The 57,671-nt window shown below is 72.5% G+C and carries 51 protein-coding genes (1 of these 51 cut by a window edge); 31 read left to right on the plus strand and 20 right to left on the minus strand.

Annotated features, from left to right (window positions below; translation table 11 throughout):
• Positions 1-76: 76 nt before the first annotated feature.
• Both KUA19_RS07860 and KUA19_RS07865 read right to left on the minus strand, forming a co-directional pair.
• A complete protein-coding gene (locus tag KUA19_RS07860) occupies positions 77-1,849 on the minus strand; it encodes an ABC transporter ATP-binding protein (RefSeq protein WP_254548968.1) in 1,773 nt (590 codons plus the stop codon).
• On the minus strand, positions 1,846-3,588 hold the full coding sequence (locus KUA19_RS07865) for an ABC transporter ATP-binding protein (RefSeq protein WP_217395483.1): 1,743 nt from the start codon (positions 3,586-3,588) through the stop codon (positions 1,846-1,848). The genes KUA19_RS07860 and KUA19_RS07865 overlap by 4 nt, the downstream gene beginning before the upstream one ends.
• A 193-nt stretch (positions 3,589-3,781) precedes the next feature.
• On the opposite strand from KUA19_RS07865, the gene KUA19_RS07870 reads away from it, so the two are divergent.
• Positions 3,782-8,464: a LamG-like jellyroll fold domain-containing protein gene (locus KUA19_RS07870; RefSeq protein ID WP_217395484.1), complete on the plus strand. Its 4,683-nt coding sequence runs from the start codon at positions 3,782-3,784 to the stop codon at positions 8,462-8,464.
• Positions 8,465-8,615: 151 nt separating this feature from the next.
• Positions 8,616-9,620, plus strand: a complete 1,005-nt coding sequence (locus KUA19_RS07875) for a cellulose binding domain-containing protein (protein ID WP_217395485.1) — start codon at positions 8,616-8,618, stop codon at positions 9,618-9,620.
• Positions 9,621-9,671: 51 nt separating this feature from the next.
• On the opposite strand, the gene KUA19_RS07880 is transcribed toward KUA19_RS07875, so the two are convergent.
• The 4 genes from KUA19_RS07880 to KUA19_RS07895 are packed head-to-tail and all read right to left on the minus strand — an operon-like array spanning position 9,672 to position 13,112.
• Positions 9,672-10,289 (minus strand): response regulator, encoded by a 618-nt coding sequence (locus tag KUA19_RS07880; RefSeq protein WP_217395486.1) that lies wholly within the window; start codon positions 10,287-10,289, stop codon positions 9,672-9,674.
• Positions 10,286-11,455, minus strand: a complete 1,170-nt coding sequence (locus KUA19_RS44465; RefSeq protein ID WP_217395487.1) for a sensor histidine kinase — start codon at positions 11,453-11,455, stop codon at positions 10,286-10,288. Before KUA19_RS44465 ends, KUA19_RS07880 begins: the two co-directional genes overlap by 4 nt.
• Positions 11,452-12,264, minus strand: coding sequence for an ABC transporter permease (locus tag KUA19_RS07890; protein WP_308167374.1), 813 nt, complete (start codon positions 12,262-12,264; stop codon positions 11,452-11,454). The genes KUA19_RS44465 and KUA19_RS07890 overlap by 4 nt, the downstream gene beginning before the upstream one ends.
• Entirely contained in the window at positions 12,261-13,112 is an 852-nt protein-coding gene (locus KUA19_RS07895) for an ABC transporter ATP-binding protein (RefSeq protein WP_217395488.1), read from the minus strand. The genes KUA19_RS07890 and KUA19_RS07895 overlap by 4 nt, the downstream gene beginning before the upstream one ends.
• 212 nt (positions 13,113-13,324) lie before the next feature.
• Here KUA19_RS07895 and KUA19_RS07900 point away from each other — a divergent pair, with 212 nt between their 5' ends.
• Positions 13,325-14,725 carry a hypothetical protein gene (locus KUA19_RS07900; protein ID WP_217395489.1) on the plus strand — a complete coding sequence of 467 codons (1,401 nt, stop codon included), beginning with the start codon at positions 13,325-13,327 and terminating at the stop codon, positions 14,723-14,725.
• A 16-nt stretch (positions 14,726-14,741) separates the two neighbouring features.
• Here the strand turns inward: KUA19_RS07900 and KUA19_RS07905 are convergent, their stop codons facing one another.
• On the minus strand, positions 14,742-15,245 hold the full coding sequence (locus tag KUA19_RS07905) for a hypothetical protein (RefSeq protein ID WP_217395490.1): 504 nt from the start codon (positions 15,243-15,245) through the stop codon (positions 14,742-14,744).
• A 180-nt stretch (positions 15,246-15,425) separates the two neighbouring features.
• On the opposite strand from KUA19_RS07905, the gene KUA19_RS07910 reads away from it, so the two are divergent.
• Positions 15,426-16,238 carry a DUF8692 domain-containing protein gene (locus KUA19_RS07910; protein WP_504739739.1) on the plus strand — a complete coding sequence of 271 codons (813 nt, stop codon included), beginning with the start codon at positions 15,426-15,428 and terminating at the stop codon, positions 16,236-16,238.
• 16 nt (positions 16,239-16,254) lie between these two features.
• On the opposite strand, the gene KUA19_RS07915 is transcribed toward KUA19_RS07910, so the two are convergent.
• Positions 16,255-17,091, minus strand: a complete 837-nt coding sequence (locus tag KUA19_RS07915) for a DUF72 domain-containing protein (protein ID WP_217395825.1) — start codon at positions 17,089-17,091, stop codon at positions 16,255-16,257.
• Positions 17,092-17,216: 125 nt separating this feature from the next.
• Here KUA19_RS07915 and KUA19_RS07920 point away from each other — a divergent pair, with 125 nt between their 5' ends.
• A complete protein-coding gene (locus KUA19_RS07920; RefSeq protein ID WP_217395492.1) occupies positions 17,217-18,404 on the plus strand; it encodes an MFS transporter in 1,188 nt (395 codons plus the stop codon).
• Positions 18,405-18,518: 114 nt separating this feature from the next.
• A complete protein-coding gene (locus tag KUA19_RS07925) occupies positions 18,519-21,548 on the plus strand; it encodes a BTAD domain-containing putative transcriptional regulator (RefSeq protein ID WP_217395493.1) in 3,030 nt (1,009 codons plus the stop codon).
• A 4-nt stretch (positions 21,549-21,552) separates the two neighbouring features.
• Here KUA19_RS07925 and KUA19_RS07930 read toward each other — a convergent pair whose 3' ends face one another.
• Positions 21,553-22,413 carry a hypothetical protein gene (locus KUA19_RS07930; protein WP_217395494.1) on the minus strand — a complete coding sequence of 287 codons (861 nt, stop codon included), beginning with the start codon at positions 22,411-22,413 and terminating at the stop codon, positions 21,553-21,555.
• A gap of 170 nt (positions 22,414-22,583) precedes the next feature.
• On the opposite strand from KUA19_RS07930, the gene KUA19_RS07935 reads away from it, so the two are divergent.
• The gene (locus KUA19_RS07935) at positions 22,584-23,180 is read left to right on the plus strand and encodes a hypothetical protein (RefSeq protein WP_217395495.1); all 597 of its coding nucleotides are present in this window, start codon (positions 22,584-22,586) and stop codon (positions 23,178-23,180) included.
• A 50-nt stretch (positions 23,181-23,230) separates the two neighbouring features.
• Here KUA19_RS07935 and KUA19_RS07940 read toward each other — a convergent pair whose 3' ends face one another.
• From KUA19_RS07940 to KUA19_RS07955, 4 genes are all read right to left on the minus strand, one after another.
• Positions 23,231-23,701, minus strand: a complete 471-nt coding sequence (locus KUA19_RS07940; RefSeq protein WP_217395496.1) for a hypothetical protein — start codon at positions 23,699-23,701, stop codon at positions 23,231-23,233.
• Between the two features lie 108 nt (positions 23,702-23,809).
• Positions 23,810-24,751 (minus strand): LLM class F420-dependent oxidoreductase, encoded by a 942-nt coding sequence (locus KUA19_RS07945; RefSeq protein ID WP_217395497.1) that lies wholly within the window; start codon positions 24,749-24,751, stop codon positions 23,810-23,812.
• 50 nt (positions 24,752-24,801) lie between these two features.
• On the minus strand, positions 24,802-25,782 hold the full coding sequence (locus KUA19_RS07950; protein ID WP_217395498.1) for a TolB family protein: 981 nt from the start codon (positions 25,780-25,782) through the stop codon (positions 24,802-24,804).
• 61 nt (positions 25,783-25,843) lie between these two features.
• On the minus strand, positions 25,844-26,689 hold the full coding sequence (locus KUA19_RS07955) for an alkaline phosphatase family protein (protein WP_217395499.1): 846 nt from the start codon (positions 26,687-26,689) through the stop codon (positions 25,844-25,846).
• Positions 26,690-26,919: 230 nt separating this feature from the next.
• On the opposite strand from KUA19_RS07955, the gene KUA19_RS07960 reads away from it, so the two are divergent.
• Positions 26,920-28,476, plus strand: coding sequence for an integrin alpha (locus KUA19_RS07960; RefSeq protein ID WP_217395500.1), 1,557 nt, complete (start codon positions 26,920-26,922; stop codon positions 28,474-28,476).
• Positions 28,477-28,597: 121 nt separating this feature from the next.
• Positions 28,598-29,452 carry a hypothetical protein gene (locus tag KUA19_RS07965; protein ID WP_217395501.1) on the plus strand — a complete coding sequence of 285 codons (855 nt, stop codon included), beginning with the start codon at positions 28,598-28,600 and terminating at the stop codon, positions 29,450-29,452.
• Between the two features lie 13 nt (positions 29,453-29,465).
• Here KUA19_RS07965 and KUA19_RS07970 read toward each other — a convergent pair whose 3' ends face one another.
• From KUA19_RS07970 to KUA19_RS42510, 3 genes are all read right to left on the minus strand, one after another.
• Positions 29,466-29,942 (minus strand): hypothetical protein, encoded by a 477-nt coding sequence (locus tag KUA19_RS07970; protein ID WP_217395502.1) that lies wholly within the window; start codon positions 29,940-29,942, stop codon positions 29,466-29,468.
• A gap of 103 nt (positions 29,943-30,045) precedes the next feature.
• Positions 30,046-30,630, minus strand: coding sequence for an ArsR/SmtB family transcription factor (locus KUA19_RS42505; RefSeq protein ID WP_254548970.1), 585 nt, complete (start codon positions 30,628-30,630; stop codon positions 30,046-30,048).
• 59 nt (positions 30,631-30,689) lie between these two features.
• Positions 30,690-31,025, minus strand: coding sequence for a hypothetical protein (locus KUA19_RS42510; RefSeq protein ID WP_254548972.1), 336 nt, complete (start codon positions 31,023-31,025; stop codon positions 30,690-30,692).
• Positions 31,026-31,096: 71 nt separating this feature from the next.
• On the opposite strand from KUA19_RS42510, the gene KUA19_RS07980 reads away from it, so the two are divergent.
• Genes KUA19_RS07980 through KUA19_RS07990 form a run of 3 tightly spaced genes read left to right on the plus strand, consistent with a single transcriptional unit; the run spans position 31,097 to position 32,750 of the window.
• The gene (locus tag KUA19_RS07980) at positions 31,097-31,891 is read left to right on the plus strand and encodes an isocitrate lyase/PEP mutase family protein (RefSeq protein ID WP_217395503.1); all 795 of its coding nucleotides are present in this window, start codon (positions 31,097-31,099) and stop codon (positions 31,889-31,891) included.
• Positions 31,892-31,930: 39 nt separating this feature from the next.
• A complete protein-coding gene (locus KUA19_RS07985) occupies positions 31,931-32,326 on the plus strand; it encodes a hypothetical protein (RefSeq protein ID WP_217395504.1) in 396 nt (131 codons plus the stop codon).
• 31 nt (positions 32,327-32,357) lie between these two features.
• Positions 32,358-32,750 (plus strand): hypothetical protein, encoded by a 393-nt coding sequence (locus KUA19_RS07990; protein ID WP_217395505.1) that lies wholly within the window; start codon positions 32,358-32,360, stop codon positions 32,748-32,750.
• Between the two features lie 7 nt (positions 32,751-32,757).
• Here KUA19_RS07990 and KUA19_RS07995 read toward each other — a convergent pair whose 3' ends face one another.
• Positions 32,758-33,597: a F0F1 ATP synthase subunit B family protein gene (locus KUA19_RS07995; RefSeq protein ID WP_217395506.1), complete on the minus strand. Its 840-nt coding sequence runs from the start codon at positions 33,595-33,597 to the stop codon at positions 32,758-32,760.
• Positions 33,594-34,196, minus strand: a complete 603-nt coding sequence (gene shbA / locus KUA19_RS08000) for an RNA polymerase sigma factor ShbA (RefSeq protein WP_217395507.1) — start codon at positions 34,194-34,196, stop codon at positions 33,594-33,596. Before shbA ends, KUA19_RS07995 begins: the two co-directional genes overlap by 4 nt.
• 173 nt (positions 34,197-34,369) lie before the next feature.
• On the opposite strand from shbA, the gene KUA19_RS08005 reads away from it, so the two are divergent.
• The 13 genes from KUA19_RS08005 to KUA19_RS08065 all read left to right on the plus strand — a co-directional run bounded on the left by KUA19_RS08005 (position 34,370) and on the right by KUA19_RS08065 (position 46,335).
• On the plus strand, positions 34,370-35,326 hold the full coding sequence (locus tag KUA19_RS08005) for an ABC transporter ATP-binding protein (protein ID WP_217395508.1): 957 nt from the start codon (positions 34,370-34,372) through the stop codon (positions 35,324-35,326).
• The gene (locus KUA19_RS08010) at positions 35,326-36,078 is read left to right on the plus strand and encodes an MlaE family ABC transporter permease (protein WP_217395509.1); all 753 of its coding nucleotides are present in this window, start codon (positions 35,326-35,328) and stop codon (positions 36,076-36,078) included. The genes KUA19_RS08005 and KUA19_RS08010 overlap by 1 nt, the downstream gene beginning before the upstream one ends.
• Position 36,079: 1 nt before the next feature.
• On the plus strand, positions 36,080-36,877 hold the full coding sequence (locus tag KUA19_RS08015; RefSeq protein ID WP_217395510.1) for an MlaE family ABC transporter permease: 798 nt from the start codon (positions 36,080-36,082) through the stop codon (positions 36,875-36,877).
• A 5-nt stretch (positions 36,878-36,882) separates the two neighbouring features.
• Positions 36,883-38,145, plus strand: coding sequence for an MCE family protein (locus KUA19_RS08020; RefSeq protein WP_254549045.1), 1,263 nt, complete (start codon positions 36,883-36,885; stop codon positions 38,143-38,145).
• Entirely contained in the window at positions 38,142-39,167 is a 1,026-nt protein-coding gene (locus KUA19_RS08025; protein WP_308167375.1) for an MCE family protein, read from the plus strand. Before KUA19_RS08020 ends, KUA19_RS08025 begins: the two co-directional genes overlap by 4 nt.
• Entirely contained in the window at positions 39,164-40,132 is a 969-nt protein-coding gene (locus tag KUA19_RS08030; RefSeq protein WP_217395512.1) for an MCE family protein, read from the plus strand. Before KUA19_RS08025 ends, KUA19_RS08030 begins: the two co-directional genes overlap by 4 nt.
• Positions 40,132-41,235, plus strand: coding sequence for an MCE family protein (locus KUA19_RS08035; RefSeq protein WP_254548974.1), 1,104 nt, complete (start codon positions 40,132-40,134; stop codon positions 41,233-41,235). Before KUA19_RS08030 ends, KUA19_RS08035 begins: the two co-directional genes overlap by 1 nt.
• Complete coding sequence (locus tag KUA19_RS08040; protein WP_308167376.1) at positions 41,232-42,500, plus strand: MCE family protein; 1,269 nt, start codon at positions 41,232-41,234, stop codon at positions 42,498-42,500. The genes KUA19_RS08035 and KUA19_RS08040 overlap by 4 nt, the downstream gene beginning before the upstream one ends.
• Positions 42,497-43,783 carry an MCE family protein gene (locus KUA19_RS08045; protein ID WP_217395514.1) on the plus strand — a complete coding sequence of 429 codons (1,287 nt, stop codon included), beginning with the start codon at positions 42,497-42,499 and terminating at the stop codon, positions 43,781-43,783. The genes KUA19_RS08040 and KUA19_RS08045 overlap by 4 nt, the downstream gene beginning before the upstream one ends.
• A 17-nt stretch (positions 43,784-43,800) precedes the next feature.
• Positions 43,801-44,289, plus strand: a complete 489-nt coding sequence (locus tag KUA19_RS08050; RefSeq protein WP_217395515.1) for an Rv1363c family protein — start codon at positions 43,801-43,803, stop codon at positions 44,287-44,289.
• A 10-nt stretch (positions 44,290-44,299) separates the two neighbouring features.
• Positions 44,300-44,875 carry a hypothetical protein gene (locus tag KUA19_RS08055; RefSeq protein WP_217395516.1) on the plus strand — a complete coding sequence of 192 codons (576 nt, stop codon included), beginning with the start codon at positions 44,300-44,302 and terminating at the stop codon, positions 44,873-44,875.
• Positions 44,876-44,978: 103 nt separating this feature from the next.
• A complete protein-coding gene (locus KUA19_RS08060; RefSeq protein ID WP_217395517.1) occupies positions 44,979-45,425 on the plus strand; it encodes an RNA polymerase sigma factor in 447 nt (148 codons plus the stop codon).
• Positions 45,426-45,429: 4 nt separating this feature from the next.
• Positions 45,430-46,335 (plus strand): hypothetical protein, encoded by a 906-nt coding sequence (locus KUA19_RS08065; RefSeq protein WP_217395518.1) that lies wholly within the window; start codon positions 45,430-45,432, stop codon positions 46,333-46,335.
• Positions 46,336-46,382: 47 nt separating this feature from the next.
• Here the strand turns inward: KUA19_RS08065 and KUA19_RS08070 are convergent, their stop codons facing one another.
• On the minus strand, positions 46,383-47,024 hold the full coding sequence (locus KUA19_RS08070) for a hypothetical protein (protein WP_217395519.1): 642 nt from the start codon (positions 47,022-47,024) through the stop codon (positions 46,383-46,385).
• A gap of 191 nt (positions 47,025-47,215) precedes the next feature.
• The gene (locus KUA19_RS08075) at positions 47,216-47,701 is read right to left on the minus strand and encodes a GNAT family N-acetyltransferase (protein ID WP_217395520.1); all 486 of its coding nucleotides are present in this window, start codon (positions 47,699-47,701) and stop codon (positions 47,216-47,218) included.
• An 87-nt stretch (positions 47,702-47,788) separates the two neighbouring features.
• Here KUA19_RS08075 and KUA19_RS08080 point away from each other — a divergent pair, with 87 nt between their 5' ends.
• The 6 genes from KUA19_RS08080 to KUA19_RS08105 all read left to right on the plus strand — a co-directional run.
• A complete protein-coding gene (locus tag KUA19_RS08080; RefSeq protein WP_217395521.1) occupies positions 47,789-48,322 on the plus strand; it encodes a DUF402 domain-containing protein in 534 nt (177 codons plus the stop codon).
• Between the two features lie 109 nt (positions 48,323-48,431).
• Entirely contained in the window at positions 48,432-49,769 is a 1,338-nt protein-coding gene (locus KUA19_RS08085) for a C39 family peptidase (protein ID WP_217395522.1), read from the plus strand.
• A 189-nt stretch (positions 49,770-49,958) separates the two neighbouring features.
• The gene (locus tag KUA19_RS08090; protein WP_217395523.1) at positions 49,959-51,983 is read left to right on the plus strand and encodes a carboxypeptidase-like regulatory domain-containing protein; all 2,025 of its coding nucleotides are present in this window, start codon (positions 49,959-49,961) and stop codon (positions 51,981-51,983) included.
• A 283-nt stretch (positions 51,984-52,266) separates the two neighbouring features.
• A complete protein-coding gene (locus tag KUA19_RS08095; protein ID WP_217395524.1) occupies positions 52,267-54,249 on the plus strand; it encodes a carboxypeptidase-like regulatory domain-containing protein in 1,983 nt (660 codons plus the stop codon).
• A gap of 155 nt (positions 54,250-54,404) precedes the next feature.
• Entirely contained in the window at positions 54,405-57,212 is a 2,808-nt protein-coding gene (locus KUA19_RS08100) for an AfsR/SARP family transcriptional regulator (protein WP_217395525.1), read from the plus strand.
• Positions 57,213-57,339: 127 nt separating this feature from the next.
• On the plus strand, positions 57,340-57,671 hold the start of the coding sequence (locus KUA19_RS08105) for a hypothetical protein (protein ID WP_217395526.1). The gene runs 2,764 nt beyond the window's last position; the window shows 332 of its 3,096 coding nt (coding positions 1-332); its start codon is at positions 57,340-57,342; its stop codon lies beyond the right edge, outside the window.

A 57,671-nucleotide genomic window follows, 5' to 3' on the forward strand; every position in this document is an offset into this window, starting at 1 on the left:
ACCTCGGGGCCCCCGTCGCCCCCGGTGGGTCTGCCCGGGGGGGGCCCGCCGCGGGCCGCCCCACCACCGCCGCCGATCAGGCCTGGTCGCCGTGCCAGGACCGCCACAGCGCCGCGTACGCCCCACCGGCGCGCACCAGCTCGTCATGGCTGCCCAGCTCGCTGATCCGGCCACCCTCCAGCACCGCGACCCGGTCGGCGTCGTGCGCGGTGTAGAGCCGGTGCGCGATCGCGATGACCGTCCGCCCTTCCAGCACGGCGCCCAGCGACCGTTCCGTACGCCGGGCGGTCGTCGGATCCAGCGCCGCGGTGGCCTCGTCAAGGATCAGCGTGTGCGGGTCGGCGAGCACCAGCCGGGCCAGCGCCAACTGCTGCGCGTCGGCCGGGTTCAGCTGCCGGGCCCCGTCGCCGAGTTCGGTGTCCAGACCGTCGGGCAGGTCGGCGTACCAGTCGGCGCCCACCGAGACGAGCGCGGACAGCATGTCGCCGTCAGAGGCGCCCGGGGCGGCGAAGGCGAGGTTGTCGCGCAGCGTGCCGATGAAGACGTGGTGCTCCTGCGTGACCAGCGCGATGCGGCGGCGCCGCTCGGCCGGGTCGAGGTCGTGCACCGGTACGCCGCCGAGGCTGACGGCGCCCGCACGCGGTGCGTCGATCCCGGCCAGCAGCCGGGCCAGCGTCGACTTGCCCGCCCCGGACGGGCCGACGACGGCCAGCCGCTCGCCGGGGTGCACCTCCAGGTCGATGCCGTGGAGCACGTCGCCGCCGCCGGGGTAGGAGAAGCGCACCCCGCGCGCGACCAGCCGCCGACCGGGCGGGGCCGAGGCGACCCCTCGCTGCTCCGGTGGGACGAGTCCGATGCCGAGCACCCGGGACAGCGAGGCGATGCCGCGCTGAGCCTGCTCCAGAAAGATCATGATCCGGTCGAGGGGGTCGATGGTCTGCTGCGCGTAGAGGGTCGCCGAGACGACCGTGCCGAGGGTGACCCAGTCGTGGGCGAGGAAGAACCCGCCCGCCAGCAGCATCGCCGCGGCGGGCAGCGCGTACCCGGCCTCGGTGACCGGGAAGAAGACGCTGCGCAGCGCGAGCGTGGCCCGCCGGGTCTGCCACTGGCGCGCGATCCGCGCCGTACCCTCGTGGACCCGTGCCGGCCCCAGCCGCAGCGCCTCCACGGTCCGCGCGCCCTCGGCGGTCGCGGTCAGCGACTCGGTCAGCTCCGAGGTCGCCTCACCCTCGGCCAGGTACGCCCGCGGTGCCCGGCGCAGGTACCAGCGCGCCACGACGACCGTCGTCGGCACCCCGGCCAGGACGGCGAACCCCAGCACGGGCTGCAGCACGAACACGGCCGCCACCACCAGGACCAGCTGGATCGCCGAGATCAGCACCGTCGGCACGACCTCGCGCACGGTGTTGCCGACCGTCGCCACGTCCACCGAGCTGCGGGTGGCCAACTCGCCGGTACCGGCCCGCTCGACCACCGAGATCGGCAGCCGCAGCGTACGGGCGACGAAGTCCTCCCGCAGCCGGGCGTTGGCCCGCTCGCTGGCCCGGTTGCCGATGTTCTGCGCGGTGCGCGAGAGCAGGATCTGCGCGACCACGCAGCCCCCGATGGTGAGCGCGAGCCGGTCCACGTGGGCCGCGCCCTGGCCGCCGGTCACCCGGTCGACGATCTGCCCGATCAGCCACGGCGAGGCCAGCCCGGCGACCGCGGCGGCCACGTGTAGCACCAGCGCCAGACCCAGCGCTCGCTTCTCGGTGCGGGCCAGCTCGACGACGGACCGGCGCACGGTCCCCGCGTCGGCTACGGGCAGCGCCCTGGCCACTGGCTTCTCCGGTGTGGCGGTGCCGGTCAACGCAGTGCTCCCATCCCCGCCGCGGCGTCGGTCTCGGGTTCGTCGGCCTCGCGGGCCACCAGCGCCCGGTAGCCGGGTTCGGTCTTCAGCAGCTCGTCGTGGACTCCGACGGCGACGACCCGGCCGCCGTGCAGATAGGCCACCAGATCGCTCTGGTCCAGCAGCAGCGGCGAGGTCGCGCACACGACGGTGGCCCGGCCGGTGCGGTGCTCGCGCAGCCGGTCGGCGATCCGGGCCTCGGTGTGCGAGTCGACGGCCGAGGTCGGGTCGATGAGGATCAGGACGTCAGGCTCGGCGAGCAGGTGCTGCGCCAGCCGGATCCGCTGGCGCTGGCCGCCGGACAGGTTGCGGCCGCGGGCCTCGATCATCGCGTCGAGGCCGCCGGGCAGCGAGTCGACCACGTCGTCGGCCGACGCGGTACGGACCGCGGCGGCGATCTGGGCGTCGGTGACGTCGGGCCGGACCCGCAGCACGTCGCGCAGCGGCCCGCTGAACAGGTGCGAGTCGTGGTCGGCGACCAGGATGCGCGCCCGGACCTCGGCCGGGTCGACCCCGGTGACCGGCAGACCACCCCAGGTCACCTCACTGGTGACGTAACCGGCGAGCCGGTCGGCCAGCGCGATCGCGTCGGCGGGGTCGCTGGCGGCGACGCCGATCAGGCCCTGCGGCGGGACGGTCAGCCCCGAGTGCGGATCGTGCAGGTCGGCGGGGTGCTCGGGGGCCGGGCGGGCACCGGGCACGGTGTTGGGCTCGATCCGTAGCAGGGCGATGATGCGCCGGGCGGCGACGAGGCCGCGTACGGTCATGAAGCCGCCTTCGAGCAGGAAGAAGACCGGGATCGCCAGGATGGCGACGTACCCGTAGACGGCGACCATCTCCCCGACGGTGATCTCCCCCGCGGCGGCCATCCGCGCGGCCAGCCACACGATCGCGGCCAGGAACAGGGCGGGGATGCCGACCGTCAGCGCCTGCACCCAGCTGATGATCGCGCCCACCCGGTAGCCCTGCCGCAGCAGCCGCTGCGACCGGTCGGCGTAACGGCGGGCGAACAGGTCCCGCCCACCGACCCCGGCCAGCACCCGCAGCCCGGACACGATGTCACCGGCTCGGGTGGTCAGCAGGCCCAGTTCCTGCCGGTAGCCGGTGTCCACCCGCTGCAGCCGGTTGAGCAGCGGCCCCACCACCAGCACGACCACCGGGACACCGAGCAGCACGAACAGGGCCAGCATCGGATCGACTCCCCACAGCACGAACGCCCCCGTCGCGTACGACAGGACCGCGCCCACACCGGGTCCGGTCATCGTCAGCGCCCACGACGTCTGCGCCACGTCCGTGCCGGAGACCGTGGCCACCTCACCCGCGGCGACCTTGCGCGGCAGCACCGCGCCCAGTCGCGCGATGTGGTGCAGGAGCACCTGCGACGAGCGCGCCGTCGCGTCCTCGCGCAGGAAGGTCATCGTCCGGTGCCGCATGATTCCCAGGTACGCCACCACCACGCCGGTGCCGACGATCGCGGCGACCCAGGTCAGCAGCGCCGCGGTGTCCCCGGCCCGCAGCCCGTCGTCGATCGCCCGCGCGATCAGGTACGGCCGGATCGCCAGGCCGATCATCCATGTCGTGGCGACGAGGCTGGCCCGCAGCGCCCGCGGCCACTGGCGGCGGATGAGCCACCACAGGTACCGCGCGGGTCCTCTCGTGTCGGGAACGCCGGGGTCGAGATGTGGCAGCTGCGGGGGCATGGGGGCCACGCTACCTGCGGCGCCGGCGCCTCGCGTGCGGGTTTCCACCCGCAGGAGGGACCCCCCACCCTGATCGAATCGAGATCGGTAATCAAACTGTGATCCAAGCCACAAGAAAGCTTCGCATCGAACTGATTAGCTTCTCTCGATCACGGGGGTGGCATCACCCTCTCCTGTCGAGAGTGGACCTGACATGCGTATACGACGATCACACGGGCTGATTGTCCCCATGCTCGCCGCGGCGCTCGCCGTGTCATCCGGGGCGGTGGCCCCGGCCGTTCCGGCCACGGCGGCGCCGGCCACGGCAGCCTCGGCCGCCGCGCCCGCCGTCGTCGCCGAGGCCGACGCGATGGCGCGGGCCAAGCGCACCGGCAAACCCGTCGAGGTGACGGCGGCGACGACGCCGACCGACACCCTCACGGCCAACCCCAACGGCTCGCTCACCCTGACCCGGGCCGCGGTCCCGGTCCGCAAGCGGGTCGGCGGCAAGTGGACCCCGCTGGACGCGACCCTGCGCCTGGCGGCCGACGGCACCGTCGCACCTGTCGCGACCAGCAGCGACCTGACCTTCTCCGGTGGCGGATCCCAGCCACTGGTCACCATGCGCAACAGCGGCAAGAAGCTGGCCCTGTCGCTGCCGATGGCGCTGCCCCGGCCCGAACTGGCCGGCCCGACCGCGACCTACCGCGACGTCCTGCCCGGCGTCGACCTGCGGCTGACCGCCACCCGCGCCGGCGGCTTCACCCAGGTCTTCGTCATCCACGACGCCAGGGCCGCCGCCAACCCGGCCCTGCGCCAGCTCGACCTGGCCACCAGCACCGACGGCCTCACCGTGACGCAGGACGGCGCGGGCAACCTCTCCGCCGCCGACCGGTTCGGCCACGCCGTCTTCTCCGCCCCCGCGCCGGTCATGTGGGACTCCGGCAGCACCGGCCGGTCCGGGCCGGACGCCCGCGCCGCCGGCGCGTCCAGTCTGGACGCCCCCGGCCAGGCGCCCGCCTACGCCCGGGTCGCCACCAAGACCACCCCGCGCGCCATCGCCCTGATTCCCGACGCGGCGCTGCTCACCGGCCCGAACACCGTCTACCCGGTGTACGTCGACCCGTCATGGGCCCCGAACATGCCCTCCAGCGGCGCCCCCCGGGTGGCCTACGCCAGCGTCGCCGAGGCGTTCCCCAGCTCCAACAAGTGGATGAACACCGCCGACCCCGACCCGGATCGGCTCCAGCTCGGCTGGGCCAACACGCCCTGGCACGCCCGCACCATGGTCAACTTCAACATCGACACCGGCACCCTGGCCGGCGCCTCGATCAGCGACGCATACCTCAGCGTCTACAACGCCTACTCCGGGTCGTGCACCGCGGCCGTGACCCGCGTCTTCGCCCCGGCGACCACACTGAACTCGGGCAACGCCACCTGGAACTACTGGTACAACTCGGTCAACCTCGGCGCGGTGATCGACGCCCCGTCGTTCTCCGGCGGCTACAACTCCAACTGCCCGGCCCACGGCGTCGCCTTCAACGTGCTGTCGGCCGTCAACGCCGACGTGGCGGCGGGCAAGACCACCCAGACCTTCGTGTTCACCGGTGACGCCAACGAGACCTCCAACACCGCGTCGTACAAGGAGTTCTCGCTCTCGTCGATGTCGATGTCGATCACGTACAACCACACGCCGTCGACCCCGACGAACCTGACCACCAGCCCGCAGACCGCCTGCACCGGCACCGTCACCACCGTCGGCGACGGCTCGGTGACGCTGTACGCCCCCGTGTCCGACCCGGACGGCACCATCCTCGGTGTCAAGTACGAGGTGTGGAAGTCGAGCGACCCCGCCAATCTGATCAAGTCGACGGACTGGAACACCTTCACCACCGGCTCCAACACCTCCGCGGTGCTGGTGTTGGACGAACCGCTGCTCGTCTCGAAGGCGGGCACGTCGCTGACCGAGTTCTCCTGGCGCGTGCAGGTCTGGGACGGCTTCGCCACCAGCGGCTTGTCGACGACCTGCAAGTTCAACTTCGACCCCGCCCGGCCCGGCGCCCCCAGCGCGGTGCCGCCCGCCAACGGCAGCACCCAGATCGGGCAGCCCGTCACGATCGCCGTCACCAAACCCGTCAGCGGACCCGCCCCGGCCAGCTACGTGTACCAGCTCAACGCCGGTCCGCCGGTCAGCGTCGCCGCCGACGCCAACGGCAACGCCGGCATCACCGTGCGCCCCACCCGGCGGACCAACGTGCTGAGCATCAACAGCGTCTCGGCCGGTGGCAACGTCAGTGTCGACACCGCCTCGATCACGTTCACCACCGCACCGGTGGCCACCGCGTACCGCGACAACGACTTCACCGCCGACGGCATCGCGGACCTGGTCACCGTCGGCGCCGCCAACGGCCTGGGCTCCGGCGTCTGGCTGGCCCCCGGCCAGAGCGGCTACACCGTCACGACCACCGCGACCAACCTCGGCGTCAACGGCAACGGCGTGGTGGGCGACAACCGGCCGGCCGACTTCGACGGCGCGCAGGTCATCACCGGCCTGTTCACCGGCAGCGGATTCCAGGACGTGCTCGTCTACTACCCCAACGCCACCGCCACGGCGGACAAGGGCACCGGCATGGTCATCGCCGGCAACGGCGACGGCTCACCGCTGCTGGCCCAGCTCTCCGGCAACGAATACACGATCACATCGTCGGACCTGCTCGAACTCGACGACCAGTACCTCCCTGTGCCCAACACCTGGCCGCTGCAGATCGCCAACGCCGGTGACGCACTGGGCACCGGCGACACCACGCCCGACCTGATCGGCGTCGCCGGGACCGCCGGCAACTACCACCTGAACTATTACTACTACGCCAGCATCCAGAACCTGCAGAACGTCACGCGCCTCACCACGCAGACGCCCGCGGGGGACATGAACTGGGACCAGTGGAAGATCGCCACCACCCAGATCGGCGGCAGCGCCCCCAAGAAAACCGACATGTTCCTGTGGCAGCCCACCACCGGCGCCCTCTACCTGTGGCGTGGCCTGGACATGTCGACCGGCACCCTCGCCTACTCGCCGTACCTGCTCAGCGCCTCGGGCTGGAACACCGGCGCCGCCCTCACCCTCCAGGCCACCGACGCCAACAACGACAACCTGCCCGACCTGCGCACCACCACGACCGGCAGCGTGACCAAGGCCTGGACCACCAGCAGCCTGGTCGCCGGCACCGGCGGCGCCAACGGCACCGGCACCCTCACCGGCCGGACCTCGCAGACGCTGTCCATCGCGCCGCACGTGTGGACGCTGAGCGACATGCCCGCCGGCGCGGGCAACGGCACCGCGATCACCAGCGCGTCGGACAACCCGCCCGGCGGCACGGCGGCACTGCCGCTCACCGGCAACAGCGGCTCCACCTGGCACACCGGTGACACGTTCAGCCCCGACGCCCAGTTCAACGGGACCAGCGGCATGCTCGCCACCAGCGGCCCCGCCATCGCGACCAACGGCGACTTCTCCGTCTCGGCCTGGGTCAAACCCACGTCACTCGGCGGGACCGTCCTGTCCCAGGACGGCACCAACACCGCCGCGTTCACCGTCTCCTCCGACGCCACCGCCAAGACGTGGCGGTTCGCCATGTCCCGCACCGACTCCGTGGGTCCGGTCTGGGACACCGTCTCCTCCGCGGCCGACACCGCCCGCGCCGGAGTGTGGACCAAGGTCACCGCGACCTACCGGGCGAGCACCGGCCTGATGACGCTGGCGGTCAACGACACCGTCGCCGCCACCGGCAGCCACACCACCCCCTGGAACGCCACCGGCGGGCTGCGCGTGGCGGCGGCCAAGACCAGCGCCGTCGCCTACGGCGGCTACCTGACCGGCCAGGTCGCCAACGTCGAGACCTGGGCCAAGGCGGTCACCCTGACCGACCCCACCGGCAACGTACCCTCGTCGATCTACAACCCGGCCAACGGCAACGTCGAGGTGTACTTCAACTCCGGCGGCCGGCTGCTCGGCCGGATCTGGTCACCGTCCACAGGCTGGGCCACCACCGTCGACATCGCGCCGACGACCGGCAACCCCACCGCGTTCTACGACCCGCGCGTCGGCAACGTCGAGATCTACTACCCCTACAACGGCGGCCTCTACCAGGCGTGGCGGCCGGCGGCCGGCGGCACCTGGGGCAGCGGACTGCAGCTGGCCAGCAGTATGACCGGGCACGCCTCGGTCGGCTACGACCCCGCCACCCAGCGGGTCCAGGTGTTCTTCAACTCCGGCGGCCTGCTGGCGCAGCGGTACTTCGACGGCACCTGGCAGCCGGTCAACTACATCACCAGCGGCGTCGTCGGCAGCCCGCGGCTGATCGTCGACCCGAACAACAACAACCTGGAGGTGTACTACAGCTCCAGCGGCCGCATCAACGAGGTGTACCTGTCCGGCGGCACGTGGTACTCCTCCGGCGAGTTCGGCCCCAACATCACCGGCCAGCCCGCGGTCGTCTACAACCCGACCAACCACAACATCGAGATCTACTGGAACTGCGACGGCGTCCTCAAGGAGCGGTACTGGTCGCCGACCACCGGCTGGTCGGGCATCATGACCTTCGCGGGCAACATCACCGGCAACCCCGTCGTCATCGCCGACCCCCGCTACAACAACAACATCGAGGTCTACTTCAACAACGACGGCGTGGTCAAGCAGTACGCCTGGGTGCCGAACTCCGGCTGGACCCCGATGATTCACATCGGCGGTGCCATCACCAACAGCCCGGCCGTATCCCACAACCAGGGCCCCAGCAACAGCATGGACGTGTACTTCAACTCCGGCGGCGTCCTGTACGAGAACTTCCACACCGGCAGCGGCTGGTCGGGGGCGCTCAGCGTCGGCGGTGCCATCAGCTGATCCGGCCCATGTGAGTGCCCGGACCCGCCGCGCGGGTCCGGGCACTTCCCGTAGCCGCGTCCAACCGTGTCCAACAGCGGCACCGCGCCGCGCCCGGTCCGCTCACGATGGGAATCTCCCGGCCCTCGGGCCCCGTCCCCTCGGAGCTGCCATGTCGAGAACCACCCGCTACCGCCGCGCGCTCGCGGCCGCCCTCGCCGTGTGCGGGCTGGCCGCCGCGAACGTCCTGACCGCCGCACCCGCCCAGGCGGCCGTGCTGTTCGCCGACGACTTCGAGCAGCCCACCGTCAACGTCTGGCTCACCGGCAGCGGCGGCACCTGGTCCGTCGTCAGCGAGGACGGCTCCAAGGTGTGGAAGCAGTCCGGCACGACGCTCACCCCGACCGCCTGGGCCGGATCGGGTTCCGGTATCGGCACCACGGTCACCGGCCGGATCAAGCCCACCAGCACGCTCAATCCGGCCGACCTGGTCAGCCTCACCGGCCGGGTCGCCAACCCCAACAACCTCTACTACGCGGGCCTGCGCGGCGGCACCACGTTCGAGATCGGGCAGGTGTCCTGGGGGACCACGATCGTCCTGGCGTCGGTGCCGTTCCCGCACACCGTCGGCAGCTGGTACGCGCTCAGCCTGAGCTTCCCGGCGGCGGGCACCGTCACCGGCACCGTGACCGCCCCCGGCGGCGCCTCCGCCACGCTCGGCGCCGCCGACCCCGGCGGCATCCAGCAGGGCGACAAGGTCGGTTTCTATCTGCGCACGGCCACCGCGTCGCTGGACGACATCCGGCTCACCAACAGCCTGCCGGAGCCCACACCGCCGAGCGGGCCCTGCCCGGCGGAGATCAGCATGAAGGTCGGCAACGTCTACGGCTCCATGTTCAACGCCACCGTCGGCTTCAAGAACATCTCGTCGGCACCGATCACCGCACCATGGTCGATGAGCTGGAAGTTCACGTCCGGACAGACGCTCCAGAGCGTGTTCAACACGTACTGGTACCAGGTGGGTCCGAAGGTGACCCTCACCAGCACGGCCTGGTTCCCGGCCGTGGCGCCGGGGGCGACCAACACCGTGACCGTCGGCTTCACCGCGATCGGTCCGGCGGTGGCTCCCACCGCCGTGACCTTCAACGGCCTGTCCTGCCCGATCACGTTCTCCTGAGCCGCCGCCGCGATCGGCGACCCCGGTCGCCGATCGCGGCTCGGTCGTGGATCAGAGCAGACCGCGGGCCATCGCGGTGGTGACGGCGGCGGTACGGTCGGCGACGTCGAGCTTCGTGAAGATCCGCAGCAGATGGGTCTTCACCGTCGCCTCCGAGATGAACAGCTCCCGCCCGATGTCGCCGTTGGTCAACCCGCGCGCCACCAGCCGCAGCACCTCGGCCTCCCGCGCCGACAGCCCCGGCTGCGCGGGCTGGCGCACCTGCCGCAGCAACCGCCCGGCCACCGAGGGTGCCAACACCGTCTCCCCGCGCGCCGCCGCCCGCACCGCCGCGGCCAGCTCACCGGGCGAGGCGTCCTTGAGCAGGTATCCCGACGCGCCCGCCTCGACCGCCCGCAGGATGTCGGCGTCACTCTCGTACGTCGTGAGCACCACCACCCGGCTGCGCGAGCCGCCGCGCAGGATCCGCTCGGTGGCGGTCGCCCCATCCCCGCCGGGCATCCGCAGATCCATCAGGATCACGTCCGGGACCAGCGCCGCCGCGGCCGTGACCGCCTCCGGCCCCGAGGCCGCCTCCCCGACGACCCGCAGGTCCGGCTCGGCCTCCAGCATCCCGCGCAGCCCCGCCCGGACCACCGGATGGTCGTCGGCGAGCAACACCGTGATCATGACGGCACCTCCAGGGTGACGGCCGTGCCGCGGCCCGGTTCGGTGTCCACGGTCAGCACCCCGCTCACCTGCGCGGCCCGCGCCCGCATCCCGGACAGGCCGAACCCGTGCCGATCGCGCTCGGCGTCGAAGCCCCGCCCGTCGTCCTGCACGCTCAACGCCACGCCCTCGGCCCGGTAGTCCAGGCGCACCAGCACCACGGCCGCCCCCGCGTGCCGCCGTACGTTGGCCAGCGCCTCCTGCGCCGCCCGCAGCAGCACCACCTCCACCGCCGTCGGCAGCGGATACGGATCCCCACCGACCGCGTACGACACATCCGCGCCGGTCTCCTCCGCCAGCCGCTCCGCCTGGCGGCGCACCGCCTGCTCCAGCGACCCGGCGTCCAAGGCGGCCGGTTGCAGGGCCGCGATCAGCGCCCGGGACTCGGCCAGGTTCTCCCGCGCCGTACGCACCGCCAGGTCGACGTGCTCACGGGCCCGGTCCGGTTCGCGCTCCAACTCCGCGCCGACCGCCTGCAGCAGCGTGACGATGCTGGTGAACCCCTGCGCGAGCGTGTCATGGATCTCCCCGGCCAGCCGGGACCGCTCGGCGGCCACCCCCGCCTCCCGTGACAGCCGCGCCACCTCGCCCCGGCTGGCCTCCAGCTCGCTGATCAACTTCAGCCGCTCCTCGCTCTGGTTCATCACCCGCACGATGAACACCCCCATCAGCACCGACAGGCTGACCCCGAACACCGCCATGATCGAGGTGGTACGCAGGTCCGCCCGGTCCGCGCCGCGTCCGACGGCCAGCGCCACCGGCATCAGGTTCGCCACCGTCGCCCCGGCGATCGCCTGGCGCAGCGGCAGGCTCATGAACATCAGCGGCGACAGCGCGAAGTCGATATAGGACGTCACCGGCACCGCCGCGATCGCCACGGCCAACAGCACCAGCTCCGCGCCGATGAACGGCCACACCCGCCCGGCCTCGGCGTCGGCGGCGATCAGCGGCCGCCCCCACCAGGCGTACAGGGCCGCCATGGCGGTCAGCGTCCCGGCCGCGACGGCGGCACGCGCCGTGCCGGTGCCCTGGTCGGCGACCACGAGCACCAGCACGACGGCGTACGAGATCACGAAGTAGAGGTCCCACGTTCCCAGGGTGGCGAACCAGGACTGGCGGTGGTTCACCTGTCCTCTGTGGTCCAGCGGAAGGTCGTCAGGCACAGTGCCAATCCGATCACACACCAGGCGCCCAGCACGAGTGCGATCCGGCCGTGCTCCCAACCGCCCGCCAGCTCCTGCGTGGCCAGCGAGTCCGGCAGGAACACCGAACGGAACCCCTGCGCCATCCACTTGACCGGCAGGAACGACGCGATGTTCACCATCCAGTGCGGCAGCGAGCTGATCGGGTGCACGAAGATCCCGGACAGGAACTGCAGCGCCACCACCGGCACGTTCAGCACCACCCCGGCGCTGCGCGAGTTGCGCACCAGCGCGCTGGCCGCGACCCCGAGGGCGGTGCTCGCCACCATCGACAGGGCCAGCACCCAGGCGAAGGTCAGCCAGCGCCCGGCCTCGTCGGGCAGCGCCATGTCGAAGGCGAGCACGCCCACCGTCAGCAGCAGCGCCACCTCGGCCAGCGTGGTCACCACCACGACGAGCAACTTGCCGATGAAGTACGCCAACGCGGTCATCGGCGTGCCGCGCAGCCGCTTGAGCGTGCCGTCCTCGCGGTCGGTGGCGATGCCGGTGCCGATCGAGATGAACGCGGTCGAGACGATGCCGTACGCGATCATGCTGGCCGAGAAGACCTGCGCCACCGTCGACTCCGGGTGGTCGCCCGATCCCTTGAAGATCGAGCCGAGCAGCACCAGCAGCAGCGCCGGGAAGGCCAGGCTGAACCCGACCGCGGCCTTGCTGCGGAAGAACTGGCGCAGCTCCACCGCGCCGCGGGCCAGGCCCAGCCGTCCGCTGGACGGAAGCGAAAGGGTGCTCACAGGTCTGCTCCGATCAGGCTGAGGTAGGTCTGCTCGAGGGTGGGGCGGCTCACGGTCAGGTCGGCCACCGGACCCGCGGCGGCCAGGCCGGCGATCAGGGCGACCGGGTCGGCGGACTGCTCGACGCGGCGGCCGGTGGCGTCGGACCAGGCCACCGTGGCCAGCTGGGTCTCCCGGCCGCCGATGGTGGCCGGGGTGCCCTCGGCGACGATCCGTCCGGCGGCGATCACCGCCAGCCGGTCGGCCAGGACCTCGGCCTCGTCCAGGTAGTGCGTGGTGAGCAGGATGGTGGTGCCCTCCGCGCTGAGCAGCCGGATCAGGTCCCAGAACTGGCGGCGCGCCTCCGGGTCGAACCCGGTCGTCGGCTCGTCGAGGAACAGCAGCTCGGGACGGCCCACGATGCCGATCGCCACATCCAGGCGGCGCCGCTGGCCACCGGACAGGGTCCGTACCCGCGACCTGGCCTTGGCCGTCAACCCGACCAGCTCGATGACCTGGCCCGGGTCGCGCGGGTTCGGGTAGCAGGTGGCGAAGTGGCGTACGGCTTCACCGACGGTCAGGTCGCCGAGGTCGTTGGCGGACTGGGCGACGATGCCCAGCCGGGCCCGCCAGCCGCGCCCGGCCGTGCCGGGGTCCTCGCCGAGCACCGATACCTCGCCGCCGTCGCGGCGGCGGTAGCCCTCGAGGATCTCCACAGTGGTGGTCTTGCCCGCGCCGTTCGGCCCGAGCAGGGCGAAGACCTCGCCGGAGGTGACGGTCAGGTCCAGGCCCGCGACGGCTTCGCGGCCGCCGTACGACTTGCGCAGCCCACGCAGCCGGATGGCCGGGGGAGGGGGTGTCGTTGTCATGGCTACAGCCTCGCGGCGGCCGGGGTGGGCCCGGGACGACCGGCGGACTGAATCCGGCTGTCCACCGACCGGTGGACCCCGTCACCGCAGGGCGGACAAGACCGGCATCCCCCCTTACCCGCGGGTGTGGCGGTGATGTCGGTAGAGTCGCGCTGATCGCGGCGCCGGGTACCGCGGTTACCAATGTCGACAGACACATGGAGCGCACAGGTATGAGCGACACCCGGCCGACCCGCAGCAGACACCGCAGGAAGACGTCCACCTCGCGGCGTATCGTCATCGCCGCCGTGGCGGTGGTGCTCGTCGCCGCCACCGGCGTCGCCGCGAGTGCGGTCTTCTCCGACGCACCCCGTGCCGATGTCCTGTCCGGACCTTCGCCGACCGGTGCGGTGGCGGAGGGCACCAGCCCGGCCGTCGCCACGCCGACCACCTCCACCACGCCGTCGCCGCAGACCGCCGGCGACTGCGCCCGACCGGTCGGCACCTCCCCGAAGGTGAAGGTCACCGACGTCAGCGTGGGCGTACGGGTCACCGGCTACGGCCGCGAGAGCGACACCGAACCGCTGCCCACGGCCATCGCGGCGACCCCGTCCGGCGGCTCCTGGCTGGCCTGGCTGGGCACCGACGGCCGGGTCCACCTGGGCCGCCTCGACTGCGACGACCACCTCGTCGGCAAGCCCACCAGCTTCACCGGGATCGACCTGCAGGACGTCCAGGCCGACCGCACCGGCGGCGTCCTGCTGCTCACCCGCAAGGGCGACTGCCACACCGGGCCGCTGTGCGGCGGCACGTCGAGCCCGTGCCGGACCATGGTCATGGTCCGCTTCGACAACTCCGGCCACCAGGTATGGGAACGGCAGGTCACGAACCTGACCGGCACCCGCGGCGGCTACGACGCCGGAGCCCGGTTCGTCTGGTGGTACCAGCACCACGGCCGCCTCGCCTCCGACGGCAGCAACTACGCGGCGTACTTCGGCGTCGCCATCACGGTGCGCAACGGCGACTGCGTCGACATCCACGAAGGCGACCGGATGCAGGTCGTCGACGCGGGCGGCAAGCTCCTGTCCGGCCACGACAGCTTCGAGGTCGGGTGCAGCCACGCGTGGACCTCGCGCATCGTCTGGGATCCGCGCACGAAACACTTCGTGATGGTCTGTGCCACCGACAACGCGTGCCGGATCGCGCGGCCGAACCCGTACCGCACCGTCGCGGCGGGCACCTGCGACGGCACCCTGTTCGGCGGTGACCTGGTGCTCGCCGCGACCAAGGGCTACTGGACCGCGTGGAGCCAGGGCGGCCAGGTGCGGCTGGAGCACTTCAGCACCGGATCGTCCGACACGACCGTGAAGACCGCGGCCGGATCGAGCCATCCGCACCTGGTCGGCTACGGGCCCGGCCGGATGCTGCTGGCCTGGGCGTCGGGCTCGGGCCTGGCCGCGCAGGTGTACGACGCGAGCACCGGCAAGCCCGTGGGCGCCAAGTTCACGATCAACGTGAAGGACCACGACTACCAGGCGTTCAAGGCGTACGCCGACGGCAGCGTCGCCTATCCGGCAGCCGGTGGCAGCAGCACGTCGATCCGGATCGCACGGGTGCTGCCACTGGGCGGCTGACCGCCCGGCGAGCGGGTCAGACGGCGGCCGCCCGTCGGCGCCGCCTGGCCGGGCGGGCGCGCGGGATCGGCCCGTCGGCGGGCAGCCCCAGCGCGACCCGCTCGGCCGCGGTCAGCATCCGCTTGCCGGTGACGGCGACCTGCGGCGGCTCGGGCGGCTCCGGCGCGGGGTCGGCCGCCTTGTCCGTCCGAGGGGCCGGCCGCGACTTGGCGGCGGCCTTCACCCGCTCGGTCTGCCCGGCCAGACTGATCAACTTGCGTACGCGCGGGACGGTGGCGAGGTTGGTCTTGGCGGCCGCCTCGGTGACCGGCACGCCGGAGACCACCAGGTCGGCCAGGGCGCGTCCCCGCTCGCGCTGCAGCGCGGCCACGATGCCGTCGAACAGGACCTGCTGGTGGGTCAGGTCGGCGTAGCGCTGCAGCGGGTCCGGCTCGCCCAGCGCGTATGCGCAGAGGTTGCGCACCATCCCCTCGATCTCCTCGATCGCGACGGTGTAACCCTCGGTCGTCGGGTCGGGCATCGACGGCTCCCTTCACCACCGGCATCAAGTCCGGCCGCGATCGGACACTGTAGCGGCATCGGCGGACAGCGGGCGACGACCTGAGTAACCGCAAGATGATTCGTGCCGTTATATGCGGATAGCTCCGTTGATTCGCTGCCGCGATCCTGTTCCCCGGAGCCGGAGAGGCTCAACGTGAACATGTACTTCCCCCGGCCCAAGGCGCTGCTGCGCGCCCTGCTGATCTCGGTGCTCGTGCTGCACGCGCTCAGCCTGGGCAGCCACTTCATCTACCACTACCTCGGCATCCACAACCTGCTGCCGTACTTCGGCCGGCTCACCGGGTTCGTCAATGTGGACAAGGAAGCCAACATCCCCACCTGGTTCTCCACCATGCTCCTGGCGGGCTCGGCGTACGTCGTCTGGGGCATCTACCGGCACGTACGTGACAAGGGCGGCCGCTACCGGTGGCACTGGGCGGTGCTGTGCGCGGTGTTCGTCGCGCTGTCGATGGACGAGCTCGGCCACATGCACGAGATGGCCGGACGCTTCGGCCTGGCGGGGCACGGCTCCACCGCGTACCTGTCCTGGGTGGTGGCGGTGGTCCCGTTCGTGCTTGTCTTCGCCGTCTCCTACCTGCGCTTCCTGCTCCACCTGCCCAAGGCGGTCCGCCGGCTGGTGGCCTGGAGTGGCGTGCTCTACGTCGGCGGCGCCGCGGGGCTGGAGGTCGCGGGCGCCCTGCTCGGGCGGGACCTGACCGTGCAGCTCGCGCCGGGCAAGCCCTACTTCCACTACCTGCTGTTCGCCTCGGCCGAGGAGGCGCTGGAGATGATCGGCGCCGTCCTGTTCCTGTACGCGATGACCCTCCACCTGCGAAGCCTGCTGCGAGCCGACGCCACCGCGCCCGCCATGCCGCCCCAGATCCGCCCCGCCGAAACCCGCCGGTCCGCACCGGGCCGCCGCACCGCCACCCGGCCGTCCCCCGTCACCGAAAGCCGGGCCACCCGACGGTGAGCAGCGACGGACCAGGTCAGAACAGGGTCGGCTGCTCGGCCCGCGCGACCGGCAGCGGCTCGGGCAGCGGTGCGAGCTCGGGCACGCGGGCCCGCACCTCGTCGTGGAAGCGGCGGCACAGCTCAGGCGCCTCGGCGTTGTCCGGCGTATGAATGAACACCGTCGGCGAGCGCCCCTCCCGCAGCCACCCGGTGACCGTGTCGACCCAGAACCGCCAACCCGCCACCGTCTGTTCGACCGAGTCCCGGCCCAGGTAGCGGATGATCGGGCGGTCGGTCAGCGCCAGTGAGCGGCGCGGCATCCGCGGCTTCTTGACCCACGCGTCGCGCTCGGCGTCACTGGTCGGCGGGTTCTGGAAGAACATCACGGTGTCGAACGGGACCCACTCCGCGTCCGCGTCGCCGAGCACCGTCTCCAGCGCGCGGATGGCGTACTGGTCGTCGAAGAACGCGCGATGGCGCACCTCCACGGCGTACCGGTGGGCGGCGGGCAGGCGGCGCAGGAAGTCGGCCAGCACGCCGACGTCGCCGGGGCCGAACGATCCCGGCAGCTGCAACCACAGCGCGTGGGCGCGCGGACCGAGCGGCTCCATCGCGTCGAGGAACGCGCGCAGCTCCTGGTCGCCGCCGGTCAGCCGGTGTTCGTGCGTGATCGGTTTGGGTAGCTTGAGCACGAACCGGAAGTCCGGATCGGTCTGCTCCGCCCACGACGCCACCGTGTCGCGCGTCGGCGTCGCGTAGAAGGTCGTGTTGCCCTCGACCGCGTCGCACCAGCTCGCATAGGCGCGCAGGCGCTCACCGGCCGGGAGCGGATGCGCCACGAAGCGCCCCTGCCACGGTCTGTGCGACCACATCGCGCATCCCACCTGCAGCCGCATGGCACCTGACCTCGTCACCCGCACCAGCCCAACGGTACCGGGCCCGCCGGTGCGGGTCGGCGGGGCTGTCGGCCGGGCCGCGAATCAGGGATGATCACCGGGTGAGCGCTCTCCAAGCACCGATCCGCAGGTCCCTGCTCCTGCTGGCCTACTTCGCCTTCATCAGCCTCGGCCTGCCCGACGGCCTGCTGGGCGTGGCATGGCCATCGATGAGCGGCGACCTGGAGGTGTCCCGGGAGACGATCGGCCTGCTGCTCATCCCGTCGACCTGCGGCTACCTCGTATCCAGCGTCGCGGCCGGGTTCCTGCTGGCCCGCATCGGCGTCGGCAGGCTGCTCGCGGGCAGCACCGCGCTGGCGAGCCTCGCCCTGCTCGGCTACGGGCTGTCCCCGGCGTTCGCGGTCACCATGACCGCCGCGCTCGCCGCCGGGTTCGCGGGCGGCGCGATCGACGCCGGACTCAACGCCTACGCCGCGTCGGCGTTCGGGCCCCGGCACATGAACTGGCTGCACGCCTTCTTCGGCCTCGGCGTCGCACTCGGGCCGCTCATCATGACCGCGTCCATCCAGTACGCCCACGACTGGCGCCCCGGCTACCTCTTCGTCGCCACCGGCCAGGCCGCGCTGGCGATCGCGTTCATGCTCACGGCCCGGCAGTGGACCCGGCGGACGGCCGACGGCGCCCACCCGCACGTCGCGGCGGTGCAGCCGCCGGTGCGCCAGACGCTGGCCATGCCCGCGGTCTGGTTCAGCGTGCTGACCATCGCCGTGTACGTCGCGCTTGAGGTCGCCGCCGGTCTGTTCGCCTACCAGCTGCTCACCGAGGGGCGCGGCATGGGCGACGCCGTCGCGGGCGTCTGCGTGTCGCTGTACTGGGGCAGCCTGTTCGCCGGTCGGGTGCTGCAGGGCTTCGCCGCGCACCGGATGCAGCCCAGACGGGTGGTGACCGTGTCGATCGCCGGGATGGCGGCCGGTGCGGTGATCGTGGCGATCCCCGGGCCGGGCTGGCTGGCCGCGGCCGGGCTCATGGTGATCGGGTTCGCCGCCGCGGCGGTGTTCCCGATGTTCACACTGACGACCTCGGAGCGCGTGGGCGCGGCGCACGCCGACCGGACCATCGGCCTGCAGATGGCCGGGGCCGGGCTGGGCGGCTCGATCATCCCCTCGCTGATCGGGGTGCTGATGGGCGCGGCCGGAGTGGAGGCGCTGGGCCCGGCGCTGGTGGTGCTCAGCGCCGCCCTCATCGTCGTCTATCTCGCCGCGGTCCGGAGCAGACCCGCTCCCGCGTGAGACCACGGCATCGCGACGGCGGTTCGCTTTCCGACAGATGGGTTGTTTCGGTGGACCCCTCGCCGCAGCCTACATGGGCGTACGGAACCGACAGCGCCCCGCGTTAGGACGAGCATGGTCAGCCGCCCCGGCCGTCGCATCGTGGTCGCCGCCGCCGGGTACGGCAAGACGACCGCCCTGCGCCGCTGGTACCCCACCGGCCAAGCCCGCTGGTGGCAGCACGACACCGCCGCGCACCTGTTCGTCCGTGACGCGGCCCGTTCCGGCACCGGTCACCTGGTCCTCGACGACCTGCCCGCGCTGCCGGACCCGGCCCTGCGCGAACTGCTGCGCGCCGTCGCCGACCTCGACGACGGCACCGACGTCGCCCTCGCCTCCCGCCATCCGCTGCCGTGGCGCCGCCTCGGCAGCGCCGACCGCTGGTCCGAAACCGACCCGGCCGACCTGGCCTGCACCGTCGACGAGATCGACGACCTGATCACCGAGGCCTGCGGCACGCCCGACCCCGAGCTCGCCGCCCGCCTGCACGCCGCCACCGCGGGCTGGCCCGCCCTGGTCCACCTCGCCGTGGAGTCCGTACGCCTGCACGGCGACCAGGGCGCCCCGCTGGGCGCGGCCGAACCGCTGCGCGAACATGTGCTCGACCACGTGCTGGCCGACCTGCCGCCGGCGGCGTACCGGCTGCTGGTCCAGCTCGAAGACCGCAGCCCGGTCAGCACCGGCCTGGCCGCGGCCCTCGGCCACCGCGACGCCGCCGACCTGCTCGCCCACCTGCGCCGCACCGGTCTGCTGGTGCGCACCCGCCCGGTCGTCCCCGGCCTGCCCCCGGCCGAACACGTCGTGCCCGTCATCGCCGCGGCCGTCGCCACCGACCGGCGCGGCGTCTCCGCCGCCACCACCGCCCGCAAAGCCGCCACCTGGTTCGACGAACACGGCCCACCCGCGGCCGCCGCCCGTGAACACGTGCGCGCCGCCGACCCCGACGGCTGCGCCCGCGTCCTGGCCGAGCACGGCGACCGCATCATCGCCGCCGGCCAGGCCGACCTGGCCGTCGCCCTGATCGAACAACTGCCCCCGCCCCTGCGCACCCCGCGCCTGCGGACCCTGCTCGGCGACGCCCAACGCACCGCGGGCGACCTGGACGCCGCCGCCCGCACCTACACCGGCGTGTCCGGGCCGGACGCCGCCCTCACCCCGGGCCTGGCCTGGCGCGTCGGCCGGATCGCCTACCAGCGCGGCGACGCCCAGGGCGCACTGACCGCGTACGCCCGCGCGGCGAGCACCGCGACCGTCACCGAGGACACCGCCCTGCTGGCCGCGTGGACCGCGCACGCCCACCTGCTCGCCGGGGACGTGCCGCTGGCCACCGCCACCGCCCGTCGCGCCGTCGCGCAGGCCTCGACCTGCGGTGACGACACCGCACTTGCCACCGCCCACCTGTCGGTCGCGCTGTGCCTGGCCGTGGCCGGGGACGCCGCGGGCAGCGAGGAGCACTTCGCCCTCGCCCTGCCCATCGCCCAACGCACCGGCGACATCCTGCTGCTCACCCGCATCCACACCAACCGCACCTACCAGCAACTCCAGGCCGCCCGCTACCCCGAGGCGCTCACCTGCGCCCAGCTGTGCGTCGCGTACGCCCAAGCCGCCGGTTCGCCGAGCCTGCACGCCATCGCCACCAGCAACGAGGCCGAGGCGCTGGCCATGCTCGGCCGGTTCCCCGAGGCGGTCCGCCGCTACCAGGCCGCCATCGCGCACTACCAGCGCCACGGCTCCCGCCGGTTCGCCGGGGCGGTGCTGGGACTGGCCGAGCTGTACCGGCGCCGCGGCTGGCGCGAGCAGGCCCGAGCCGCGTACGAGCAGGTCGTCACGGTCGCCGCCGGCACCGGCAACGCCCACGTGCTGGTGCCCGCGCTGGCCGGGCTGGCGCTGGTGCAGCTGGCCGACGATGTCAAGGCCGCCGGCGGGCACGCCGACGCCGCCGCCGAACAGGCCGGTCCCCAGTCGGCCGGTCCGGCGCTGCTGGCGCAGGGCTGGGTGGCGCTGGCCGAGGGCGTGCCCGGACGGCCCGCCGAACTGGCCACGGAGGCGGCCCGGCTCGCGCGTACCAACGGGGATCCGGCCGGGTTGGCCGACGCGCTGGAGCTGCGGGCCGCGGCCGAGACCGACCCGGTGCGGGCCCGCGCGGCGCTGCGCGAGGCCGCGGCGATCTGGAACCAGGCCGGTGCGGCGGTGGAAGCGGCCCGGATCACCGTGCTGACAGGCGGGCTGCCCGGCACGGGCACCGACGAACGGGCCGCGGCCGCGGCGGCCGCCCAGCGGCTGGCCGCCGTCGACGCCATCGCCGACCGGCTCGGCACCGGCCCGACCGGCGCGGCCCGACCACAGGTCGCGGTGCGGGCGCTGGGCCGGTTCGAGGTCGAGGTCGCCACGCGGGTGGTGCCGCCGTCGCAGTGGCAGTCCCGCAAAGCCCGCGACCTGCTGCGGATTCTGGTCGGACGGCGCGGACGGCCGGTGCCGCGAAGCGAACTGTGCGAGGCGCTGTGGCCCGACGGCGAACCCGCGCGCACCGGGCACCGGCTGTCGGTGCTGCTCAACATCCTGCGCGGGGTCCTCGATCCCGACCGGGTCCAGCCCGGCGACCACTTCCTGCTCGCCGACACGGCCGCGATCGCGCTGAACCTGCGCGCCGTCGACGTCGACGTCGAGGACTTCCTGGACCATGTCGCGCACGCGCGCCGCCTGGTCGAACAGGAACGGCTCGACCAGGCCCGGGAGATCCTGCTGGCCGCCGACGGCCTGCACCGGGCCGAGGCGTTCGAGGACGAGCCGTACGCCGAATGGGCCGGTCCGCTGCGCGAGGAGGTCCGGGCGGCCCACCTGGGGATGCTGCGCATGCTCGCGCACACCCACCGGGCGGCCGGTCAGCCCGGCGCGGCCGTCGCCTGCCTGCTGCGCCTGCTGGAGCGCGACCCCTACGACGAGCGCGCGCACCGGTCGCTGGTGCGCACCCTGGTCGCGGGCGGACAGCACGGCGAGGCCAGACGGGCGTTCGACCGGTACACGGCGGCGATGCGCGAGATCGGCGTGCGGCCGCCGGACCGGGAGCTGCTGCTGCCGGTCCGGCCGCGGGAGGCCGCCCGCTGAGAGGTCAGTGGAAGGTGCCGATGCGGGCCGCGTACCCGGTCACCGAACCGTTGTCGGCGGTGGCGGACTGCCGTGAAGCGCCGAGCGGAAGGGCCACGAGCAGGCGCTGCGCCCGGACCCAGCTGGTGCCGAACGGTCGCGGCGCGAACGCGTCCAGGTGCGCGCCCACCCCGGTGGCCTGCCCGCCGACGCCGAAGCTCCAGTCGTTGCCGGTGGGCTCCAGATTCGCCGTCTTCGGCCAGGCCGACTCGGGGGTGCTCGCGGCCTGCCACCGGTATGGCCGGATCGAGGGCTGCTGCGGATCGACCTTGTAGCAGATCGCCGCGACCGTCAGCGCGCCCTGCTGACCGCCGCCCGCCGCGTGCGCCTGCACGCTGGTCAGCCCCAGGTCCGGCACCAGAGCGTCGATGCGCCACTCGTCGACCGGGCGGTCCAGCCGGAACCCGAATCCGAGCAGGTCCGTCTGGCCCGGACATACCGCGGTGACCGACGTCGCCTGCGTCGAGGACAGCGTGACCAGGGCCGGTTGGCGCTCGGACCGCCCACAGACCACCTCGGCGGTGACGGAGAACGTGGCGGTGGCGTCGCTGCGGGGCCGCGCGGCCACGGTGGCCGAGCGCAGGTCGGACGCGGGCTCCATCCGTACCAGCTGGACCCGGCCGCCACCTCCGTCGACCCGGCCGCCGACGGCGAACACCCAGGACTCGGGCGGGCACTGCACGGTGACGGACTTCGCGGCGGCGTCCACGGGACTGGTGCGCTGCGCCAGCGAGACCGGCTGATCGGCGTACGCCGCGACGGGCCCGGCCGAGACGGCCAGGGCGCCCGCCGCGAACGCGGCAGCGGCGAGACGGCTTGCCTTCACGACTACCTCCTCCTCGGCCGGTCCCGGACGGAGCGGCCGGTCTCCATCGTCGGCAGCCGCGTCACGGTGGCGTCATGGTCGGCGCTGATCCGACCGTGACCGGACCCTGACAGCCCCCGGCCAGCCTCATGAGGCCGCCAACCAGCGCGGCACCGGTAGAAGGAGGAACCATGAGCAAGCGCATGGTCGCCGTACTGGCGACCCTGGCGGCGATCCTGGCCGTCGGCGCCGGCGCCACCCCCGGCTCGGCGGCCCCGGCGGCCACCCGGCTGGCCGCCGCCGTCGAGGACCGGGCGGTCGACGCCCAACCGGTCGGCCTGACCGCCTGCAACGGCGGTGCCCAGGAGGCCAGCTTCGTACGGATGCAGGACACCCCGACGGGCCTGGTGGAGAATGGGGCGTTCGCCCCGCTGCCCGGCGCGTCGATCCCGGTCAACATCCCGGCGGGCGACTCCGACCAGCTCGTCATCATCGTGTCGGCCGAGGCCCGGCTGCAGGGCCAGACGGTGACCTACACGGCACCGATGGACTTCCTGCAGGTGCGGATCCTCATCAACGGCGTGCCGGTGGGTCCCAACGACCTGTCGTTCACCACCGGTGCCGGCGAGTCCGACGCCACCCAGGCCTGCAAGCGGGTGAGTGCCCCGGCCGCCGCGGCGGCGGTCTACACCGTCAGCGTCGAATGGCTGATCGTCGACCAGGGCGCCAACAACGTCCTGACCGGCACGCTCGACGACTGGACGCTGAACGTCCAGGTCAGCAACTGAGCCATGGACCAGCGGGCGGGACCGGGCTTCCGGTCCCGCCCACTCGCCGGTCAGACGTGGATCGCCCGCACCGCACTGCGCTCCCAGTTGGTGAAGCTCGAGGTCACCGGGCCGCTGGTCACCTTGAACCGCACCTTCTGGTACATCTCCTCGTACATGTCGGTGAAGTCGTCGGTGTCGGGCAGCGTCGCGGTGATGGTCCAGGTGATGCTGTCGGCCGTCGGGAACGCCCGGACCAGGTCGCTGTCGCCGATGAAGTCGTCGGACTGGTTCGGGTCCTCCTCCCAGCGCTGCTGCTCGACCGTGATGGTCACCCCCGCCACGCAGGTGATGTCCACCTCGTACGCGATGCGCTTGAGGCCCGCGGCGGTGAAGTCTCCGTTGTGGTACGGCGTCTTCGGGGTCACCGTGCAGCCGTTGCCGGCGGTCGAGGCGTGCGCGGGGGCGGCGCCCAGCGCGATCGGCGTGAGCAGCGCGGCCGCGACAGCCAGCGCCCGGACCAGTCGGCGGGATCGGTTCATGGGGGTCTCCTCGAGAGGATGTGCGGCCTTCGCCGCGGTGTCGGCGCCGCGGTCGCGGTGCCGACGACCACGTTCGGCCGCACCCCTCCGGGTGGCGTCAGCGTCCGATCACGGTGCCGCGCCCAGCTGTGGGGCGACCTGCGCCGCCACCAGTTCGAGGTGGTCCAGGTCGGTCAGATCGAGCACCTGCAGGTAGATCCGCTCCGCGCCGACCTCGGCGTACCGGCCGATCCTGTCGACGACCTCCGCCGGCGACCCGGCCAGGCCATTGGCGCGCAGCTCGTCCTCGGCCCGCCCGATCGCCCCCGCCCGCCGCCGGACCTCGGCATCGGTACGCCCGCAGCACAGCACCAGCGCGTTGGACAGCCGCAGCGTCCCCGGATCCCGTCCCGCCCGCTCACACGCCCGCCGCACCCGCCCGAACTGCGCCGCCGTGTCCTCGACACTGGCGAACGGCAGGTTGAACTCGTCGGCGAACCGGGCCGCCAGCACCGGCGTACGCCGCTTGCCACCGCCACCGAGCAGGATCGGCGGGTGCGGCCGCTGCACCGGTTTGGGTAGGGCGGGGGAGCGGGTCAGCGTGTAGTGGCTGCCGTGGAAGTCGAAACTGCCACCCAGCGGCGTACGCCACAACCCGGTGATGATCTGCAACTGCTCGCCGAGGCGGTCGAACCGCTCGCCGACCGGCGGGAACGGGATGCCGTACGCCTCGTGCTCCTCGGTGTACCAGCCCGCGCCCAGACCCAGCTCCACCCGGCCGCCGCTCATCGCGTCCACCTGCGCCACGCTGATCGCCAGCGGCCCGGGGTAGCGGAACGTCGCCGCGGTCATCAGTGTGCCGAGCCGGATCTGGGACGTGTCGCGGGCCAGCCCGGCCAGGGTCGTCCACGCGTCGGTCGGGCCGGGCAGGCCGCTGACGTCGCCCATCTTCAGGTAGTGGTCGGAGCGGAAGAACGCGCCGTACCCGGCGTCCTCGGCGCAGCGCGCCACCGCCAGCAGTTGGTCGTAGGACGCACCCTGCTGAGGCTCGGTGAAGATCCGTAGCTCCATGTGCCCGAGCCTAGGTGCCCGCGGCGTACGGCGGACCGGGTTGGCGCAGGTCAGCCCAGCGGAGCCGGGGACTCGGCGTCGGGAATGAGCAGGACCGGCCGACCGGTGCCGTCGGCGGGGACCGTCCATATGTCCGACCGGCCGGGTTCGCGCACGACGGCGTACCCGATGGTGCCGTCGTCGAGCCAGACGACCTGGTCGTCGACGCTGCGCGTCTCGGCCAGCGGGGTGCGGGCCAGCGTGGCCAGGTCGAGCACGGTCACGCGCCAGCCCCGGGCCGGGTCGCCGCCGATGGCCTCCTTGAACCCGATCCGGGTACCGTCGGGCGACAGCGACGGGCACTCCACATCGGCCGCAAGCGTCCGCACGGTACGCGTCCGCAGGTCGCCTTCGACCAGGTAGCGCTTGCCGCCGGTGGCCAGGGTCGCGTAGAAGCGGTCGTCGTCGGCGGCCACGGTGATGCCCCAGAAGTTCACGTCCACCGACCGGTACGGCGCGCCGTCCAGGATGATCGTGAACTGTTCGAGGTCGTACTCGGTGCCGGTGGCCGGGTCGAGCAGGCCGGTGCGGGTGGAGAACCGGCCGCCGTGGTAGGAGTCGCCCTGCACGAACGCGGTCCAGGCCAGCAACCTGCCCGACGGCGAGACCCGGGCCCGGTTCGGCACTCCGACGATCGGGATCTCCGCGGCGTGGCCGAGGTCGGCGTCGAGCCAGACCAGCTGGTAGGTCGGCAGCAGCCCGTCGGGGCGCAGGCAGATCCCGGTCCCGGCGGCGGCGTACACGCGGTCGCAGCGCAGCGCCGACACGGTACGGGGACCGGCCGGGTCTGCGGCCGAGACGGTCGCCAGCTGCCCGCGCGACTCCGGGGCGGTGCTGCGGAACAGGATGCGACCCGGATCGCGCAGCGTGACCGTGCCGGTGGCGACCGGCTGCGCGGCGCGGGAGGCCGCGATCCGGATGTGGCCGGTGGCGGCGGCGGCCAGCAGCGCGGTCGCGGCCACCATGACGACCAGCTTGGTACGGATGCGCACCGGGCTCCTTCCTGGCGTGGTCCACACCCGGCACGGCGGTGGCCGGGTGTGGACAGTGGTGTTACTGCCAGCAGTCCGTGATCGGGGACTTCGAGGCGGCGCCGCCGATCGCGGGCAGCCCGTAGGCGTCCTCGATGGTGCGCAGGACCGAGTAGTGGTTGATGCTCTCCGCATAGTTGCCCGGCTTCACGTGCTCGCCCACGAAGACCGTGAAGATCTTGTTGGTGAGGCTCAGCCCCGACTCGTCGAAGGTGACGATGAGCAGGCTGTTGTGGGTCTTGGCCCACTGGGCGTACGCGTCGAGCTTGTCGCGCAGCCAGGTGTCACCGGTGCCCACCGAGCAGTCGTGCATGTCGTTGCACATGTCCGGGGACACGAACGACACCGTCGGCAGCGTGGTGAAGTCGGTCGGGAAGCTCGCGTACGTCAGGTTGCTCGACGCGGGCACGTTGTCGAAGTTGACCCAGCCGTTGTGTTTGCGCCGGTAGTTGCCGCTGGAGCAGCCGGTGTAGCCGTCCGACGGCATCGCCTCGGAGTAGCCGACGAAGCTGAACCCGGCCGAGTTCAGCTGGTGGGCCAGGTTCTCCTTGCCGGTGAAGTTCTTCGGGCAGTCGTCGTTGGTCACGCCCTGCACACCGCCCGACACCAGCGCGATGTAGTTCGGCTGGCTCGGGTGCGTGATCGCGTACGAGTTGGTGAACTTCGCCCCCTGCGACGCCAGGGAGTTGAAGTACGGCGCGCTGGAGCTGCCGCTGATGCTGGAGTAGTTCTTGTTCTCGAACATGACCAGCACGATGTGGTCGGGCCGCGGCACGGCGGGTGCCGCGGCGGCGTACTGGGCGTAGACCGTGGTCGCGGCTAGTGCGACCAGGGCCACGGCGGCGACGGTGAGCCGTCGGACGCGCATGAGGGGCCTCCCTGAGGACGGAGTGTCGCCACATGCTCGACACCGGTCGCGGCGGCCGGTGAACCCATGGAAGTGTCGGTGATGAATTCCAAGTGGATTTCGGGTACGCCCCGGACGTCGATGTGTCCACTCTGGCCGAATCGACGACTAGGCGACACCGTTCGGGACAGCGGGCGTGTCGCCGTGCGAATACGCTGCCTTCCACATTCCACCAACAGAATGGCGGGGGTATGAGATTCACCAGATCGGCCGCGGGCGCGGCGCTGACCGTGGCGGCACTGTCCACGGCACAGCTGCTCACCGCGGCACCCGCGGCGGCGGACCCGGACTACGCCTCGGTCACCTCACAGGGCCGCGAGCTGCGCATGCTGTGCGAGGCCCGGCAGTATGACCCGGGCACCGGCGGCGCCACGGGCACCCGGTCCGACTTCGACGGCAACGGCTTCGAGGACGTGCTCACCGGCGCGCGCGACGAGCACACCGGCGGCCGGATCGCCGTGGTGCTGATCAACCAGCTGAACCTGGGCGCGGCGAGCTGCGTCTTCTACGGCACGACGGCGGCCGACTCGGTCTCCGCGTACGCCTCCGGCGACCTCGACAACGACGGCTTCGACGACCTGATCCTCGGCCAGTCGGGCCAGAACGACGCCGCCGGCGGCATCTGGGTGGTGCCGGGCGCGCCGACCGGATTCGACCTGGCCGCCGGGGAGTACCTCGACGAGGACACCGACGCCTTCCCGGGCGTGCGCAACCCGGGCGACGCCCTCGGCGCGACGCTGGCCACCGGCGACGTCAACCACGACGGCTACGCCGACCTCGCGGTGGCCTCCACCGGCGAGCAGTTCGGCAGCGTCCCGAACGCGGGCGCGGTCGCGGTGCTGTACGGCTCGGCGTCCGGTCTCACCACGACCGGTGCCCAGCGGTTCCACACCGCGCTGGCCGGCGTGCCGGGTGACCCCGTCGCGCCCGGCGAGCGGTTCGGCCGCGCGCTGGCCATCGGCGACGTCACCGGCGACGGCTACGGCGACCTCGCGGTCGGCACCGGTGCCGCGGGCGGCCAGATCTACCTGTTCGACGGGTCCGCGACCGGCGTCACCACTGCCGGGGTCGACCTGCTCGAGTCGTCGTTCCTGAACACGAGCACACTCATCGTGCACGGGTTCGGCGATCGCGTCGCCATCGGGGACGTGACCGGCGACAGCCACGCCGACGTCATCGCGGGCATGCCCGACGCCGACGTCAAGGGCCTGGCCGCAGCCGGTGCGGCGATCAGCTTCACCGGCAAGGCGAGCGGCATCGGCCTGGCCGACCGGCAGGTGCTGCGCCAGGGCGCCGCGGGCATCCCGGGCACTCCCGCCGCCGGTGACCACTTCGGCTACGCCGTCACCACCGGTGACACCACCGGCGACGGCCACCCCGACCTGATCATCGGAGTGCCCGGCGAGGACATCGACGTTCGTACCGACGCCGGTATCGTCGACGTCCTGCCGCACAACTCGGTGCTGGGCACCGGCAGCAGCTTCCTGAGCAAGTCGACGCTGGGCGTGGGTTCCATGGCCGCGGACGCGTTCGGCAGCTGGCTGACCGTCCTCGACCGGGTGAACAACGGCGGCCAGCTCGACCTCGTGGTCAGCGAGCCGGGCACCAGCATTCCGTCCATCGCCCCGACCGGTGGGGTCGAGATGCTGTTCGGTTTCGTCGGTGAGCAGCGGGCCAACGAGGGTTACGGCGCCTGGCTGATCACGACGCCCGCCGAGATGGCGCTGCGCAACTTCGGCATCGCCTGATCGACGCAACCGCGGCGGGGGGGGGCGGGCCCCCGGCCCCCCCCCCCCGGGGGGGGGGGGCCCGCCCCAAACAACCCCAAAACAACGGTTGCGCAAACACACGAATTAATACGATCTGTCCATGAGCGACACGAACCTCTGGGAGTTCCGAAACCTCGTCCTCGACCTGCGCGACGAGGCACCGCACGGATTCGGCGATGACCGCCTGCTGCCGTGGTTGGACGAACACCCAGAAGTGTTGGCGGAACTGCGGGAACTCGGTCAGCCCGACAACCACCGCCGTCGGATCCCGCGAGGTGACCACGTCCTGCACGGCCTCTACGCCCTGTCCCGGCTGGTCGACATCCTCATCGCCCCGTACCAACCCGGCAACGACGACCCGGACCTGCTCTCCTGGACCACCAAGGGTCCGTGGTGGGGCGGACCGGTGCCATCGGTCGGCGCCTGGACCTCCTTCCACGCCGCGCTCGGCGCCACCCCGATCGCGGAGGACGGCTTCCACCCGTTCTTCCACGAGATCGTCGAAGTGATCCCGGACGAGGACCCCGACGCGCGGCCGGTGCTGGTCGAGGAGGTCTGGCCGGGCGCGCTGCTCGGCGGGCTCGTACTGGTCCGCGGTGGCGTGGTCGTCCGCGCCGGCGGCCGTCACCTGGATCCGGCGGTCGCGAGCCGGTCCTGCCTGTACTCGACCTGGTGGCGACGCAACCGGGTCTGCCGCGACCTGTCGCACGGGTGGGGCGGCAACTCGCAGTGGGGCACCGACTTCCGGCGGGACTACCTCGTCGGCGACGAACTGCACTACAACGTCGACCGGGCCGGGCAGCAGCATCCGAACAACCCGGCCGACGACGACACCGACCTCACCGCCGACGAGCGGCGCGACCTGCTGCGCCACCGGCACAGCCTGGTCCGGGACCTGGGCACCGAGCGCTGGCCGTTCCACGACGCACTGGTGGAGCAGTGGAAGCGACAGTGACGAGGGGTGTGGGCTAGTCCTGCGGGGGCCGGGTCAGGACGCGGACCGCCTCGATGAAGGCGGCTCGCTGCGGTTCGGGGCCCGGACCGAGGTTGTAGTGGCCTTCCGACGTCCACTCACCCAGCACTGTCGCCCGGTCCGACCCCGGTGACCAGCTCTCCTCGAGCACCAGGTAGCGCGTCTGGTCACCCGAGGCGACGATCGCGGCGAAGTGCGCCTCGACCATGTGCCGGGCCGGGGGCATGGTGATGACCACCATCGGCACCTGCGGGTCTGGTTCGTACGCCGCGCTCAGCCCATCCGGTGCCAGCCGGGCCTCCGTGGGAACGCGCGAGCCCGCCTCCGACCACAACTCCAGCAGCGCCGGGGTCAGCTCGCGACTCGCCGCGTTGTGCACGAGCGCGGCGCCGAACCGGCGCACGATGCTGGGCAGCGCCCGATGGGCGAACTCGTAGTGGTGCGGGCGGGGGTCGTCGTTGCGAGGCGGCATCGGAACACCCTAGCGCCGTCAGGGCGATGCGGTGACCTCGTGCCGCCGCGCTCATGATGCGGGTCGGGCCGAGCGGCACCGGCGAGCTCGGTGCGATCAGCCGTCACGGCGACGCCGACAGCAGCGCGTCGGCGACAGCGGTACGCGCGCTGAGCAGCATCCGGCCATGGCGGTGCGTGGCCACCAGCCCGGCCGCGCGCAACGCCGTCAGGTGCTGGGAGACGCCGCCCGCGGTGATGCCGGTGCGGCGAGCCAGTTCCGAAGTGGACACCGGCGTGCCCATCTCGGCCAGCAGGCGCGCCCGGCTGTGTCCCAACACCGCTCCGAGCGCTTCTCCCGCCGTCGGCGCCGCCTCCCACAGCGTGGCCGACCCGCGTGCCGGGTAGGCCAGCTGCGGCAGGACGCCGGTCGGCACGGTCAGCACGTCGGGCCAGGCGAACACGGACGGCACCAGGGTCAGCCCGCCGCCGTCGGCCAGATTCTCGGCGGTGCAGTGCGGCTGGCGTACCGACAGCGCACCGTGCTCCCAGCGGACCCGCTCGTGCAGGCTGTTCAGCATCTGCGCCGCCCCATGCTCGGCCAACTGCCGGGCCCGGCCCAGGACGTCGCCCTCCAGCAGGACGCGGATGCGTGGCCAGTCCGCGTCGACCGCGATACACCAGTACTGCTCGATCTGCTCGGCCAGCATCCGCAGTCCCGCACGCGGGTCGTCCCGCAGGGCCAGGACCGGACCGGTCGGCGTGCCCGCTACGAGTCGAGGTCGGCGCGGACCGTCCCGGCCGGGGTCGACCGCAGCGTCGCCAGCTCGTCGGCCAGCTCGGGGCTGAGCCCGGCGGGCACCGGGGTCAGGAAGTCCGGCAGGTATCCGGGCGCGGCCGGGATCAGCCGCCACAGCAGGCTGCCCGGGTGCTCGATCAACCCGGCGCGCACCAGCTCGGGCCGCACCCGGCGTACCCAGGGCAGGTGTACGGCGTGGCGCCCCGGGTCGCGCAGCACCCGCACCCCGGCGACGACCTCCCACAGGCAGGACACCGCGAACCGCACCCGGGCGACCGAGCCCGCCGACATGCCGATCGCGACCACCGCGGCACCTCCCGTTTGAGCTGGAGCTAAAACAATAGGCACCCGGTATGACCGGCGGCAGACTCAAGGTCATGAACTCCGCAGCCGTCTTCCGTTCCCTGCACGTTCCGGGCACCCCGCTGGTGCTGGCCAACGCCTGGGACGCCGCCAGCGCCCGCATCGTCGCCGCCTCCGGCGCCCCCGCCGTCGCCACGACCAGCGCAGGCGTCTGCTGGGCCGTCGGTGCCCCCGACGGCGGTGTGCTGGCCCGAGACGAGGCCCTGGGCCAGCTGTCCCGCATCGTCCGGTCCGTGACCGTGCCGGTGACCGCCGACATCGAGTCCGGGTTCGGGGCCACCCCCGACGAGGTCGCCGACACCATCCGCGCGGTGCTCGCCATCGGGGCCGTCGGCGTCAACATCGAGGACCGCGTCCGCGACGGCGCCCATCCGCTACGCGACATCGACGACCAGTGCGAGCGGCTGGCCGCAGCCAAGCGCGCGGGAGGCGACGGGCTGTTCGTCAACGTCCGCGTCGACACCTTCCTGGTCCAAGCCGGTGGCGTGGTCGAGACGATCAAGCGGGCCAAGGCGTACGTCGCGGCCGGTGCCGACGGGGTGTTCGTGCCCGGCGTGACCGACCCGCACACCATCGGCGGACTGGTCGCCGCGATCCCGGCGCCGGTGAACATCCTGGCCGGTCCCGGCTCGCCGACCGTCGCGCGGCTGGCCGCGCTCGGGGTGGCCCGGGTCAGCCTCGGCTCGTCGGTGGCCGAGGCGGCATTCGCGGTCGCGATGCGGGCGGCGAAAGAGGCGCTCGAGAGCGGCACGTACGACGCGCTCGCGAACAAGGCCGACTACGGGACGCTCAACGCCCTGATGGGGTGACCCCCGTGGCGCCGGCCTCGGCCCGGTACGGTCGAGGCCATGGCCCGACGCGCATCCGAGGACGTCCTGGCGGCGGTGCACGCCTTCATCACCCGCATCGACGCGCTCGATCCGCACGCCCCGGCGTTCGGCGAGCTCACCGTGCGGCTGGGCGAGGAGGAGGTCACGCTGACGCTGCGCGCCCCGGTGGCCGAGGCGATGGTCGAGGCGTTGCGGGTGTACCACGACCCGCGTGACCGGGGCCGGTGCGACCACTGCGGCAGCGGGTGGCTCGACGACAACTTCCGCTGCCGGGACTGCGGCGGGTTCAGCGGCGTGTTCGGGCAGCTGCTCGCCGAACGGGCCGCGGGCTACACCGAACCCGAGGCGATCGCGCCGCTGTCGGCCGAGCCGGGACGCCACGCCCGCGGTGCGGAACCCGACGCCCTGTCCTGATCGCTGCCGCCCGGTGGCAGGATCACCAGGCGTGACCGACCCCGAGAGCATCGATCTGAGCGTCGTCGCGGCCGAGTGCGTGAAACTCGTCGCCGAGAACCATGGGTACACGCTGGACTACTCGCTGGCCAGCCTCACCGTCCTCGACCAGGTCTGCGCCGAGCTGCTGGCCGACGGCCCGCTGCCCGAGCAGCGCCTCAACCTGTGGTACCAGCTCGCGGGCGCCTACACCGGCGAGGTGTGCGTGCGCGCCTACGACGGCGAGTGGATCGAGCACGAGGACTCCCTCGCGATCTCGGTCTCCGGCCTCAAGGGCTTCCCGTTCAGTACGGCCTACCGGGTGCTCACGGGGGAGGAGCTGAAGAGCCTCGCCTCGTTCGGGCGGAGCATCCCGGCGATCCTGGAGCGCATCCGCGACCGGTAGGCCGGGCTCAGCCCAGCAGCGGCAGCGGCAGGTCGGGCAGCAGCGACGGCAGGATCGGCGCGAGCGTGGGCAGCAGCGACGGCAGCGGCGGCAGCGGGAGCAGGCCGCCGGGTTTGGCCGTGGGGCTGGGTGCCGGTGTCGCGCCCGACGGGCGGGGATTCGGCGAGGCCGGAGTGCCGGTCGGCGCCGGTGACGGGCCCGCGGGTGCCGCCGCGTGCTGGGTGACCAGCTCGGCGAGCAGCGTACGCAGGTCGGTGAGGAGGCGGCCGCGGTCGGCGTCCTCGCGTACCAGCGAGATCTTGGTGTTCGCCTGCTCCAGCAGCGCGGCGGCCTCGACCGGGCGCCGGTCGCGCAGCGCCTGGCGGGCCTGGTCGAGCAGCTGCCGCGCGTCGTGGGCGGCCTGACGTGAGTCGGCGCGCTCGGTGTACACGACCTGGGTGATCGGCCACAGCGGGCTGTCCGGCCCGGCGCTGCCCGCGGCGACGGTCAGCCCGCCGAACAGCACCACGACCACGGCCGCCGCGACCAACAGCCGCCCCGGCCGTCGCCGGACCGGGCGGCCACCCGGCGCGGTCGGCGGACGCGTGCCCCGCTGCCGGGACGACCGACCTGGGCCGGTCGCGAGTGGGTCGGCCACATCCGGGCCGGTCGCGAGTGGGACGGCCGTATCAGGGCCGGGAGCGGCGGGGGCCGCCGGACGCGGGTACACGGCCAGGTCGTCGTCATCGCCGTCGGCGAGGTCGGTGCGCCACGCGGCCAGCAGCCCAGCCAGCTCGTCGCCGTCGGGGGCCGGTCCGCCCGCGCCGAGCAGGTCGAGCAGCTCGTCGTCACGATCCAGCGTGCTCATGCCGACCTCCTCTCCAGCGCGGGTTCGTCGCGCAGGTCGTCGGCGAGCGCCCGCAGGCGGGCCAGGGCCCGCGACTGCGCCACCCGCACGGCCCCGGCGGACATGTTCAGGGACAGGCCGACCTCGTCGGCGCTCAACCCCACCGCGACCCGCAGCACGATGATCTCGCGCTGGTTGTCGGGCAACCGACCCAGCAGGCGGGCCAGCCGCCGGGCCTGGTCGTTGTCGAGGGCCTGCTGCTCCGGGCCGGGGGTGTGGTCGGGCTGCTCCAGCGGCGCCGCCTCCTCGCGGGGCGAGGGCACGGCGGTCAGGTGCCGCATCGCGGCGCGCTGGGCGTCGGCGACCTTGCGGGCGGCGATGCCGTACACGAAGGCGGAGAACGGCACGCCCTGCTCCCGGTAGCGGGGCAGCGCCTGCAGCAGCGCGATGCACACGTCCTGGGACACGTCGTCGGCGGAGGTGTACGCGCCGCCGACCGGCCCGAGCCGGGCCCGGCAGTAGCGGATCACGCCGGGGCGCACCTGCGCCAGCAGGTCGGCGGTGGCGGCGGCCTCGCCGCGGGTGGCGCGCGCCACCAGTTCCGGTTCCGTCCAGGCCAAGGCGACGACACCTCCTCCTGGCTCCCCGAAACCGCCGCGTCGCACCACGGGCACTGAGCACCTTATCGGCCTTTGAGCTGGGCTCGAAACCCACGCGGGGCGTTCGCGCGAAATTTTCGTGTAACGCCGGGCGCCCGCGCCGCGATATGTGAGGGCGAGTCGAGGAGGAGCGCGTGGGTGTCGAGGTGCGGGTCGAGGGGCTGACCAAGTCGTTCGGGCGTACGACCGTCTGGTCGGACGTCACCCTGACCCTGCCCGCGGGCGAGATCTCGGTGTTGCTCGGCCCGTCGGGCACGGGCAAGTCCGTGTTCCTGAAGACCCTGGTCGGGCTGCTGCGCCCGGATCGCGGCTCGATCTGGATCGAGGGCAGGGACTTGCCCGCGCTGCCCGAGCGCGAGCTGTACGAGGTCCGCAAGCTGTTCGGCGTCCTGTTCCAGGACGGCGCCCTGTTCGGCTCGATGAACATCTACGACAACGTGGCGTTCCCGCTGCGCGAGCACACGCGGAAGACCGAGACCGCGATCCGGGCGATCGTCGGCGAGAAGCTGGACATGGTCGGTCTCACCGGCGCGGAGCGCAAGCTGCCCGGCGAGATCTCCGGTGGCATGCGCAAACGCGCCGGGCTGGCCCGCGCGCTGGTCCTCGACCCGCAGATCGTGCTGTTCGACGAACCCGACTCCGGCCTGGACCCGGTCCGCACCGCCTACCTCAACCAGCTGATCGTGGACCTGAACCAGCAGCTGGACGCCACGTTCCTGATCGTCACGCACGACATCAACACCGCCCGCACGGTGCCCGACAACATCGGGCTCATCTACCACGGGCACCTGGCCATGTTCGGGCCCCGGGAGATGCTGCTGTCGAGCACCGAGCCGGTGGTGCGGCAGTTCCTGAACGCGCAGCGGGTCGGGCCGATCGGCATGTCCGAGGAGAAGGACGCCGACGAGCTGGCCGCCGAGGCCGCCGCGGGTCGACGGCTGGCCCCGCTGCCGCCCATCCCGCTGCAACTGCGGCCCTCCGACTTCGGGGCGCGCCGGGCCGAGCGCGAGGCGGGGCAGTGGTGCGCCGAGCACGGCGTCGTCCCGCCGCCGGGATCGTTCCAGCCGTTGGCGTACCAGGAGGGGCGCTGATGCTGGCGACGGTCGGTGACTTCCTGGTGTTCTGCGGCGCGGCGCTGCGGGCGGTGTTCCGCCGCCCGTGGCAGGTGCGCGAGTTCGTCCAGCAGGCGTGGTTCATCGCCTCGGTGTCGATCGGCCCGGCGGCCCTGGTCTCGATCCCATTCGGGGCGGTGATCGCGCTGCAGCTCGGGTCGCTGGTGCGGCAGCTGGGCGCGCAGTCGTTCACCGGCGCGGCGTCGGTGCTGGCGGTGGTCCGCGAGGCCGGGCCGATCGTGACCGCGCTGATCATCGCCGGCGCGGGCGGCTCGGCGATCTGCGCCGACCTGGGCGCCCGCAAGATCCGCGAGGAGCTGGACGCGATGCGGGTGCTCGGCATCGACCCGGTGCAGCGGCTGGTCGTGCCGCGCGTGGTCGCGTCGATGCTGGTCGCGGTGCTGCTCAACGGTGTCGTCAGCGTGGTCGGGGTAGCCGGTGGCTACTTCTTCAACGTCGTGCTGCAGGACGGCACCCCGGGGGCGTATCTGGCCAGCTTCCAGGCCCTGGGCCAGCTGCCCGACCTGGTCTCCGGTGAGCTCAAGGCACTGGTGTTCGGGCTGGTGTCGGCGCTGGTGGCCACGTACCTCGGCATGAACGCCAAGGGCGGGCCCAAGGGCGTCGGCGACGCCGTCAACCAGGCCGTGGTGATCACGTTCATGCTGCTGTTCGCGCTGAACTTCGTGCTCACCGCGATCTACTTCCAGGTCGTCCCGCAGAAGGGATCCTGACATGCTGCGGATGCTCGACAGCCTCGGCGGCCAGCTCGCGTTCTACCTGCGCGCCGCCGCCTGGACCCCGCGTACGCTGCGCCGCTACAAGCGCGAGGTGGCCCGGCTGCTGGCTGAGATCAGCTTCGGCACCGGCGGGCTGGCCGTGGTCGGCGGCACCATCGGCGTGATCTGCCTGATGACCTTCTTCACCGGCACCGAGGTCGGGCTGCAGGGCTACCAGGCGCTCAACCAGCTCGGCAGCAGCGCGTTCACCGGGTTCATCTCGGCCTACTTCAACACCCGCGAGATCTCGCCGCTGGTGGCCGCGATCGCGCTGTCGGCCACCGTCGGCTGCGGGTTCACCGCCCAGCTGGGCGCGATGCGCATCTCCGAGGAGGTCGACGCTCTCGAGGTGATGGCGATCCCGTCGGTGCCGTTCCTGGTCACCACCCGCATGATCGCCGGTTTCGTCGCCGTCATCCCGCTGTACGTGCTCGGCCTGCTCGCCAGCTACCTGGCCACCCGGGGCATCGCCACCATCTACTTCGGCCAGTCGCCGGGCACCTACGACTACTACTTCGACCTGTTCCTGCCGCCCGGCGACGTGCTGTGGTCGTTCGGAAAGGTGCTGGTGTTCAGCGTGATCGTGGTGCTGGTGCACTGCTACCACGGGTACACCGCCACCGGCGGCCCGGCGGGCGTCGGGATCGCCGTCGGGCGGGCGGTGCGCACCGCGATCGTCGCCGTCAACGTCGTCGACTTCTTCCTGTCCCTGGCCATCTGGGGCGCCACCACGACCGTACGGATCGCGGGGTGAGCGGCATGCGGCAGCGGCTGCTCGGCGCCGGATTCGTACTGCTGCTGGTCGCCGCGCTGACCACGTCGGTGCTGGTGTACCGCCGGACGTTCACCCCCACCGCGTGGGTCACCCTGCGCACCGACCACACCGGCATGCAGCTCACCCCCGGCGCGGACGTCAAACTGCGCGGCGTGGTCGTCGGCGACGTACGCGAGATCGGGTCCGACGGGCAGGCCGCCACGCTGCGCCTGGCGCTGGACCCGGACCTGATCGGCCTGGTCCCCGCCGACGTCACCGCCCGCCTGCTGCCCAAGACCCTGTTCGGCGAGCGCTACGTCGAGCTGGTCCCCGGCGGCGGCTCCGCGCGGCTGCGCGATGGGGCCGTCATCGACCAGGACCGCTCCACCAGCGCCGTGGAGCTGGAACAGGTCCTCGACCGGGCCCTGCCCGTGCTCCAGGCCATCAAACCGGACAAGCTCGCCGCGACCCTCGGCGCGCTCGCGTACGCCCTCGACGGCCGCGGCGACCAGCTCGGCCACGACCTGGCCACCACCAACACATACCTGGCGCAGCTCAACACGCGGATGCCGACCATCGCCACCGACGTCAAGCGGCTCACCGAGGTGCTGGACGCCTACCACGCCGCCACGCCCGACCTGCTCGCCGTGCTGCGCGACCTCACCGTCACCGCCCGCACCGTCGCCGACCAGCGCGACGAACTCAGCCGGTTCCTCGCCGACACCACCGACCTGGCCGACCGGGGCCGCGAGTTCCTGGACCGTTACGACGCCCGCATCGTGCAGGTCGGGCAGGTCAGCCGCCCGGTGCTGGAACTGCTGGCCGCGTACGCCCCCGAATACCCCTGCCTGATGCGCGGCCTGGTCGCCCAGCAGCCCCGGGTCGAGCAGGTGTTCGCCAGCGGCCGCATGCACATCACCCTGGAAGTGACCAAGGACGGCGGCAAGTACACCGCCGCCGACCGGCCCGCCTGGGGCGCGAGCGGCGGACCTGACTGCCGCGGCCTGCCCGACCCGCACGTGCCCGCAGCCCAGCACCCCGTCAGCGACGGCTACGAGTACGGCGCCGCCCGCTCGCCGCTCCGCCCTGCCGACCTGGGCGCCTTCGGCGCCGGTGCCGACATGGGCGCCGCGGGCACCGCGCAGGAGCAGGCGCTGCTCAAACCGCTGCTGGCCCTGTCCCAGGGCACCGACCCGGCCCAGGTGTCCGACACCGACGTGCTGCTGTGGGGCCCGCTGCTGCGTGGAACGGTGGTGAACATCCAGTGAGGAACATCCGGGGACCGCTGCTCAAACTGCTCGCCTTCGCGGCGGTGACCCTCGTGCTCACCGGCGCCCTGGCGCAAACCCTCGGCGCGTTCGGGTACGGCGGCGGCCGTGCCTACCGGGCCCGGTTCACCGACGTCACCGGGGTGCTCGTCGGCGACGACGTACGCATCGCCGGGGTGAAGGTCGGCGAGGTCACCGACATCCGGCTGGTCGAACGGGCCACCGCCGAGCTGGAGTTCACCGTCGCCGACACCGTCACCCTCGGCGGCGGCGTACGCGCGAAGATCCGCTACCGGGACCTGGTCGGCGGCCGATACCTGGCCCTGACCGAGGGCCCCGGCGGCGCGCCGCTGCCCGAGCACGGCCTCATCCCGCTGGCGCAGACCACCCCGGCGCTGGACCTGACCGTGGTGTTCAACGGGTTCCGGCCGCTGTTCGCCGGGCTGTCGCCGCAGGAGGTGAACAGCTTCGCGTACGAGATCGTCAAGATGCTCCAGGGCGAGGGCGGCACCGTCGCCGACCTGCTGGCGCGCACCGCCTCGCTCACCGGCACGCTGGCCGACCGCGACCAGGTCATCGGCCGGGTCATCACCAACCTCAACACGGTGCTGGCCGGCCTCGACCAGCGCGACACCAAGCTGTCCGAGACGATCAAGCAGCTCCAGCTGCTGGTCTCGGGGCTGGCCACCGACCGGGAGGCCGTCGGCGACGCGCTGACCAACCTCAGCGGCCTGGCGGACGCCACCTCGTCGCTGCTGCACGACGCCCGGCCCAGCCTCGCCGCCGACATCAAGGCCCTGGACAAGCTCGCGGGCACCCTGATCGACAACACCGGCGTCATCGAGTCCACCCTGGCCAACGCCCCCGGACGGCTCGACGCGCTGACCCGCACCGCCTCGTACGGCTCCTGGTTCAACTTCTACCTGTGCGACTTCGACGGGCGGGTGAAGGCCCCCAACGGGCAGTCGCTCAACCCGGCCACCCTGTCCGGCACCGCCGCTGGCTGCGCGGGTGCCAAATGAAGCGCCCCGCCCGCATCGGCGCCATCGGACTGGTCGTCGCCGCCGCCCTGCTGCTGCTCGCGTTCCGGATCGACGACCTGCCGCTGCTCGCGGCCGGTGACACGTACCACGCCGCGTTCCGCGACGCCTCGGGCCTGTCCGAAGGCAACGAGGTACGCGTGGCCGGGGTCAAGGTCGGCAAGGTCACCGACGTCGCGCTGGCCCGCGGCGGCTCCGGCGCGTACGTGCGGGTCACGTTCCGGGTCAAGGACGTCGAACTCGGCCCCGACACCGGCGCCACCATCCGCATCAAGACCGTCCTCGGTCAGAAGTACCTGGCCCTGGACCCGCGCGGCGACGGGCACCTGCCCGCCGACGCCGAGATCCCACTGGCGCGCACCTCGTCGCCGTTCGACGTGATGCAGGCCGTGCAGGGGCTCGCCGGGACGCTGCAGGACATCGACACCGCCCAGCTGGCGCAGGCGTTCACGGTGCTGTCGCAGACGTTCGCCGACACCCCGGCCAGCGTCAAGGCGTCGCTGACCGGGCTGTCCCGACTGTCGGCCACCGTCGCCTCCCGCGACCAGCAGCTACGCGAACTGCTGCGCCACGCCCACGCCGTCACCGGGGTGCTGGCCGAGCGCGACGAGGAGTTCCGGCGGCTGCTCACCGACGCCAACCTGCTGCTGGCCGAGGTGCAGCGCCGCCGCGAGGCGGTGCACACGCTGCTGGTCGCCACCACCGAGCTGTCCGAGCAGCTGTCCGGGCTGGTCGCCGACAACCGGGCCACCCTCGGCCCGGCCCTGCAGCACCTGCGCACCGTCGTCGGGGTGCTGCAACGCAACCGGACCCGGCTGGAGGCCACCATCACCAGCCTCGCCCCGTTCGTCACCGCGTTCGCCAACGTCACCGGCAACGGACGCTGGTTCGACTCGTACGTCGACGGGCTCGTGCAGGGCTTCACCCCGACCCCGGGAGGACGATGATGCCGCTCAAGCACTGGAAAGCCGGGGTCGCGGCGGTGCTCGTGCTGTCCGTCGCGGCGGCCGCGCCGCTGGTCTACCACGCCCCCGACACGCTGCGGCTGGTGGTGAACTTCCCGTCGGCCGTCGGCATCCACGAGGGCTCCGACGTACGCGTGCTGGGCGTCAAGGTCGGCGAGGTGGTCAAGGTCGAACCGCGGGGACGCACCGTCCGCGTCGAGCTGATCTACGACCGGGACTGGCCGGTGCCCGCCGACGCGGGCGCGCTCATCGTCACGCCCAGCGTGGTCAGCGACCGCTACATCCAGCTCGCCCCCGCGTACGGCGGCGGCCCGGCCCTGCCCGACGGCGCCGAACTGCCCGTCGAGCGCACCGCCGTCCCGGTCGAGCTCGACGAGGTGTACCGGGCGCTGGACGACCTGAACGTCGCGCTCGGCCCGCAGGGCGCCGACGCCGACGGCGCGTTGCGGGAGCTGGTCCGGGTCGGCGCGGACAACCTGCGCGGCAACGGCGACGATCTGCACCAGACCCTGTCCGGGGTGTCCCAGGCCATGTCGACCCTGGCCGACGGGCGCGAGGACCTGTTCGGGTCGGTCGCCGACCTGCAGCAGTTCACCACCATGCTGGCCAAGAGCGACGGCACCGTACGCGAGTTCAACACCCGCCTGGCCGACGTGTCCGAGCAGCTGGCCGCCGAACGCGAGGAGCTGGCCGAGGCGGTGCGGGCCCTGTCGCGGGCACTGACCGACGTCGCCGCGTTCATCCGCGACAACCGCGCCCAGCTCAAGGCCAACGTCGCCGCGCTGGCCGACCTGACCGGGGTGCTGGTGCGCCAGCAGCGGGCACTCACCCAGGTGCTCGACAACGCGCCGCTGGCCCTGTCCAACCTGAACCTCGCCTACAACCCCCGCTCCGGCACCATCGACACCCGCGACAACGCGCTCGGGCCGTACGAACCGGCCAGCTTCGTCTGCTCGCTGCTGGTCAGCAGCGTCCCGGCCAAGGAGGTCCCCGCGGCCTGCACCGACCTGGCCAAGACCCTGTCGGCGGCGAAACTGCCGCTCACCCCGGAGCTGAAGCAGCTGCTCAAGGCGGTGCTCAAGTGAAGCGCATCGTCACCGCGCTGACGCTCGCCGCGACCCTGGGCGTGTCCGGCTGCACCGGGCTGCCGGGCGGGGCGCCGGACGGGCCGTCATACCAGGTCACGGTGGAGTTCGCCGATGTGCTCGACCTGGTGCCGCAGGCCGCGGTGAAGGTCAACGACGTCACCGTCGGCAGCGTCACCGCCATCGAGCTGCACGGCTGGACCGCCGCCGTACGGCTGAGCCTGGCCGACACGGTCCGCCTGCCCGACAACGCCACCGCCGCGATCCGGCAGACCAGCCTGCTCGGCGAGAAGTTCGTGGCACTGGCCTCGCCCACCGGCGACACCGCCCAGGGCAGCCTGTCCGACGGCGACACCATCCCGCTGGCCCGCACCCGCCGCGCCGCCGAGGTCGAGGAGGTCCTCGGCGCCCTGGGCCTGCTGCTCAACGGCGGCGGCCTGGCCCAGCTCAAGACGATCAACACCGAGATCACCAAGGCGCTGTCCGGACGCGAGGCCGACGCCAAGGGCGCACTGCGCGAACTCGACCGCTTCGTCGCCGGGCTGGACGCGCAGAAGACTGACATCGTCGCCGCCATCGACGCCCTCGACCGGTTCTCGGCGAGCCTGGCCGAGCAGACCGACACCATCGGCGCCGCCGTCGACGCGTTCGAACCCGGCCTGACCGTGCTCGCGCAGCAGCGACCGCAGCTGACCGCGATGCTCACCGCGCTGCGTGACCTCGGCGCGGTCGGCGAACGCGTCATCGCCGACAGCCGCGACGACACGCTGCGCTCGCTCAGGGCCCTGCAACCGCTGCTGGAGCAGCTGGTCAAGGCGGGCGACGCGCTGCCCAAGGGGCTGGACTTCGCGCTGTCGTACCCGTTCCCGCCCAACGCCCGCAAGGCGATCTCGGGCGACTTCGTACGCCTGCACGCCACCCTCGACCTCGACGCCTCGTCCATCCTGGCCAACCTGCTCGCCGCGGGTGGCGCCCCGGCCACGCCCGGCACCCCGACCACCCCGGGCCTGCCGCTGCCCCACCTGCCGCTGCCGCTGCCCAGTCTGCCGCTGCCCCACCTGCCGCTACCGACCGCGCTGCCCACCCTGCCCGGCGGGATCCTCCCCTCCGGACTGCTGCCCAGCGGGGTCCTCCCCGGCCTGCCCGGACTCCCGGGCCTCCCGCTGGACGCCGCCACCCGCGACGGCCGCTGGGACCCGCAGACCGGCGAAGTGGTCCGGGTACGCGGCGGTCTGGCCGAACTGCTCACCGGGGGCCGCGAATGATCCTCACCAGGCTCGCCCGACTCCAGCTCGTCGTCTTCGCGCTGGTGGCACTGCTCGGCGTCGGGTACGTCGCGGTCCGCTACGTCGGCGTCGGCGACGCGTTCACCGGCCGCTACACCGTGCACGCCGACTTCGCCGCCGCGGGCGGGATCTTCCCCAACGCGTCGGTCACCTACCGAGGCGTGCCGGTCGGCCGGGTCGCGGCGGTGACCCTGCACGGCGACGGGGTCCGCGTCGAACTGGACCTCGACGGCGGCACCCGCATCCCCGCCGACCTGCACGCCGTCGTCGCCCACCGGTCGGCCGTCGGCGAGCAGTACGTCGACCTGCGCCCCGACACCGACACCGGCCCGTACCTGGGCGACGGGTCGGTCATCGGCGCCGACCGGACCGGCGTGCCGCTGCCGGTCGAGACGCTGCTGTCGCACCTGGACGCACTGGTCGGCTCGGTCGACCCGGAACAGCTCGGCGTGGTCGTCGACGAGCTGGGCACCGCGTTCGAAGGCAACGAGACCGCGCTGCGGACCCTGCTCGACTCCGCCGACGCGCTGCTGACCGATGCCGACCGGTACCTGCCGCAGACCGCCGCCCTGATCGACGACTCTGCCACGGTGCTGGCCACCCAGGCCGCCGCCGCCGACCAGATCCGCCGCTACGCCAAGGCCCTGGCGCAGCTCGCGCAGACCCTGCGCGCCGCCGACCCGGATCTGCGCAAGCTGCTGGCCAACGGCCCGCCCGCCTCGGCCGAGCTGCTGGCGCTGCTGCGGGACCTGGACCCGTCGCTGGGCCCGCTGCTGGGCAACCTGATCACCGTCAACGGGATCGCCGTACGCCGCCTCGACGGTATCGAGCAGATCCTGGTCACCTACCCACTGGTCGTCGCGGGCGGGTTCACCGTCGCACCCGGCGACGGCACCGCCCATCTCGGCCTGGTCCTCAACGTCAGTGACCCGCCCGCCTGCAACTACACCAAGACCGGCCAGTCGCTGCGGTGCAGCGGCGCCGAACTCGGTCGCGGCTCGGGTCAGCGCAGCGTTACCCAAGCCCCGCACGCCGGCCCACCACCCAGTCCTGCCCCCTTGGGTGCGGGTCCGGTCGCGGGCACGGGCACCGGCGCGAGCCCCGTCGCGCCGGTGCCCGGTATCGCCGGATTCGATCCCGTCACCGGCCTGGTCACCGGACCGGACGGGCAGCCGCTGCAGTTCGGCGGCACCGGCGGTCAGGCCGCGTCCGCGGGCGACCAGTCGTGGAAGTTGTTACTGCTCAGCGGCCTGGCGCCGTGACCGACCAAGGAGGACAGTTGAGAATCCGGATCACCGCGGGCCGAGTGCTGGCCGTGCTCCTGGTCGCCGCGCTGGCGGCGGCCGGTTTCCTCGGGTACGGCTGGCACGCCGCGCACCAGCACGAACAGGCCCAGGCCCGGCTGCTGGCCGCCTCGCGCCAGTTCGTCGTCGACTTCATCTCGATCAGCGCCGCCACCGTCGACCAGGACCTTGCCCGCGTCGCCGTCGGGGCGACCGGCGAGTTCGCCGACGAGTTCCAGCGCGGCATGCCGACGGTGCGCGGCGCCGTGCTGGAGAACAAGGTCGAGTCCACCGGCACCGTGCTGCGGGCCGGGGTCGTCTCCGGCGACGCCGACTCGGCCGTGGTGCTGGTCGCCGCCGACGCCACGGTCAAGAACGCCAAGGCGCCGCAGGGCCGGGTGGCTCACTACCGCATCCAGCTCGACGTGGTCCTCGACGAGGCCAGCGGTGCGTGGCTGGTCTCGAAACTGCAGTTCGTGGGATAGGGGAGCAGACGTGAGCGTGCAGACGGAACCGGAGACCGAAGCAGTGTCCGAACCGGAGATCGAAGCCGTGTCCGAACCGGATGAGACGACCCCCACCGCCGCGCCGACCCGGCGGCGCGGCCTGCTCGTGCCCGCGCTGGCCCTGCTGCTGGTGCTGGCACTCGGCGCGGGCGGCTACCTGTGGTACGACCGGCAGCGGCTGCGCGACACCGACGCCGCCGCCCGCGAGTGCACCGCCCTGGCCCCGGCCGCCGCGGCGGCCCTGTTCTCCTACGACTACCGCACCTTCGACATGGGCGCGGCCGGTGGCAAGTCGTTCGCGGCGGGCGCCTTCGCCGACGAGTACGCCAAGACCACCGCCTCGCTGAAAGAGGCGGCGACCAAGGAGCAGGCCGTCGTCACCGCGCAGGTCACCGCCGTGAGCGTGGCGAGCGCCGCCCCGGACCGGGTGGAGCTGCTGGTCTTCCTCAACCAGTACCGGCGTAACGTGAACATCAGCGGCGAGAAGGTCGACCAGAACCGGGTGGTGCTCACCTTCACCCGCGAGGGCGGCGCGTGGAAGGTGACCGCCGTCTCGGCGATCTGAACCGGATTCCTTTGTGACATAGGGCGTTGCCCGGCCGTCTCTCCTGGTATGGAACCTCGTCATAGACGCTGTCCGGCCGAGGGAGACGACCATCGCCACCACGATGACCGACCTGTTCCGGGCGTACTGGCCGGTCGTCTTCGGCTACGTGTACCGGCGCACCGGCGATCCGGCGCTGGCCGAGGAGCTGGCACAGGAGGCCTTCACCCGGGCCACCGCCGCGTTCCTGGGCTGGCGCGGCGAATCGGCCCCGGCCTGGCTGCTGGCGATTGCCCGCAACGTGCTCGCCGACCATCACCGCAGGGGCCGCCCGCTGGCGCCGCTGGAGGATGCGCTGGATCCGGCCGAGGCGTTCCCGCACACCCGTGTCGAGGTGCGCGACCTGCTGGCTCGGCTGCCCGCCACCGACCGGCGGCTGCTGGAGCTGGTCTACCTGGACGGGTTCAGCCACGCCGAGGTGGCCGCGATGGCGCGGCGCACCCCGGCCGCGATACGCACCGCGGTATGGCGGGCACGGGAAGCGCTGCGCGCCCTGGCCCAGGAGGAGTGAGGCGATGACCGAGGATCCGCTCGACCTGCCCCCGGTGCCCGCGTTCGACGACCGGGCGGTGCGCCGCGCCATGCGCCGGGGCGTGGTCCGCACCGCGGCGGTCGCCGCGGCCGCGCTGCTCGCGCTCCTGCTGCTGGTGTGCGGCACCTCGGTCGCGGTCAGCACCCTGCGCGGTGACCGGTTCTTCAAGGTCGCCTACTACGGCACTGTCTCCGCGCACCCGGAGTACCGGCTCGCCCAGGACGGCAGCTGCTGCGCCGCCGGGCCGCTGTTCGGCCTGACCAACCTCGGCCTGGCCGCCGAGCTGCGGCTACGGGCGCGTCCGCTGGGCGCCTTGAACTATCCGGCGGCCAGTACGGCCACGGTCACCCAGGACGTGGACGGCACGCTGCACACCTCGTTCGACGACGGACCGACCCCGCTACGCGACGCGTTGCGGCGCGGGCGCCCGGATCGGGCCCGTACGCAGGCGTTCCTGGCCTCGCTGCCGGACGCGACCGTGGTGTCGGCGCTGGTCGAGTTTGCCGACCCGGTCCCGGGCACGCGGTTCGGGGCGTTCTTCGACAGCCGGGTGCCGGTGGCGGCGGTGTCCGACCGGGGGGTGCCGGTGTTCGCCGTCGGACCGTACGAGTCCAGTCCGTACAACCCGGTCACCTGGCCGAATGCCGACCTGGGCGAGCTACGCGCCTGGGCCGACGGGCTGGACGACAGCTACGACGAGGCGCTGGCCGAGGTCGGGCTGCCCCCGGCGGCGCAGCTCCGAATGGCGGCCGAGGCGGGGCTGGTGCACGCGTTCGTATTGCCGCGCGTGCCGTTGCCGGTGCTGCGAGCGCTCGCCGCCGATCCGAACGTGCACAGCGTCAACCTGCTCGACACCGCGACTGATCCGGGCGGGCCCTTCCCGTACTGAGCCGGTGACCGCCCGCGCGTCAGGCGCGGGCGGTCACCGGCCGGCCACTAGCTGACGGGCGGCCCGGCCCAGACCGTGACGCTCAGCCCGACCGGGTCCTTGGTGTCCTGACCGTTGGAGACGATCTTCACGCCGATGGTCCGGCCCGGCATGATCAGGCAGAACGTGGTGCCCACGATGTTGTTGAGGCCTCCGCTGAAGACAGTCCCGGTGGTGCAGGCTTCGTAGCTGAGCGGCTTGGTCCGCAGATCGACCATCTTGATGGACGGGTTGCCCGGCATGAAGTAGTTGTTCATCGCGCTGAAGCTGAGGTCCTCACCGGAGTTGCTGTTCACGTACTCCGACTGCTTCGGCGGGGCGGCGTCGGGTAGCGGCACCGAGTATCCCCGCACGATCTGAAGCGTGTACGTCCCCAACTGGGTACCCTCCACCGCCGAGGCCGGTGATGGGGACGGAGACGGCGTCGGTGCCGGGTTCGGGCTGGGCTGACCCGGGGTCGTCGCAGCGGGGGGTGGCGCCACCGGATCGGTCGCCTTGGTGTCGGGCGCGGATTGCTTACCCGCGAAGAAGCCCGCTCCTGTCATCGCGAGGATGAGGGTGGCGATCGCGACGATCCACTGCGGTGCGAGTTCCCAGGGGTTGGCCTTTCGGGCGGGGGAGGCGGGAGGGTTTGTCTCGTCGATGCTCACTGCGGCGGGCTCCTTCGATGCCACTGGTTGCTCCGGCCGCACAGTATCGAAACATCGAACATGATCAGGATGGCTTGCTGGGCGCGGTGACGCCGCCGCGTGGTCGACCTTTGTGACTGATCGGCTACGCGGTGAACATGCCGGGCTACCCGAACGCGCCGATGAGACCACGCGGCGCGGGTGTGCCGGGATCACAGCGGCAGCGACATCTCCAGTTCGCGGCGCACCCCGTCCGGCATCGCCTGCTCGTGGCCGGTCTGGGCGAAACCGCAGCGGCGGTAGAGCGCGAGTGCGGGGGCGTTGTCCACCGCCACCATCAGCCGAAGCTCGGGCACGCCCTGGGTGCGCGACCAGGCCGCCACCTCGGTGATGAGCGCGTCGGCGACGCCCTTGCCGCGCCCGGCCGGACTCACCCACATCGAGATCAGCTCGGTATGGCCGGGCTGCTCGCCGGGCACGCCGCCGGCCATGCCGACCGGCTGTCCGTCGAGCCGCGCGATCAGGTTGTGCGAACCGGGCAGCTCCAGCCGGGCACGCCAGCGGTCCTCGCGGTCACCCGGGCCGGTCCAGTCCGCCAGGGTCGAACCGAACGCGCTCGGCGCCTCGGCCAACGCGGCCAGTCGGAGCTCGCGCCACAGCGGCCAGTCGTCGGGGGTCAGCACCTGGATCTCGATCATGCCCGGCATCCTGCCGCACCGCCTCCGGGCTCGCCAAACGCAATTAATGCGTCGCGGGCGGGCGTGCGCCGCCGATACGGTCACCGTATGACAACTGACCAGGTTCGGGTCGTTTACACCAAGTTCGACGGCAGCCTGCACTGGCACCAGACCATGACCCGCCTCGGCGAGGACGAGCACGGCGTCTGGCTCGGCGCCCGCCCGGGACTGATCGTCCGCAAGGGCCTCGACGGGCCGGACGTGGTCGTCAAACAGGCGCACGTGCTGCTGTTCCCGCGTGACGCGTGGTGGACCGCCGTCTTCAACGGCGAACCGGAGCGGGTGGAGATCTACTGCGACATCACCGGGCCGATCACCTGGCCGAGCGAGTCCGAGGTGACCATGGTCGACCTGGATCTCGACGTGGCCCGGCTGCGCGCGGACGGGCGGGTCGAGCTGTGGGACGAGGACGAGTTCGCCGAGCATCAGGTCCGCTACGCCTACCCGCCCGACGTCATCCGGAAGGCGTCGGAGGCGGCGGCGTGGCTGTACGAGGCCCTGTCCAGCGGCGTCGAGCCGTTCGCCGCCACCTACCGGGCCTGGTTGTCCCAGGTGGACGAGGTGGTCGAGGCGGCGAGCTGACCGCCTCCCTCGATACAAGAAATTTTCTGGCCGTTGGCATCTAGCGAAACTTGGTTTCAGTGGCGATAGTGGCGGGTGAATGTCCACCCCCGACCATCGCGGAGCAGCCATGACCAGAGCACGCCTGCGCGCAGCGGCCGTCGCGGGCCTCACCGCGTTCAGCCTCGCCGCCTCGGGAATCGCGGCGGCACCCGCCGTCGCCGACACCCCCACCCACGACGAGCAGATCACCTTCCAGGACTGGTCCGGGCTCGCCGACTGGCACTCCGGCACCGGTAAGGGCACCCTCGCGCTGCCGGGCCAGCACACCGGCATCACGATGCTGCTGCCCCAGGGCAGCACCGAGTTCACCGATCCGCACACCGGGACCACCAAGACCTGGGACTACTCCACCTGGACCGGCCCGGTCACCCAGATCGGCTTCGACGCCACCGAGCTGATCGCCTCCTGGAACGCGCAGACCCCGGCGGGCACCTGGATCCAGGTGGAGATGCAGGGCACCTACAACACCGGCGGCCAGACCCCGTGGTACGTCATGGGCCGCTGGGCCTCCGGTGACACCGACATCCGCCGCAGCACCCTCGACGGCCAGGGCGACCCGTACTCGACGATCTGGACCGACACCTTCTCCATCGACGACGCCTCGCGCGGCGTGCTGCTGCACGCCTACCAGCTGCGGCTGACCCTCTACCGGGCGCCAGGGCAGTGGCAGTCGCCGCGGGTGTGGATGCTCGGCGCAATGACCTCCAACGTGCCCGACCGGTTCACCGTCACCCCGAGCGCCGGGCACATCGCCTGGGGCACCGAGCTGAACGTGCCGCGCTTCTCCCAGAACATCCACAGCGGCCAGTACCCGGAGTACGACGGCGGCGGCGAGGCGTGGTGCTCGCCGACCTCCACCGAGATGGTCGTGGAGTACTGGGGCCGCGGCCCGTCGGCACAGGACACCAGCTGGGTCGACCCGTCCTACGCCGACCCGAGCGTCGACCACGCCGCCCGCATGGTCTACGACTACGAGTACGAGGGCGGCGGCAACTGGCCGTTCAACACCGCGTACGCGGCGTCGTACCTCGGCCTGGACGCCCGCGTCACCCGGCTGCACTCCCTGGACGAGGCGGAGAAGTTCATCGCGGCGGGCATCCCGATCGTGACCAGCCAGTCGTTCCTGTCCTCGGAGCTCGACGGCGCCAACTACGGCACCTCCGGGCACCTGTTCGTCATCGTCGGGTTCACCGCCGAGGGCGACGTCATCATCAACGACCCCGCCTCGTCCAGCGACGACGTGGTCCGCAACGTCTACAAGCGCAGCCAGTTCGAGCAGATCTGGCTGCGGACCAAGCGCCACCGCGCCAGCGGGACCGTGGCGAGCGGCACCGGCGGCATCGCGTACCTGATCAAGCCGTGGTGGAAGCCGTGGCCGCAGGTCGCCGGATCCACCAACTGGTGAGTCCACCGTCCCGGGCGGCCGCGGAGGTCGCCCGGGACGATACCTGATCTGGGGGAACAGGCCGTCACGGGTGATCGGGTGACGAACTGTCGGGGCCGGTGTGCAGAATGACTCCGCCGCAGTTCGATCACGGGGCGGCTTCACCACCGCGACAAGCGGCAACGCGTCGCGAATCCCCTCAAGGATGACATGTTCACAACGACCAGACGCCGCGCGGGCATCATCGCCCTCGCGGCCACCCTCGGCATGCTCGGCCTGGCCGCGCCCGCCCAGGCCGAGGAGACCGGCACCATCGTCGGGCAGCTCACCGACGCGGGCCAGCCCGTCGCCGGTGCGGCCGTCACCGCGTACGGGCCCGGCTGGGGCACGGCCACCACCGACGAGACCGGGCACTACGAACTGGCCGGGCTGAGCGTCGGGACGTACCGGGTCCAGTTCGACGCGGCCGGCCACCCGAGCCAGTACGCCTACCAGCAGTCCGACTGGAGCAACGCGGCCGAGATCGCGGTGCCCGCGGGCGGTCAGGTGACCGTCGACGACCAGCTGCTGCCGACGGGCACCATCACCGGCACGTTCACCGACCAGGACGGCGCTCCCGTCGCGTCGGTCGCCGTATCGGCGCAGAATGACGGCGGCCAGGGCGCCACGACCACCACCGCGGCCGACGGCACGTACACGATGAGCGTGCTGCCCGGTAGCTACCACGTCATGTTCGAGGCCGTCGCGGGCGGATACCAGTACGCGGTCGGCACGGCCGACGTGCGCAACGCGACGACGTACACCGTCGCGGCTGGTCAGACCGTGGTCGTGAACGACAAGGTGCTGCCGACCGGCCGCGTCGCCGGGCGGTTCACCGACCGCGACGGCACCGGCATCTCCGACGTGCAGGTGCAGGTCTACCAGAGCTACGGGCCCAACTTCTACGCCACGACCGACTACAACGGCGAGTTCCACCTCGACCAGGTCTTCGCCGGGACGTACCAGGTGCGGTTCGACAACTACCAGCGCAACTTCTTCCAGTTCTACCAGGGGAAGATCTACGACGAGGACGCCGACCGGATCACCGTGACCGCCGGGCAGACCACCACCGTCGACGACACGCTGCTGCCGACCGGCTCGGTGCATTTCACCGTGACCGACGCGCTCACCGGCGCCCCGATCGGCAACTTCGGCGCGGGGGCCGGGTTCACCTCGGTCACCGGCACCGACGGTTCGGTCACGATCGACGGCGTGACCGTCGGTGACCAGCGGGTCTACGCCTCCGCCGAGGGCTATCTCGCTTCCGACGAGCGCCGGGTCACGGTCAGCGAGGGGGCCGTCACCGAGGTCGCCATCGCGCTCACCCCGACCGCGAAGATCGCGGCCACCGTGGTCGACGCCCGCACGGGCGCGCCGGTCGAGGGCTTCTGCGTGCTGGCGACCAAGCAGGACGAGAACATGTTCCTCGAACGCTGCACCCAGTCCGACAGCGACGGCCACGTCGTCCTGGACTACCTGCGCGCGGGCAGCTACCAGCTGTTCGCCTACGGCAACCTGTACGAGGAGCAGCGCTCGCCCTACGGTGCGCAGTGGGTCACCGCCGACGGTGGCACCGGCAACCAGTCGCTGGCGGCGTGGGTCACGGTGACGGCGGGACAGACCACCACAGGTCCGGTCATCAAGCTCGACCGTCGCGGCACCATCACCGGCACGATCAAGGGCGTCGGCGGCGCGACCGTCGTGCACCCCGCCGTGACCTTCGGCAACTTCCACTACCACAGCGGCGACGGGCCGATCACGATCCCGGCGAAAAGCGATGGCACCTACACCGTCGACTTCCTCGGGCCGTACCACTGGCCGCTGCGGTTCGTCGCCCAGGACTACCCGACGCAGTGGAGTGGCAACGCGCCCACCCGGCCGTCCGCCACGAAGATCAAGGTGTGGGCGAACCAGTCCGTCACCTACGACATCCAGCTCGTGCAGGGCGCCACGCTCACGGTGGACGGGCCGGACGAGGGGTCGTACGTGGCCTACAACGCGAGCAACGGTGAGACCGTCGGGGCCTGCAACACCGGCGGCGCGCACACCTGCCAGATGCGGGTGCTCGGGCCGCAGAACGCCCGCTTCAAGGTCTGGGCCGCCGACGACTACTGGTTCGGCGGCACGGACATCACCAACGCCACCGTGGTGAAGATCCCGGCGACCGGCACCAAGACGGTCACCATCACCCGCTGAGGCACGACGGGCCGAATCCACCGACCGGTGGATTCGGCCCGTCCCATCGGCCGTGCCATCGGTCGTGACCTGGTAGGACGACCGTCAACGTGGTCAATTCGACGGTAGCCGGGCCGCGCGGTTTTGCGTTCGTGTGGACAATGGCTGTCGCCGCAGTTCGATCACGGGGCGGCTTCACCACCGCGACAGGCGGCAACGCGTCGCGAATCCCCTCAAGGACGGCATGTTCACATCAACCAGGCGACGTGCGGGCGCCACGGCCCTCGCACTCGCGATCGGCCTCGTGGGCCTGACGGCCCCCGCCTACGCCGAGGACACGGGACGCATCACCGGACAGCTCACCGACGGCGGCCAGCCCGTCCCCTACGCGTACGTCAGCGCGGGGGAGGTGGACGGCCAGAACTGGGGCTCGGCCACCACGGACGAGACCGGTCACTACGAGATCGCCGACCTGCCCGCCGGGCAGTACCGGGTGGACTTCACCGCACCCGGCCACCCGATCCAGTACGCCCACCAGCAGACCGACTGGAGCCGGGCGGACCACTTCACGGTCCCCGCGGGTGGCCAGGTGACCGTCGACGACGAGCTCCTGCCCACCGGCACGATCTCGGGCACGTTCCGTGACCGCGCGGGCGCGGGCATGGCGGTCAGCGTTAGCGCCGATGCCGTCGACGGCGGCAGCGGCGGCGCCTCGGGCAGCACGGCCCCCGACGGCACATACGAGCTGAAGGTCCTGCCCGGCCGCTACCGGGTGTCGTTCCGGCCCTACCAGGGGCCGTACCAGTACGCCGTCGGCACCCTCGACTACGCCCAGGCGACGCTGTACGACGTCACGGCCGGCCAGACCGTGACCGTCGACGACACGGCGTTGCCGACCGGCTCCGTCGCGGGGCGCTTCACCGACCGCGGCGGCGCCGGAATCCCGGATGTCCAGGTGTCGGTCGACAGCGACAACGGCGTGAACTACATCACCTACACCGACGCCGACGGCTTCTACCGCGTGGACGGCGTCTACACCGGCAGCTACCGGGTGTACTTCTTCGGATCCGGGCGCAACATCGACCAGTACGCCCACGCGACGATCGACCGCGCCGAGGCCACCCTCTTCGCCGTCACCGAAGGTGTCACGACCTCTGTGGACGAGGTGCAACTGGCGACGGGTTCGGTGCACTTCACCGTCACCGACGCCCGCACCGGCGATCCGATTCCGCAGTTCGAGGCCGCTGCCGGCATGGTCTACGTCACCGGTGTCGACGGGTCGGCGACCGTGGCGGACGTCTCCGTCGGCAACCAGTGGACCCATGTGTCCGCCGACGGCTACCTCACCTCGGCGCAGACCCGGGTGGCGGTGACCGACGGCGCGACCACCGAGGTGGCCGTGGCGCTCACCCCCGTCGCCCGGATCGCCGCGACCGTGGTCGACGCCCGCACCGGGACGCCGGTCGAGGGCTTCTGCGTGCAGGCGATGGTGCCGACCGACGTCATGTTCGGCGACGGCTGCATCAGCACGGACAGCCAGGGCAAGGTCACGCTGAACTACCTGCGTGCGGGCACCTACCAGCTGTTCGCGTTCGGCAACCCGTACGAGGAGCAGCGCTCGCCGTACGGCGCGCAGTGGGTCACCGCCGACGGCGGCACCGGCAACCAGTCGCTGGCCGCACCGATCACGACGGTGGCGGGACAGACCGTCGCCGCGCCGGTCATCAAGCTGGACCGGCGGGGCACCATCACCGGCCACGTCACGGGCACCGGCGGCAGCGCGGTCACCGGCGCGAGCGTGACCTTCGGCAACTTCCACTACCACAGCGGTTCGGGGCCGATCTCGTTCCCGGTCGCGGCCGACGGCACCTACACCGTCGACTTCCTCGGGCCGTACGCGTGGCCCCTGCACTTCTACGCCGACGGCTACGCCCCGCAGTGGAGCGGCAACTCCGGTGCCCGGCCGGGCGCGACGAAGGTCAAGGTGAAGGTGAACCAGACCGTCAGCTACGACATCGTGCTGCTCAAGGGCATCCCGGTCACGGTGAACGCGCCCGACGGCGGCTGGTACGTGGCGTACAACTCGGCCACCGGTGAGACCAGCGGCCGCTGCAACGTCTGGCCCGCGCACAGCTGCCAGATGCTGGTGCTCGGACCGCAGAAGGTGCGGTTCAAGGTCTGGGGCGGCAGCGACACCGACTTCTGGTACGGCGGCACGGACTTCGCCACCGCCACCGACGTGCGCATCCCGGAGACCGGCACCAAGACGGTCACCATCACCCGCTGACCCGACGCCGGGGCGGGTGGCCGCACCCGCCCCGGCACCCACGGTCGTCATCGGAGCCTCATTTGTGGCAGACGACACGGGCCGTCAGTCGTCATGTGGACGTAAGGCCCTAAAGGGCTGGAGGAGAGCGCTTCCCAACCCCTAGGTTCGCCGTCGTGTCCGCAGTACTCATCAATGTCCTCGGCGCCATGTCCGCCACCGTCGACGGAGTCGAGTCCCCGCTCGGCGGCCCCCGGCAACGGGCGGTCCTGGCCAGCCTGATCCTGGCCCGACCCCGGGCCGTGTCGGCCGCCCGCATCGTCGAGGACGTGTGGGACGGCGAGGCCACCCCGTCGCCGACGACCCTGCACGCCTACGTCGCGGAGCTGCGCCGGGCACTGGAACCCGGCCGGGCCGCCCGCGCCGCCGCCCGGGTGCTGGTCACCGAGGGCACCGGGTACGCCCTGCGCCTGCCGCCCGACGCCGTCGACGCCGACCGGTTCGCCCGGCTCACCGCCGAGGGCGCCGAGCTGCTGCGTCGGGGCGACGCCGAGGCCGCCCACCGGACGCTGACCGAGGCGCTGGCCCTGTGGCGCGGCCCGGCCTTCGCCGACCTCGACGACCACGACTTCGTCGCCACTGCCGTACGCCGGCTGGAGCGCCTGCGCGACACCGCCACCATCGACCTGCTGGAGGCGGGCCTGGCCCTGGGCCGCCACGGCGAGCTGGTGCCGGAGCTGACCGCGCTGACCGAGCAGCAGCCGCTGGCCGAACGCGCCTGGCAGCTGCTGGCCCTGGCGCTGTACCGGGGCGGCCGTCAGGCCGACGCCCTCGACGCGATCCGCCAGGCCGCCGACCTGCTGGGCGACCTGGGTCTGGACACCGGCGCGGCGCTGCGCGAACTCGAAGTGGCCATCCTGCGGCAGGACCCGACGCTCGACCTGCCGGTGTCCACGCCCGAAACGCTCACGCACAACCTGCCGTGCTCGCTCACCGACCTGGTCGGCCGCCGCGACGAGCTCGGCACGCTCGCCGACCAGCTGGAACGCGCGCGGCTGGTGACGGTCACCGGTGCGGGGGGCATCGGCAAGACCCGCCTCGCGCTGCACGCGGCCGCGCAACGCGCCATCCAGGACGGCCCGTGGCTGGTGGAACTGGCCGGGCTGGCCCAGCCGGAGCTGGTCGTCGCGGAGATCGCCACCACGCTGAAGGTGGCCGGTGCCGCCGACGCGACCCGGCTGGCCGCGGTGCTCGGCGCCCGCCGCACGCTGCTGGTGCTCGACAACTGCGAACACCTGGTCGACGCCGTCCGCGACGTCGTGGCCACCCTGCTGCGCCGCTGCCCGAACCTGCGCGTGCTCACCACCAGCCGCGAGTCGCTGGGACTGGCCGGCGAGGTGGTGGTCGAACTCGGCCCGATGGCCGCCGACGGCGAGGCCGCCGAACTGTTCCTCAGCCGCGCCCAGGCGCTGCTGCCCGGCTGGGTGCCCGCCCCGGCGGACCTGGCCCGCATCGGCGAGATCTGCCGTGAGCTCGACGGCGTGCCGCTGGCGATCGAGCTGGCCGCCGCCCAGTGCCGGGTGCTGTCGCTGGACCAGATCGCGGGCAGCCTCGGCGATCGGAGCGACCTGACCGACGACGAGCGCCCGGCGCGCCACCGCGACCTGGCCGGGGCCATCTCCTGGAGCTTCGAACTGCTGCCGGTGCCAGAGCGGCTCCTGTTCGGACGGTTGTCGGTGTTCGCGGGCGGGTTCGACCTGGACGCCGCGGCCGCCGTCGCCGGGCGGCGCCCCGCCGCGCTGCTGCCGGAGGTGTCGGCGCTGGTCCGCAAGTCGCTGCTGGCCACCGAACCGGGCACGGCGCCGCGCCGGTACCGGCTGCTGACCCCGGTGCGGACCTTCGCCGGGCGTACCGTGCCCGAGCCGGACGCGCGGGCGCTGCGCCGCCGCCACCGGGGCTGGGTGCTCGACTGGGCCGAGTCGGCCGCCTCGGCGCTGCGCGGCCCGCAGGCGCACCTGCTCCTGGCCCGGATCGGCACCGATCAGCCCGAGACCCGCGCGGCGCTGTCCTCGGCGCTACTGGACGGCGACGGCGAGTACGCGCTGCGCCTGGGCGGGGCGCTGAGCTGGTTCTGGTACCGGCGCGGCCACATCGCCGAAGGCCTGGGCTGGCTGCGCTCGGCGCTGGACCTGGCGGCCACGGCGCCGCCCCGGGTGCGCGGCCAGGCCTGGCTGGGCGTGGCCGGGCTGACCTACCTCACCGGCGACCCGGCCGCCGCGCTGCGGGCCGCGATCGAGGCGGCCGAACTGGCCCGCGCGGGTCGCGACCGGATCGGCGAGGCGCACGCGGTGGTGTACCAGGCACACTTCCACGCCATGCTGGGGCAGGTCGCCGAGGGCGTACGCCGAGCCGAGCGCGGCCTCGGGCTGGCCGAGCGCACCGGCCTGCCCTGGCTGCGGGCCGAGGCGATGATGATCCTCGGCATGCTGCGACGGCTCACCGGCCCGCCCGAACGGGCCCGCGCCGAACTGGACGCCGCCGTGCACGCGGCCCGGTCCTGCAGCCACATCTGGGCCGCCGGTTCGGCCGCCTGGGGTGCGATGAAGGGTGCGCTCGACGCCCAGGACCACGAGCGGGCGCTGCGGGTCGCGGTGGAGTTGCTGGGCCCGCTGGACGCGGCCGCCGACGTCACGTCGTGGCTGGTGCTGGCGCACACCACGGCGGCGGCGCTGGCGCAGGCCGGGCGGGGTGAGGACGCGGCGGTGCTGCTGGGCGCGGTCGGCGCGCACGGTGCGCGGACCGGCTTCGCCCCGGCGGCGATGGACCCGATCGACGGCCCGCGTGAGGAGGCGGCGGTGCGCGCCGCGCTGCCCGCCGCGGATCTGGACCGGTGTCTGGCCGTGGGGGCGGGGCTGAGCCGGGCCGAGGTGAGCGCGCTGATCCTGCGCGGCAGCCCGGCCGCGAGCCTCGTCTCCGCACGCTGAGCCGCGCTGAGCCGGCCCGCGGGCCGACTCCAAGTCGCTCCCAAGTGGCGCCCGGCAGCGTATGGGTCAGGCGGCCCGCACTTCCCCGTGGTGCGGGCCGCCCGATCCCCACGAGAGAGGAACGACAGTGAAGCTCCACTGGCGCGGCCTCGGGCACACCCGCCCGAAACGGACCCGCCTGACCCGGACCCTGGCCACCGTGACGACCGTCGCGGTGGCGGCGGTCCTCGCCCTCGGCAACGCGGCGCACGCCGGCGACCCGGTCGACGTCGACAGCCAGGAACTGCGCGACAAGCTGTTCGTCGCCTCGGTGCGCCTGCACTCGCAGGGGAACCAGGGCCTCAAGGACCTGGTGCTCAGCACCGAGATGTACGGCTACCGGCAGCTGCACCCCACGTTCACGCTGGACCAGATGCGCGATCACACCGCCGTGATGAGCCAGTGGTACGACAGCAAACT

Source organism: Catellatospora tritici (genome assembly GCF_019083965.1).
Taxonomy (GTDB): Bacteria; Actinomycetota; Actinomycetes; order Mycobacteriales; family Micromonosporaceae; genus Catellatospora; species Catellatospora tritici.

Bases quoted from the DNA above. Each gene is read 5' to 3' on its own strand.
- KUA19_RS08080 (WP_217395521.1), top strand. From the start codon at position 47,789: ATGACAACTGACCAGGTTCGGGTCGTTTACACCAAGTTCGACGGCAGC.
- KUA19_RS07880 (WP_217395486.1), bottom strand. From the start codon at position 10,289: ATGATCACGGTGTTGCTCGCCGACGACCATCCGGTGGTCCGGGCGGGG.
- KUA19_RS07915 (WP_217395825.1), bottom strand. From the start codon at position 17,091: ATGTGGTCGCACAGACCGTGGCAGGGGCGCTTCGTGGCGCATCCGCTC.
- KUA19_RS07955 (WP_217395499.1), bottom strand. From the start codon at position 26,689: ATGCGCGTCCGACGGCTCACCGTCGCCGCCGTGGCCCTGGTCGCACTA.
- KUA19_RS07875 (WP_217395485.1), top strand. From the start codon at position 8,616: ATGTCGAGAACCACCCGCTACCGCCGCGCGCTCGCGGCCGCCCTCGCC.
- KUA19_RS42505 (WP_254548970.1), bottom strand. From the start codon at position 30,630: ATGCTGGCCGAGCAGATCGAGCAGTACTGGTGTATCGCGGTCGACGCG.
- KUA19_RS07900 (WP_217395489.1), top strand. From the start codon at position 13,325: ATGAGCGACACCCGGCCGACCCGCAGCAGACACCGCAGGAAGACGTCC.
- KUA19_RS07985 (WP_217395504.1), top strand. From the start codon at position 31,931: ATGGCCCGACGCGCATCCGAGGACGTCCTGGCGGCGGTGCACGCCTTC.
- KUA19_RS07905 (WP_217395490.1), bottom strand. From the start codon at position 15,245: ATGCCCGACCCGACGACCGAGGGTTACACCGTCGCGATCGAGGAGATC.
- KUA19_RS07995 (WP_217395506.1), bottom strand. From the start codon at position 33,597: ATGAGCACGCTGGATCGTGACGACGAGCTGCTCGACCTGCTCGGCGCG.
- KUA19_RS07935 (WP_217395495.1), top strand. From the start codon at position 22,584: ATGAGCAAGCGCATGGTCGCCGTACTGGCGACCCTGGCGGCGATCCTG.
- KUA19_RS07940 (WP_217395496.1), bottom strand. From the start codon at position 23,701: ATGAACCGATCCCGCCGACTGGTCCGGGCGCTGGCTGTCGCGGCCGCG.
- KUA19_RS08020 (WP_254549045.1), top strand. From the start codon at position 36,883: ATGCGGCAGCGGCTGCTCGGCGCCGGATTCGTACTGCTGCTGGTCGCC.
- KUA19_RS08065 (WP_217395518.1), top strand. From the start codon at position 45,430: ATGACCGAGGATCCGCTCGACCTGCCCCCGGTGCCCGCGTTCGACGAC.
- KUA19_RS08060 (WP_217395517.1), top strand. From the start codon at position 44,979: ATGACCGACCTGTTCCGGGCGTACTGGCCGGTCGTCTTCGGCTACGTG.
- KUA19_RS08085 (WP_217395522.1), top strand. From the start codon at position 48,432: ATGACCAGAGCACGCCTGCGCGCAGCGGCCGTCGCGGGCCTCACCGCG.
- KUA19_RS07925 (WP_217395493.1), top strand. From the start codon at position 18,519: ATGGTCAGCCGCCCCGGCCGTCGCATCGTGGTCGCCGCCGCCGGGTAC.
- KUA19_RS08010 (WP_217395509.1), top strand. From the start codon at position 35,326: ATGCTGGCGACGGTCGGTGACTTCCTGGTGTTCTGCGGCGCGGCGCTG.
- KUA19_RS08030 (WP_217395512.1), top strand. From the start codon at position 39,164: ATGAAGCGCCCCGCCCGCATCGGCGCCATCGGACTGGTCGTCGCCGCC.
- KUA19_RS08015 (WP_217395510.1), top strand. From the start codon at position 36,080: ATGCTGCGGATGCTCGACAGCCTCGGCGGCCAGCTCGCGTTCTACCTG.
- KUA19_RS08035 (WP_254548974.1), top strand. From the start codon at position 40,132: ATGCCGCTCAAGCACTGGAAAGCCGGGGTCGCGGCGGTGCTCGTGCTG.
- KUA19_RS07910 (WP_504739739.1), top strand. From the start codon at position 15,426: ATGTACTTCCCCCGGCCCAAGGCGCTGCTGCGCGCCCTGCTGATCTCG.
- KUA19_RS07965 (WP_217395501.1), top strand. From the start codon at position 28,598: ATGAGCGACACGAACCTCTGGGAGTTCCGAAACCTCGTCCTCGACCTG.
- KUA19_RS07945 (WP_217395497.1), bottom strand. From the start codon at position 24,751: ATGGAGCTACGGATCTTCACCGAGCCTCAGCAGGGTGCGTCCTACGAC.
- KUA19_RS08090 (WP_217395523.1), top strand. From the start codon at position 49,959: ATGTTCACAACGACCAGACGCCGCGCGGGCATCATCGCCCTCGCGGCC.
- KUA19_RS08075 (WP_217395520.1), bottom strand. From the start codon at position 47,701: ATGATCGAGATCCAGGTGCTGACCCCCGACGACTGGCCGCTGTGGCGC.
- KUA19_RS07980 (WP_217395503.1), top strand. From the start codon at position 31,097: ATGAACTCCGCAGCCGTCTTCCGTTCCCTGCACGTTCCGGGCACCCCG.
- KUA19_RS07960 (WP_217395500.1), top strand. From the start codon at position 26,920: ATGAGATTCACCAGATCGGCCGCGGGCGCGGCGCTGACCGTGGCGGCA.
- KUA19_RS08045 (WP_217395514.1), top strand. From the start codon at position 42,497: ATGATCCTCACCAGGCTCGCCCGACTCCAGCTCGTCGTCTTCGCGCTG.
- KUA19_RS07970 (WP_217395502.1), bottom strand. From the start codon at position 29,942: ATGCCGCCTCGCAACGACGACCCCCGCCCGCACCACTACGAGTTCGCC.
- KUA19_RS07895 (WP_217395488.1), bottom strand. From the start codon at position 13,112: ATGACAACGACACCCCCTCCCCCGGCCATCCGGCTGCGTGGGCTGCGC.
- KUA19_RS07865 (WP_217395483.1), bottom strand. From the start codon at position 3,588: ATGCCCCCGCAGCTGCCACATCTCGACCCCGGCGTTCCCGACACGAGA.
- KUA19_RS07870 (WP_217395484.1), top strand. From the start codon at position 3,782: ATGCGTATACGACGATCACACGGGCTGATTGTCCCCATGCTCGCCGCG.